This window comes from Deinococcus metallilatus (assembly GCF_004758605.1).
GTDB classification, from domain to species: domain Bacteria; phylum Deinococcota; class Deinococci; order Deinococcales; family Deinococcaceae; genus Deinococcus; species Deinococcus metallilatus.
In genome coordinates, this window is record NZ_CP038512.1 from 657,501 (window position 1) to 712,090 (window position 54,590).

Here is a 54,590-nt window from a genome sequence, read left to right on the forward strand (position 1 = left end):
CAGTTTGCCGTAGAACTCGGTGAAGCTGACTTCCTCGCCCTCTTCCTTGCGGGCCTGCATGGCGAGGCGCAGGAAGTTGGCGATGGTCACGCCGGGAATCTCGACCGGGTACTGGAAGGCCAGGAAGACGCCGAGGCGGGCGCGTTCGTCGGGTTCCATCTCCAAGATGTTCTGGCCGTCCACCAGAATCTCGCCTTCCGTCACGGTGTACTCGGGGTCACCCACAATCACCTTGGCGAGGGTGCTCTTGCCGTTGCCGTTCGGCCCCATGATCGCGTGCAGTTCGCCGCGCGGGACGACGAGGTTGATGCCCTTGAGGATCGGCTGGTCACCGACGGAGGCGTGGAGGTTGCGAATCTCGAGCTGGTGCGGTTGGTTCGTCATGGATGCTCCTTCTGGGGGTCCTGCAACCGGCCTCATTCTCAGCACCACGGGCTTCTTGAGAATGATTCCTACTTACCTGGCTATTGTACCCAGCGCGTGGGCTAAAGTCGAGTGGTTCACTGTGGATTGAACGGCAGTGCTGGACGCGGGAAAGGAGTCCATTTTTCACCGCTCCCGCCTCCCGCGTCCGGCTTCCCGCCGCCCAGATGAGGAGCTGATCAGCCTTTTTCACGCTTGCCACGCCCGCGCGTGCTACCCGTGAAGACCATGAACCTTCTGGCGCTGATCCAGGCCGCTGGCCCCCTGCTGTGGGTGCTGCTGGCGCTGTCCGTGTACGTCGTCTACACCGCTGCCGTGCGTACGCAGATACTCGCCCGGCTGGGCCGTGATCCCTCCGCGCTGATTGAGCGGGCGCGGGCCGTCACCGCCGAGAGCGGCCCTGCGGCCGCACTGGCCGAGGTGGACCGCGCCGCCGACCCCACGCCCGCCGCCGCCGTGCTGCGCGCGGGCCTCAGCCGTGCTGAACGGGGCGTGGACGCGGCCCAGGCCGCCATGAATGCCGCCGTGCTGGTCGAGGACACCCGGCTCTATGCGGGCCTCTCGGCGCTGGGGACCGCCGCCCAGATCGCGCCGCTGCTGGGCCTGCTGGGAACCGTGATCGGCATGGTGCGCTCGTTCCTGGTGTTCAGCTCCATCACCTCGCCCACGCCCGCGCAGCTCGCCACTGGCATCAGCGAGGCGCTGATCAACACGGCGGCGGGCCTGATCGTGGCGATCCTCGCCTATGTGGCCCGCAACGCCCTGCGCGCGAAGGCCGACCGCATCGCCACCCAGGCCGAGCGGGTGCGGGAGGAACTGCCCGCGTGGCTCACCCCCCGCGGCCTGATCCCGGTGACCGGACGGGCGGTGCCGGAAGTCGCCCTGAACTTCGACAATGTCCCGGCCGGTGGGGCGGCACGGTGAGGCGGCGCTTCCGGGACGGTGACGCGGTGACCTTCGACTTCGCCCCGATGGTGGACATCGTGCTGCTGCTGCTGATCTTCTTCTTTCTGACCAGCAACCTCGGCGCGCGGCAAAACGCCCTGCCGCTCGATCTGCCCCGCGCCAGCACCACCGTGCAGGAGACGCCCGCCCTGCCCATCGTGAGTGTCGACCGCGGCGGGAAGGTCTATCTGAACGGCAAGGAAACCACCCTGACCCGGCTGGGCGGGCAGCTCAAGCCTCTACTGGGCACGTCGGGCGGCGTGGTGGGCCTGCGGGCGGACGAGCGCGGCAACTACGGCACGGTCGTCCGGGTGATGGACGAGATCAAGAAGGCGGGCGGCGAGCGCCTGGCGCTGGGGACCCGCACCGCTCCCGCCGGGGGAAAGTGACGGCGACGTGACCACGCTGCCTCCCCCTCCCCCCAGTCCCTCCAGCCCGGAACGTCAGGAGCGGCTGCGCGCGGCCGGAGTCACCTTCCTCCTGCACGGGGCGCTGCTGCTGGGGCTGCTGGCCGCGCGGCCCGACCTGCGCCCCCCGGCCCTCACGGCCCCGCCCGACCTGAAGCGGGCGCCGCTGGAAGTGGTGACGCTGGCGCCCCCGGCGACGCCCACCTCCCCTCTGACGCCCCCGGTCCGTGAACGGGTGACGCCGACGCCGCGAACCCCGGTCACCCCCCGCCCGCAGGCCAAACCGGCCCCTCGGCCGACCCCGCAGACTCAGTCTGCGACTCCGCCCAAAGCGGCCCCGGTGCCCAAGCCCCAACCCACGCCCCAGCCTGCCCAGCCCGCCCCGCAGGCTCCCGTGCGGCAGGCGGCTCCCCCGACACCGGCGCCTGCCGCGCGGCCCGCCCCCTCCGCGTCACAGACTCCGGCCCCGACCCCGGCCAGCACGCCCGACCCGGATCGGGCCGCGAGCGCCGCGCCGCTGCGGCCCCTGCCCCGGACTTCCGAGCGCGTGAAGGTCGAATCCGCCGAACCGGCAGGAGCCGCCCCATTCCCGTCGCCCCAGCCGACGACAGCACAGGCCCCGGCCACATCAGCTCCGGCGACGGAGGCCCCCGCGACCACCGCCGTGCCGGAGAACACTACCCCCGAGACGCCCACGGCTGCGGCCCCGGCAGGCGCAGGCACCCCGGACCCTGAACCCCGCGCGCAGGCCGACGACACGCCCGCCGCGCCGGTAGCTGCCGCCCCAGCGGCACCCGCCCCGGACCCGGAACCCGTGACCGCCCTCCCACGCCGGGAAGACGCCGCACCGGCCAGCACCCAGGACACTGCCGCTCCGGCCAGGGGCGAGGCCACCGCCACTGAGGAACCCGCTCCGGCACGCGGGGCCGCTTCCGCCGCCACTTCGGCGGAGAGCGAGGCGCCGGTGACCCGAATTCCCGCCCGCCCGCTGAATGCCCCGCAGGGCAGCGCGCCCGAAGTTCCCACCACGTCACGCGGCACGCTCGCCCCGGGCACACCGGAGGCGGTCGCCGGTCGGGAGGGCACCGTCGCCCGCACCCCCCAGGCCACGGCGCCGGATGCGCCCACGCCCTCGCGCAGCACCACTCCCGCGCCTGTCCCCGAGACGGCGGCCCCCACCCCCGAACGCACGCCCGTTCCGACGGCTCCCCAGGCGACCACGCCGGTCCGGACGCCCGCTCCACCCGCCGCGACCCCCGATCCCACCCCCTCCACCGCTCCGACCCACGGCGCGGCGGGACAGGGCACCTCCGCCGCCCCGGCCGCCGAGGTGGCCCGGCCCGCCCCCACGCCCGGCACGCCCGTTGGAACAGGGGAAGGCACCGCCAGCCCCACCCCGCGCAGCGGAAGCACCCCGGGCGACGCCAGCCCCGGCCCGCAGACCGAGGCGCCCGCACGCGGCACGCCGGGCAGCAACGGCGCGACGCCCGCCGCTCCGGCCGCTCCGCGCGAGTCCTCGGAGGGGCGGGGCAGCGGCGCGGGCACGGCGCCCGATCCCGGCCCGGCGGCGGGCGGACGCGGCGGCACGAGCGGCACCGGGACAGGTGGCGGCCCCTCCGGTGGGGGAGAGGCCCCAGCGTCCGGCCGCTCCGGTAACGGGGAGGGCGCGGGTTCCGGTGCGCCTGGCGGGGGCGGCACCGGTGGCGGCGAGACGGCCCGCGCGGGTGGCGGCGGTGGCGCGGCGGCCGGAAACGAGGACCGCCTCCTCACCTGCACGGTGGTCGTGGATGTGCGCGGCCTGGGGTCCTTCCAGCGCGACATGACCAGCTTTGTCTATGACGAAAGCGGGACGCAGCTCTGGCCCGACGCGGCGCTCGTCAAGGGCGTCAGCTCGCAGCTCGTGCAGGAAGGCAGCCTCCAGACCTACATCACGTCCGAGAGCCAGATCGCCGGGTTCCAGAACGTGACGCGCGTGAAGGCCGCCCGCGTTCAGCCCAACCGCATGGCCCCCAACTCGAAGGTCTTCACCGACGCGGTTCTCAGTGCCAGTGCCGCCGGGCAGTTCCGCTCGGCGGGGAAAGCCTGCCGCGTCGTGTATCTGAAGGACTGAGGCCCCGCCCCGGAGGCCGTCAGCCTCCCGTCATTCCTCTCTGTTATGAGGTGAAACATGCGTAAACCCGCTCTGCTCGTTCTGACCGTCCTGCTGTCCGCCCCCGCGTTCGCCTGGGTGCCCAAGCTGGAGGAGACGACGGCCAGGAACGTCATCGACGGCGCGTATGGTCGCCGCGACCCGGTGCCCACCTACCAGACCATCGACCTGAACGTCAAGGACGGCAAGTTCGTCGCCGGAGAGGGCGCCGTGAAGGCGTTTGACGGCGGCGACAAGTGCCTGGCCGACTGGCTCGCCGCACCGACCGATTTCACCAAGGGCAGCCGCCCCGCCGGTGTCACCGTCAGCGGGCAGGCCGACCAGCTCTACTTCCAGGCGCAGGACGCCCGCGACAACTTCCGCAATCTCAGCGCGCAGGACGCCCTGGGAGCCGACCTCGCCGGGAAGCGCATGACGGACGGCCTGCTGCGCGTGGACGTGAACGTGCGCGGCCTCCCCAGCGAGAAGGCCCGTGACGCCTACCTCGTGCGGCTCAAGGCCCCGGACGGCAAGCTGATCGCGCCCGTCCGCAAGAGCTATGTCAACGACTTCAAGCAGGATGGGGCCACCTGGACGGGTACCCTGGTCTACTACTTCGAGCCGCTGAAGGCCGGAATCGGCGCGAGTGACAAGGTAGACCTGCTCCTGCGGACCGAGGCCGACACGAACTGTGCGTACAGCGTGGGGCTGGACCTGGGCAGTTTCCAGTAAGCGCAGTCAGCGCCGAGGGCAGAGGGCGGAACTCTCGCTCTCTGCCCTCTTTTACGGTTTCCGCCCGGAGGCGAGGACGACCGTGGAGTAGGCGAAGAGGCTGCCGGAAGTCTCCAACGCGCGAAAGTGCGCTTCGAACTCCGTCCACTCCTCCGCGGTGAGGATTCCGGCCCTCAGGGCGGCGTCGGGACGAGTGAACCAGGTGCCGAGCAGGGCCTCGGCGTCCAGGGGAACCACGATGACCTCCGCCGTGACCTGTGCAAGACCGGCGGTGCCAAACAGGCGGCGAAGCTGACGCCCCGGCTTTCCCCGGAAAGTCGCCCCGGGGGCCTGTTGCCGGTTGAAAGCGGTGATGCGCCGGTCCAGGGCCTGCATGGTTTCGCTGGCGTAATCCACGGTGGGCGGGAGATCGGTGTCCAGTGCGCTGACCCAGCCTCCCGGGCGGGTGACGCGGATCATCTCGCCCAGCAGGCAGGCCGCCTCTGGCGTGTGCATCAGGACGCGCTCGGCCCGCACGGCGTCGAAGTGATGGTCGGGGAAGGGCAGGGCCAGTCCGTCGGCCTGCCGGAAGTGGATGTTCGCCCGCTGCGGCAGGGCGGCGCGGGCGTGGGCCAGCATGGCCGGGTCATGGTCCACGCCCACGACTTGCCCCTCTGCTCCGACCCGCTCTGCGAGGGCCGCCGCATCCAGCCCCGGCCCGCAGCCCACGTCCAGCACCTGCGCCCCCGGAAAGAGATGCAGGGCGTCGTAGCTCCGGTGCTTGGCCGCCTGCATGACGCGGCACAACTGTTTCAAATAGGCCGCGTCGATAAAACCCGGCATGCTTGGTGACACGCTCATGCTCAAACCTCCGTGTTGTGGTCAGGGGCGGACCCCGGTTGCCCGCACCCTACCACGCACGGCCCTTCTGACCGGCCCACCTGACCGGCACTTCACGACGAGGAGATTTGCGCCTTCACCACCTCGATGGCGTCCGGGTTCTCCAGACTCGTCAGGTCGCCCTTCACCTCTCCCGCCACCAGCAGGTCGCGCAGGAGGCGGCGCATGATCTTGCCGCTGCGGGTGCGGGGCACGGTCGGCGTGACGATCACGCGGGCGGGGCGGGCGATGGGGCCGACGCCGCGCACGATGGCCTCTGCCAGTTCGTCTTCGAGTTGCGGCCCGGCCTGAGCGTCCCCGCGCGGCACCACGAAGGCGACCGGGACCGATCCCTTCACCTCGTCCGGCTGCGCGACCACCGCCGCCTCGCTGACGGCGGGGTGGGTGATCAGCGCCGCTTCCATCTCCATCGTGCCGATGCGGTGCCCGGCGACGTTCATCACGTCGTCGAGGCGGCCCGTGACCCAGAGCTGGCCGTCGGCGTCCACCAGCGCCGCATCCGACGCCGCGTAGCTGCCCGGAAAGTCCGAGAGGTACGTCTGCACGTAGCGGGCATGGTCGCCCCACACCGTCCGCGCCAGGCAGGGAAAAGGCTCGGTGAGGGTGAGGGCGCCGAGTTCGCCGGGCGCCGCTTCCTGACCGTCATCCCGCACCACGCGGGCGCGGTAGCCGGGGAGGGGATGGCCGCAACTGCCGGGGCGGGTGGGCGTCAGGCCGACCATGCTGCTGGCCCAGGCGGTGCCGGTTTCGGTCTGCCCGTAGGTGTTGTTCAGGAAGATGCGGCCCGCACCCAGCTTGCCCTGCGTCCAGTGCCAGGTTTCCGGGTCCAGCGGTTCTCCGACCAGACTGATCAGTTCCAGCGTGTTCAGGTCATGCTGGCCGAGGGCGGCGTCCCCGGCGCGGCGCAGCATCCGCAGGGCGGTGGGGGCGGTGAAGACCTTGTTGACGCCGTACCGCTCGATCACCTCATAGGGACGGGCGGGGGTGGGCGTGTCGATGCCGCCCTCGTAGATCACATGCGTCGCCCCATGCGCCAGGCCGCCCACCAGCGCGAAGATCGGGAAGGTCAGCCAGCCCACGTCCGCCGTACACCAGTACACGTCCTCCGGGCGGAGGTTCAGCGCCCACTTCACGTTCGCGTAGGCCCCGGCCAGAAAGCCGATCCCGGCGTGGACCAGCCCCTTCGGTTTGGAGGTCGTGCCCGACGTATAGATGATGAAGCCGGGTTCGTTCGCCTCCAGCGGGACCGGCTCGGCACGGCGGACGGTGGCATTCAGCAGTGCGTGGAAATCCTGCTCCCCCTCCCTCAGCGGGAAGTCCCGGTCCACCCGCCGCGCGACGATCACGTGGGGGATGCCCAGCCCCTCCATCGCCTCGTCCAGTGTGGCCTTGAGGGGAACCACCTTTCCGCGCCGCAGTGTGGCGTCGGTGCAGACGACGACCTTCGGGCGGGCGTCCTCCAGCCGGTCACGGACGGCGGACGCGCTGAAGCCCGCGAAAATCACGCTGTAGATCGCGCCGATGCGGTAGCAGGCGTGGATGGCGATAAAGGCTTCGGGCACGTTCCCCAGGTAGATCGCCACCCGGTCGCCCTTCTGCACCCCCAGGTCTTGCAGCGCGGCGGCAAAGCGGGCGGTCGCGTCCGTCAGTTCGCCGAAGGTCCATGTCTCGCGAAGGCCGTCCTCGCGCTCGTACAGCAGGGCGACGCGGTCCGAGGGCCAGCGGTCCAGGCAGTTGACGCTGACATTCCCGGTCGCGCCGGGGTAATAGCGGAAGTCACCCAGCGTGCCCTCGACGGCCACCGTCGGCGGCCTGTCCCAGGTGAGTTCTCGGGCGATCTCCATCCAGTAGGCGGGCGGGTCCAGGGCCAGCAGACGGGCGGCCTCCTCCTGCGAGACGGGCGCGGTGGCCTTGAGGGTGTCGGTGGGCGGCACGAGCGGATGCTCCAGCAGCGATTTCTCCACGGGGAACCTCCAGGGTGAGGGGATGAGTTGCGCTTGTTCCGCACGCTAGCGCGTTCGCGTCCGCGTTGCCAGCGCCTACAATTCCTGCGTGCCCGTCTCCTTCCCCCTTCTCGCCATCGACATCGGCAACACCAGCACGGTGCTGGGCCTCGCGGACGAGCGGCTGAACCTCACCCACACCTGGCGTATCCGCACCAACCGCGACGTGCTGCCCGACGACCTGGCGCTGCAACTGCATGGCCTCTTCACCCTGTCCGGTGCGCCCATCCCGCGCGCGGCCGTGCTGAGCAGTGTCGCGCCGCCCCTGGGGGCGAACTACGCGCTGGCGCTGCGCCGCCATTTCGGCGTGGAGGCCTTTGAGGTGATGGCCGAGAACCTCCCCGACGTGACGGTGGAACTCGACCAGCCGGGGAGCATCGGCGCGGACCGCCTCTGTAACCTGTTCGGCGCCGAGAAGTACCTGGACGGGTACGAGTACGCGGTCGTCGTGGACTTCGGCACCAGCACCAACTTCGACGTGATCGGGCGGGGTCGGCGCTTTATCGGCGGGATTCTCGCCACCGGCGCGCAGGTCAGCGCCGACGCCCTCTTTGCCCGCGCCGCCAAGCTCCCGCGCATCACGCTGGAAGCGCCGGGGAGCGCCATCGGCAAGAACACCGTCCACGCCCTCCAGTCCGGCCTGGTCTTCGGGTACGCCGAGATGGTGGACGGCCTGCTGCGCCGTGTCCGCGCCGAACTCCCCGCCCCCGCCGTCGCCATCGCCACCGGCGGCTTTGCCCGCACCATCGAGGGCATCTGCCGCGAGATCGACTTCTACGACGAGACGCTGACGCTGCGCGGGCTGGTGGAGCTGTGGGCCAGCCGGGAAACGGTGGGGGAGGGGCGGTAGGGGCTACCGCGTCCCCAAGAACGCCACCAGCACCAGCAGGCCGAACCCCAGGCTCCCGACCACCAGTGCCGGACCTCCCAGGCGGCGCAGCACGGCGAAGTCCACGCCCAAGCCGATGCCCGCCATCGAGGCCGCCGTGAGCAGCAGGCTGGCGGTCTGCATGGCTCCCGTCAGCGGCCGCGGCAGGAGGCCGGTACTGCTGACCACGCCGACCAGCAGAAAGCCCACCAGAAAGGGCGGGAGGAGGGGAGGCCGGGCAGCCTGTGTCCCTGCGTTCACCGCCTGCTTCCGCGCCAGCAGTCCGCCCAGCAGCAGCAGCACCGGCGCGAGCAGCGCCACCCGCGTGAGCTTGGTCAGCATGGCGAAGTCGAGGGCGTGGCTGCCCTGCGCCGCCCCCGCCGCCAGCACCTGCGCGATCTCGTGCAGGCTGGAGCCGGTCATCAGGCCGTACCGCTGCGCGCTCAGCCCCAACGGCAGCGCCAGCAGGCTGTATCCCACCACGCCGACCGTCCCCAGCAGACTGCAAACCGCGACGGCCACCGACACCTCGTCCTCGTCGGCCTGGACCACCGGGGCGGCGGCGGCGATGGCCGAGGCCCCGCAGATGCTGGAGCCGACCGCGACGGCCAGCCCCAGCCCACGCGGCAACCCCAGCCGCCGCGCCAGCCAGGTCATGCTCAGCAACCCAGTGGCGATCACCGCCAGATCGAGCAGCAGCACCCGCACCCCCGCCTGCGCGAACAGCACGAAGTTAAGCCGCACCCCCAGCAGCACCACCCCCAGCCGCAGCAGCGTGCGGGCGGCATACCCCGCGCCCGGCTGCACGCTGGGTGGCAGCCGGAACAGGCCGCGCACCGCCAGCCCCAGCAGCAGTGCCAGCCCCAGCGCGCCCAGCACCCGCAACCCCGGCAGCATCGAGAGCAGGTAAGCCGCCGCGGTCAGCAGGGCGACCAGGGCCAGGCCCGGGAGGCGGGATCGGAACGAGGTCAGCTTGGACATGCTCCGAGGCTAGAAGCCGCCGGAATATAAATCAAATCGAAGTTTTTAGGTGCCTACCCTAAAAACAGCTATAACTGGATCATGCTTCTCCATGCCGAGCATCTGCTGACCTTTGCCGCCGTGGCCCGCAGCGGGAGTCTGACCGCGGCGGCGCGCGAACGGCACCTCAGCCAGCCCTCGGTGTCCACGCAACTGAAGCTGCTCTCCGAGGCGGTGGGCGAGCCACTGTTCACCCGGCATCGGCAGGGCGTCCGGTTGACTCCGGCGGGGGAGGCGCTGCTGCCCCACGCTCAGGCGCTGGGGCGGGCGCTGGACGGTGCCCGGCGGTGGGCGTCCGACCTGCAAGACCTCCGGCACGGGACGCTGCGGGTGGTGGCGAGCAATACCCTCGCGGCCCATGTCCTGCCCCGCGCGCTGGCCGCCTTTCACGCGCGGCATCCTGCCGTCACGCTCCATATCCAGACCGGCAACACCCGCGAGGCGGTGCGCGTCCTGCTGGAAGGTCAGGCCGACCTCGCCCTGATCGAGGGGCCGGTCCAGCCTTTCCCCGGGGGTATGCAGGCCACCGTGATCGGGCATGACACCCTGCGCCTGATCCTGCCCCCCCAGCACCCGCTGGCCCGCCCCCATCTGGAGGCGGGCGATCTTCAGCACCTGAAGGTCATCTGGCGCGAACCCGGCTCCGGCACCCGCGAAGTGGCCGAGGGGGTGCTGCGTCAGGCGGGCCTCACCGTGCAGCCGGTGCTGGAACTCGCCGGGACGGAGGCCATCAAGGAGGCGGTGATGAGCGGCCTCGGCGCGGCCTTCGTCTCCGAGATGAGCGTGCGCCGGGAACTTGCCGCCGGGCAACTCGCCAGCCCCGCCCTGGCCCTGCCCGGCCTGGGGCGCGACCTCACCGCCCTGACCCCGGAAGTGCCCTCCCGCACGGCCCGCGCCCTGCTGGAAGACCTCCTCGCCCTCCGGGGGGCAGGCCTGTAGCTTGTGGCCTGTGGCGTGTGGAGAAAAGAAAAAAGCGAATGGGAGACGTCATTTTCGTCCCCCACCCCTCGACGAGCGACAGGCCACGCGCCACAAGCCAGCTACACCCCCAGCAGCAGAATCACCTTATGAATCACCCACCCCAGCGCGATGCAGATCGGAATGGTGGTGAACCAGGCCGTCACGATGCGCCCGGCGACCTGCCACTTCACCTTCCTGAAGCCCTTGGTGGTGCCCACGCCCATGATGCTGGCGCTGATGGTGTGCGTGGTGCTGACCGGAATCCCCAGGCGGCTGGCGGTTTCGATGATGAGCGCCGCGCTCGTCTCGGCCACGAAGCCGTCCACGGGCTTGAGGTCCACGACCTTGAAGCCCATCGTCTTGATGATGCGCCAGCCCCCCGTCGCGGTGCCCAGGCCCATCGCGGTGGCGGCGGACAGGATCACCCACAGCGGCACGTGGTCGTAGGCCGCTCCCGCGTAGGCGCTCAGGGCGAAGGTGATGATGCCCATCGTCTTCTGCGCGTCGTTGCCGCCGTGCGAAAAGGCCATGAAGGCGGCGCTGAAAATCTGCGCCCAGCGGAAGGTGCGGGTGACGGCGCGGGGACGCAGCCAGCGCAGCACCAGCCAGGACAGCAGCGCCATCAGCAGGATCGGCACGACGAAGCCCAGCAGGGGACTGGTAAAGAGGCCCGTCAGCGTCTTGGTGACGCCCTTGGGGATGATGATGCCCCAGCCGCCCGCCGCGACGCCCGCGCCCACCAGACTGAAGATCAGCGCGTGGCTGGAGGAGGAGGGGAGCCCCTTCCACCAGGTGTAGAGGTTCCAGAGGATCGCGCTGAGGATGGCTGCCCCGACGAGTTCCAGCGTCGCGTACTGCTGTGGCACGATGTCGGTGGCGATGGTCTTGGCGACGGCGGTGCCGGTGAGCGCCCCGACGATATTCATGACGGCGGCCATCGCGATGGCCTGGGCGGGGGTCAGCACCTTGGTGGCGACGGAGGTGGCGATGGCGTTCGCGGTGTCGTGAAAGCCGTTGATGAAGTCGAAAGCCAGCGCCAGCGCGACGATGACGATGAGGCCGATCAGGGCGATTCCCATGAAGTCCCGTACCCCGGCCTTATGCGTTCTTCAGGAGAATACTCTCCACCGTCTTGGCCACGCGCTGCGCCTGGTCGGAGGCGTCCTCGATCAGGTTGACGATCTCGCCGCCCCGCATCGCGCGGATCATGCCCGGCACGTCGTTCACGCCCTGGTAGAGGGTGCGCTGCACCTCGTCGCTGATGCGGTCGCCCTCGTCTTCCAGAGTGCGGATCTGCTGGGCCAGCGCGGCCAGTTCGCGGATTTTCCCGGTGTCCTCGATCATCGGCATGCCCTGGGCGAGCAGCGCGCACTGCTGCTCCACCACGCGGGCGAGCTGCGCCATCTGCGGCAGGGGACCCTCCACGCCGTACAGGCTGAGCTTGCTCGCGGCCTCCTCCATGCTGTCCACGAGGTCGTCGAGTTCGTTGTTCAGCGCGATGATGTCCTCGCGGTCGAAGGGCACGATGAACGACTCGGCCAGCAGGTTGGTGATCTCGCGGGTGATGCGGTCGCCCTCGTGTTCGAGGTCGCGCACACGCTGCACCTTGGCGTCCACGTCGGTGTAGTTCTCCAGCAGGTCCACCAGCGCCTGGGCGGTGGCGTGGGCGTTGCGGGCGGCTTCAGCGAACTTCGCGCTGAACTGGGGGTTTCTGGGCATGAATTTTGACAGCACCATGACAATCCTCTCCCATTCTCCGCCGGTCTGTCAGCCCCGTGTCAGGCGGCGGCAGGCGGAGCGGGAGGCCCCAGGCCAGGCGACCTCCCGTGCAGGTTCAGTGTAGGGCCTGGGGCCAGGCTCGGTCAGGCCGCCGGGACGGGGGAGAGGTGGACCCGGTTGCCGCCGCTCGCCCGGGCGCTGCTGAGGGCCTGCTGCGCGTCCGCGAGCAGGGCGCGGCCGTCCGGATGTCCGGCCCAGACGACCACGCCCACGCTCACGGTGGGCAGGACGCCGTCCAGGGGCCGGGAGGCGACGCGCAGCCGCAGCCGCTCGCAGGTGGTGCGGGCAAACCGGCCGTCGGGCACACGCATCAGCACCGCGAGGGTGTGGTCCCCCAGGCATCCGACCACGTCCCCCTCGCGGATGGCGGCACTGAGGGTGCGGGCCACGTGGGCACGCAGGGCCTGGGCAAAGGCGATCCCCCGTTCCTCTTCCACCTGCTCCAGACCGTCCACCGTCAGCACGGCGACCGTCAGGCCCGGGGCGTGCCGCGTCAGATGACGGTTGAGGACCCGTTCCAGTGCCCGGCGGGCAGGCAACCCGGTCAGGGCGTCGCGTTCCTGGTCGGGGATGCTGGCCCAGGCGCCCTGACGTGCCTGTGACGTGGCCCGGCGCGTCGCCACCTGCTGACACAGCAGCGCGGCTCCCCCCGCCAGCAGCAGTTGCAGCATGCTGTTGAGCAGCGCGCTTCCCTCGGCCCCGCGCGCGGGCAGCGGCCCCACGGCAAAGGCGGCGGTCAGCAGCAGCGTGGCGCCCAGGGCCGCGCGGCCCAGGACCCGGCCCCACTGCTCACCCAGCAGCCAACTGTGCATCAGCAGGAACAGCGGGAACCAGGGAACGATCCCCGCCGCCGCCCGGGTCCCGCCCCCCACCCCCGGCGCGAACAGCAGGAGCGCGAGCTGCCCCAGCATGAAGATCCAGCCCCCCACCAGCAGGAGCAGGTCCAGCACCCGCAGCGGGACGCGCTGCACCAGCGACAGCGCCAGCACCAGGCCCAGCAGGCCCGCCAGCAGGGGCGACGTGGCCGCGAAGGCGGCGGGCATCCCCAGTCCGGGCAGGGCCAGCGGCAGCAGCGTCCCCAGCAGCACGAGGGGCAGGACCAGTTGATAGACGTCCCGGCGGCCAGGTTCCCGCCGGAACACCCCGCGTCCGCGCCAGCCGTGGGCTGGGGGCAGGACCTCGGGGAGCGGCAGGAAGGAATCTCGCATACCCATGCAGGGAACCACGCTCCGCCTCACCGGAACCTGACACGCCCACGCCCCCGCCATAGGCGTTGACACCCTCCCCGCCCCCTGCTACATTGTCACCCGCTCGTCCGAGAGGGCGCAGCAGTGTGGTGCGCGGGAGTAGCTCAGCTGGTTAGAGCGCACGCCTGATAAGCGTGAGGTCGGCAGTTCAAGTCTGCCCTTCCGCACCAAGAGAAAACCCCGCCTGGCGCGGGGCTTTTTCATTTGTCAGAGGCGGCGCACCGCCCCAAATCGGCCTCCGTGGGCAACCGCGCTCTGGGGGTTGTGTCAGAGGGAGAGTGCGACCGTCAGGCCATACGTGTCAACTTTCCAAAGTCTAACTTTGGAGCCTGCAGGGCAAGACACTTCCAGCGACTGCTGAGAGGTGCGGTTTCGCATGGTCGCTCAATCTGGGACGTATTCGCCCGAGGGCATCTTCGGACTGTGTCTGGCAGGCACATTGATGCTGATCTGCGCCGGGTGCCTCAAGAGACGGTGGCAGGGAGTCAAGCATGCTCTTCGGCGCGTGGGTAGGCTGCCCACCCCGCCTGCCGCACGTGTCCCCCTTGGCTGGCCCGACCCTCGCGGTCCACCGAGACGACGAGGGCTTGCAGTTTCCCTTCCACCACACCCTGGCCAAACTGGGCGGCCAGAGCCGCGGTCGCCAGGTCGGTCGCCTCCTGGGGGCATGCCGGTCCACGCGCCTCTAATTCGCCTCGCATGGGTGTGCCCTGGCAGAACGCCACCGCAGGAACAAGCGGCGAATCCGCGCGACTGCGGGCGGTCAAGGGGGTGACGCTGGGTGTCTAAGTGAACCCCGCGCGGCCAAGATCCTGAGCGATGACCGCAGGATCGCAATACCCATGCGGAATACGGGTCATGAAGGGCGGGTGATCGTCCGGGAGGAGGTGCCTGACCGCCTGGAGGATGGTGTCGGTCAACTCGTTCTCTTCGATTCGGTCCCACACACTGAAGATGAACTGGCCGTGCGGACGAAGAACGCGCCTGGCCTCCGCAAAGGCCCTGACCTTATCCGGGAAGAACATGACCCCGAATTGGCAAACGACCACATCGAACGCCTCGTCGAGAAACGGGAGCTGCTGGGCGTCCGCCTGGCACCACTCCACGGGACGGACGGTCCCGGCCGCGGCGGCCTGATCGAGCATGGGCTGGCTGAGATCGGTGGCGACGATTGAGACTTCAGGGGGCAGGGTGTGAGCGAGTTGGCGGGTCACGACCCCCGTCCCCGCGGCGATTTCCAGGATGCTGGCTGGCTGTCGCCGTGTGACACGGGAGGCCAGATCAACGGCGTAGGGTTCGAAGATGAGCGGGACCAGGTACTGCGCATAAAACTGCGGAATGGAGCCTGCGAAGACGGAGCCGGTTTCGGGAGGATGCATGGTTCTCCTTGCCGTCCCGGGTTTCCACGCGAACTGCTTTCGGGGTGACCCCGTGGAACGTCGCCGGGGTGGACCACCCTGGAGCGCCCTGAAGGGAGCTTCAAGGGACAGGGTACTCCCAGCGGCAAGCCAACCGGCAAGGCCCTGTCACACGGGTCAAGGCTGTGGGTTAACTCCAAGTTGGCTCAATGTGGTTCGGCTCGAATTTGCAGCGTTGACACGTCAGGCACTCGAGCACTGCATAGGGACGAGCGAGGAGCTGGCGCCCGTGATGAATCTGTACGAGCTGTTGCGCCACGAGCTGCGGAAGAAGCGCGTTTCCTGGCTCAACGCTGATTCGAGACTGGATGTTTCGAGAACGTAGCCCACGCCTGTGGCTTCCGGCTCTCGTGCAACAGAACCGCTGTTAGCGTGGGGTATGTCCAGCGACCATGCTCCCGCCAGGCAACGGTTACGTGACCTGGGCATCGTGCCCGGTATCCTTCCGAGTGGTCCGCACAATGCCATCACCGACGTTCCTGATGTCCGGGTCGGCCATGAAACGGTCATCATCGACCCCAACATCAGGACGGGTGTGACGGCCATCCTGCCCCACCCCGGGAACCTGTTCGAGGAAAGGGTACCGGCCGGGGTCGCCGTCGGGAACGGCTTCGGGAAGTTCGTCGGGTTGACGCAGGTTCAGGAACTGGGGGAGCTCGAAACGCCGGTTCTTCTGACGAACACCTTGAGTGTCGCGCCCGTGATGCAGGGTTTGCTGGAGTGGACACTGGTCCGCAACCCGCAGGCGCGGAGCGTGAACGCTGTGGTGGGCGAAACGAACGATGGGGTCGTCAACGATATCCGGGCGCGCGTCCTGACCCCCGAGCATGCTCTCCGGGCACTCGACGCCGCACGGGAAGGTCCCGTCCCGGAAGGCTGCGTCGGAGCGGGAACGGGAACGGTCGCGTTCGGCTGGAAGGGCGGCATGGGCACCAGTTCGCGCGTGCTGCCCCCCACGCTGGGAGGCTACACGGTCGGCGTGCTGGCGCAGGTGAACTTCGGGGGCGTTTTGCAGGTTTCCGGTCTTCCGGTCGGACAGTTGGCGGGGCAGTACTACCTGCGTGAAGCCCTGGACCGGGGTGATGCGGACGGCTCGGTGGTGTTCATCATCGCGACGGACGCACCCCTCTCGGACCGCAACCTGCGCCGCCTGGCCGTGCGGTCCTTCCTGGGGCTGGGCCGCACGGGCTCCGCCATGACCAACGGCAGCGGGGATTACGCCCTGGCTTTCTCCACGGCCCTCCCGGTGCGGCGCACGCCCGAGCGGCGTTCTGCCACCTGGACGCCACTGGACCTTCCCAACGACCTGGTTTCGCCGCTGTTCCAGGCGGTGATCGAGGGGGCGGAGGAAGCCGTCCTGAACGCCCTGTGCATGGCCGAACCTATGGAAACCTATGATGGCCGCCGCATCGAGGCGCTGCCGCTCGACCTGCTCGTTGACGCCTGGGCGGCCGCCTCGAGGGACGAGCCGCCCGGGCGCAGGGCAGGGCCACGCCCTGGAGTCTAATAGCGGCGTGTCCCTGACTTACCACACGCCTGGCCTGGTGATGACCGACCGGGAATTCGAAGTTCCGCTTGACCATGCCCGCCCGGACGGGCCGACCATCACGGTGTTCGCCCGTGAGGTCGCCCGGCCCGAGGGGCTGGAGCGGCCCTACCTGGTGTTCTTTCAGGGGGGACCCGGCTCGGAAGCGCCGCGGCCCCTCACCGCGCAGCAGCCCGCGTGGCTGCCGCGTGCCCTACAGGACTTCCGGGTCCTGCTGCTGGATCAGCGCGGCACCGGTCGGTCCACGCCGGTCGGGACCCTCCCGGGCTGGACGCCTGAGGCACAGGCTGCCTACCTGAAGTGCTTCCGGGCCGACGCCATCGTGCGCGACGCGGAGTTTATCCGTCAGGCCTTGGGCGTGGAACGGTGGAGTGTGCTGGGGCAGAGTTTCGGTGGGTTCTGCGTGACGACCTACCTGTCCATCGCCCCGGAGGGCCTGGCGGAAGCACTGATCACGGGCGGCCTGCCCGCCCTCGGGCATCACCCGGATGAGGTGTACCGCGCCACCTACGCCCGGGTGCTGGAACGCAACCGCCGGTTCTATGCGCGGTACCCTCAGGACCTGGACCGGGTGCGGGCACTGGTGGGCCGACTGGAGCAGGAGGACGTGCGCCTGCCGAACGGGGACCGACTGACCCCCCGCCGTTTCCGGCAACTGGGGCAGATTCTCGGTATGAGCGACGGGCTGGAGAAACTGCATTTTCTGCTGGACCTGCCGTTCGGCTCCCCGGCGTTCCTGCACGACGTGGCGGGCACGCTGTCCTTCGCCCGCAACCCGCTTTATGCCGTGCTGCATGAGGCCTGCTGGGCGGACGGCAGCACGACGAACTGGTCGGCGCAACGGGTGCGGAAGAGTTCGGCGCGCCGGAGCTGTTCACCGGAGAGATGGTGTTTCCCTGGATGTTCGAGGAGTACGCCGCCCTGCGCCCGCTGCGTGACGCGGCGGAACTCCTGGCCGCCGAACCGTGGGGCCCGCTGTACGACGCGATGCGCCTGCGGGAGAACACCGTCCCTGTCGCGGCCGCCGTGTACGCCGAGGACATGTACGTCGAGCGGGCCTTCTCGGAGGAGACGGCCGGTCTGATTCGCGGCGCGCGGGTCTGGCTGACGAACGAGTTCGAACACGACGGCCTGCGGACCAGCGGAGAGCGGGTGCTGGGCCGCCTGCTGGACATGGTGCGGGGCCGGGTCTGACCCTCACCGCCGCCTGCGGGCACGTTGGGGGCCAACGCGGCCTGCCCCGGTGCCCGCTGGCGTCGGAGCCACGCCCACCTTCCCCTTCCGGCTTTCGCGGGGCCGCCCACCCTGCTCCTTCAAGGTGCCTTTCTGGGTTGCGGTCTGATTGCCGGGCTGCCCCGGCGAACGCCCCGGCTGGGTTCGCCCCTGGCCCTGCTTTTGCTGGATGGCCGGGTCGATCCGGCCCTCCTCGGGGGTCGGGGCGGGCCGGATCGCCTCCGGTAGCCTCCGGCGCACCGTCTGCCACAAGGCACGCTGTTCGGGGACGAGCAGCACGAGGTTGACCCCCTTTCGCCCCGCGCGGGCGGTGCGGCCCGAGCGGTGGACGTGGTCTTCCGGGGTGGCCGCGATATCCATGTGGATGACCAGCCGCACTTCCGGCAGGTCGATCCCACGCCCGGCGATGTCGGTGGCCACCAGCACCCGGGAGACCCCCTCGCGCAGCAGGCCCATGGTCCGCTCGCGCTTCTTCTGGTCCATGTTGCCTTCCAGGGGGCTGACGGTTTCTTCGGGCAGCAGCGCCGCGAGCTGCTTGGCCCGCCGCTGCACCGACGACTTGGTGCGGCAGAAGACCACCACGCAGCCCCCGGGGTTCCGCAGCGCCTCCCTGATCTGCTCCGCCGCCACGTCCATGAGTTCCTCGCGGCCCGTATTGATAAGCAGGTGCGTCGCGTCCGTGGCCCCGCCCAGGATGTCCTGCTGCTGCGGGGTGTCCGCCTGCTGGGCGGGAGCGACGTCAATGCGTTCCGGGTGCCGCATGAAGCGTTCGGCGACCGCGCGAATCTCGGCGGGGAAGGTGGCTGAGGCCATCGCCAGTTGCAGCTTCCGGTCACCGGGCGCCGCCTGCACCTGCTGCTGCGCGGCGCGGAGAATGTCCCCCACGTCCCTCAGGAACCCCAGGGACAGCAGCTCGTCGGCCTCGTCCAGCACCGCGTAACGCAGGGCGGCGAGATTCAGCTCCCCCTGGTTGATCAGGTCTTTGAGGCGCCCGGGCGTGCCCACGATGACGCCCTTGCCGCTGGCCTCGCGGCGGGTCTGCGCCGGGGTGATGCCGCCCGTGATGCGTCCGGCGGTCATGCCCAGCTCGCGGGCCACGTCGCGCACCTGCACTGCGAGTTCGCGCGTGGGCGTCACGATCAGCACCTCCGGGCGCATGCCGGACACCGCCCGGACGCCAATACCGCGCGCAGCCGCCGGGATCAGGAAGGCCAGGGTCTTGCCGCTCCCTGTCCGTGCCGTGGTGATGACGTCCCGCCCGGCCAGGAGCGCCGGGACAGCAGCGGCCTGTACGGGCGTCGGTGTGCGCCCCCCCAGCAGCGCGTGCCAGTCCTGTTCGGTGGACGCCTGCGGGCCAGGCAGTGGGTTGCCCGCGGAATGCTGATCCCGGCCTCCCCGGCGTCTGGAGGCAGGGCTGGCTGGGGACTGGGGAGGTTGCGGCGTGGTGCGGTCAGATTTTGGAGTCATGTCATTCCTGTCTACGGCACCCGGGAAGGGCACCGTGATTGCTGGGTAGAAGGTTCTGGGCGGCACTCATCGCCTCACCACTTCCTGGGCGGCCCGCGTTCAGGACCAACCTGCAACGCCCACCATCATGCCTGAATTGACCGGGATGAACACCGCCGGGGCACGGTTTCTCACTTCAGCGCGAGGCACGGCCAGCGTATCTTTGGGGGCGACCTTCTGAACAGCTTAAAGGACACATCGTCCGCACGCGATAGATACAGCCTTGGATGCCCAGCTCCGGGGGTGAGGAAGCGAATTCGCAGGCGGGTCGGAACAGGTTCGGTGCATCCGGTTCGGTCGAAGGGCAGGATCACGGTATGGCGAGGCCTCACGAGTTACCAGGACCCGGTGACCGGGCAGCAGCGCCGGAAGTCGGTCACCCGCAAGACGAGAGCCGAAACGGTCCGGGCCCTGAAAGCCCTTCTTGCCACCTTGCCGAAAGTGCCCCAGGCTGGAAGTCAAGGCGCTGCCGCCCGCCACAGACCAGGGAAGCGTGCTGGCGTTTCTCCACCGCTGGCTGGCCTTCAAGACCCGCGAGGTTCGCCTGACCACCCTCCGCTCCTACACCCAGACGCTGTGCCCTATCGCCCCACAGATAGGTCATCGCCCCCTTGCCGAATTGACGGTCCTCCAGTAGAGGAGGCTGTCAGCGCGCTACTGGCGGGGGCCGCTCACTCAAGACTACGGCCGCCGCCCTGCATACCCTGCGCATGGCGCTGCGACAGGGCCTCCGCTGGGGCGTGCTGGAGCGCAGCGTCGCGGAGCAGGTGCGGCGGATGAGGACGCCTAAGCCGGAGCTGGAGGTGTGGACACCGCAGCAGGCGCGCGCATTCCTTGCGGTGGCCGAGGGGGCACCGTCTCTACCCGCTGTTCGCGCTGGCGCTCAGCACGGCGTGGCACATTTCTGCCTGCTCCCAACTTTTTGCGTCTGTCGTAAAGATGAGTTTGTTTTTGACCCTCTCCTCTGGTGGGGCTTGCAAAGCTGCGAAGCAGAGAGGGCCTGGCGAAGCAAGGGGTGAGGGGGTCTTTTTGACCAATGCTCTAGTACATGTTCCCGACAACCCTCAGTTCAGATACGGCTCATACCGACTTGCGGCGATGAACGGACATCCGGCGCTTTTCCATAACGTCGGGAAGCAGGGCAAATTGGTATGAGGCGCCGCTTTTCAGCTACGGTTTCTCCCACTCCACCACCCGCCGTCCCTGGCGGTAGCTGTAGAACTGCCCCATCAGCAGAAACACGTTCATGATGGCCGCCGATAGGATGCGTTCGCACACCCCGTAGAACTTGCCGAGGGCCGAGTGCGGCGCGTCCGGGCTCAGCAGCAGCACCACCCCCAGCGTGAGCACCACCACCGTCGCCGTGATGTTCACCGAATAGATGTGCTCGCGGTAAAAGCCCTGCCACAGCTGGTGCCGCAGGGGCAGGATGCGGCCGGTGGTCAGGTCGGTGCGCTCGCCGTGCACGTCCAGCAGCACGAAACAGCGGGTGTGCGGCGTGATCACGAACTGCTCCTGCGCGTCCAGCAGGCGGCGCAGGAACCACTCGCTGGTGCTCTGGATGTCGGTCAGGTAACGCCCGAAGATGCGGAAGCTGACCTCGTTCGCCTCCGGATGAATGCTGATCAGGCACTCGTTGGGGCTGGGGCGGTCCACGTCCTCGAACAGAAAGAGTTGCCCCGACAGCACCCGCGCCCGCAACTCCGGGTTCAGGCGTTCCACGACGGCCTGCATCCGCTCGGTGAACTCGCCCGTTTCCGTGCGGTGCGGCAGGAACGTCAGCGTGGGCAGCAGCTCGCGCCAGAACGCCTCGGTCTGGACCAGCCGCAGGTTCCGCGTGTGTACGGTGGTCATGGAGCGCAGGAAGGTGGGAACAGGCGCGGTCATTCAGTCGCCGTCCAGCACGCCCTGACGCACCTGCCGGAGTTCAAACCCGTCTCCGGCCCGCGAGAAGATCAGCGCGGAGGAGAAATCGCCGTCGGGCCACTGCCTTCCAGCGGCAGGGATGTCGCTCACGCTCAGCGCCTCCGCCAGGGCCGCCACCATCGGCGGGATGTTGAAGTGCTCCCAGCAGACCAGCACGTCCTGACCGGCGTCCTTCAGCACATGCGCCGTCGCCAGCGCCGCCCCCTCCGTCTTCAGCAGCGGCGCGTGAATGTCCAGCCCCAGCCGCCACGAGAGCGGCGTGATCGTCTCGCGCGAGCGGTGGTGCTGGCCCGCAGGGTCGCCGTGGTAGCCGCAGGCATACAGGACGGTGGGCCGCGTGAACGGCGCGCGCACCCGCTCCGCGCCGAGCAGCGCCGCCAGCCCCCCGGCCCGCTGCCAGCCCCGGGGCGTCAGGGAATCGGGCCGCGCCTCGCCGCGCTCATTGACGCCACGGGCGGAATCTTTCGCGCCGGTGGGCTTCTCGCCATGCCGGATGACGGTGATGCTCTGGGGAAAGGAGGTCACGTCTGTATTGTGCTGGTTACCGGAGCCGCTTTCACTCCAGACTCATCATCCGGCTAAGCTCTTCCTATGCCCAATCCCCGCGTTCACGCCGTGGCCGCCCGGTTCCCCGGAAGAGTGGTGGTCGAGCGAACGTTCAGGGACGATCCGGGGGCCGTTCCGCCACTGCCTCCGGCGCGGGAGGTGGCGCCCCTTTTCCGCCTGCCAGCCTGCGTGAGCTTCGCCCGGCATCGGCGCGCGCAGCCGGGGGGTGGGCGGTGAGTCCGGCTCCCGAAACCGACCGCTTCCTGCGCGGCTCGCACGGTGCGGTCGCCTGGGTGGCCGACCGTCCGGCGCTGCTGTACCTGCTCGCGCTGGTGCCGCCGGGGCTGCTGACGCTGGGCGGCTCCGGGGTGCTGCACAGCTTCGTGCAGACCTCCCTGAGCGCGATGCCGGGGGTGGCCTTCGCGGTGTTCGGGGCGGTCATCACCGCCCTGTCCATCCTCACCACGCTCAAGTCCACGCCGTTTTTCCGCAGGCTTCAGGACGACAAGAACCGGGTCTGGCAGCGCATCGTCCAGAACTTTATTCAGGCCGCCCTGGTCGTCGCGGCGCTGGGGGTGCTCGCCCTCTTCTTCTCGCCGGACAGTTTCTCGCGGCTGGCGCCCCGGGTCAGGCAGGGGGTGGCCTTCGGCTACTTTTTCCTGTTCAGCGCCTCGGTGCTGTTTCTCGTGGTCTCGCTGTACCACCTGCGACTGATGGCGAACGCGCCAGTCGCGCATGACGAACAGGGCGGAAGCTGAAGGGTGGACCGCTCAACTGCGTCTCATGGCCACTCTGGCAACGGTGGTGGCAAGTTATTGGCTTCAAGGAAGCAGGGGAGCCTCAGGAAGACCGGAGGCCTGAACTTCAGGCTCTGGTGAGTGGCTCGCGAAGAATCATCTTCATGGGCGTTGCCAGCCTTGTCGGTGAAGGCGTACCCTTCAGTGACGGCGCTGCCCGTGCAGGCGTCGTCAGATCAGGAAGACCCTTTGTCCGGCGGTTCGGCCCTTCGCGCTTCGATCCTGCTGTTTTCATTTGCCCCGAGGGAATCCGTGGAGTCTTCATGAGCGAGCATCCTCCACCGCAAGAAGCGCGTTGGCCGGACGGTACGGTTTTTACCGTCGGGCATTCGACGTTGCCCATCGAGCGGTTCATCGCCTTGTTGAACATCTATGGCATCCAGCGGCTCGTGGATATCCGCACGGTGCCCCGTTCGCGTCACAACCCCCAATTTGGCGGCAGCGCCCTGGCTGACAGCCTGGCGGCGGAACATATCGAATATGTGCCCATGCCAGCGTTGGGCGGCCTGCGGCACGCGCGTAAGGATTCTCCCAATGCTGGCTGGCGAAACAAGAGCTTTCGGGGCTACGCCGATTACATGCAGACTGGAGCGTTTCGGGACGCGCTTGAATCCCTTATTCAGATGAGCCGCCAACGTCGCGTTGCCATCATGTGTGCCGAAGCCGTGCCGTGGCGCTGCCACCGCTCGCTGGTGGCCGACGCGCTCAGTCTGCGCGGCGTGCCCGTGGTCGAGATTTTGTCGGAAACCAGTTACCGGATGCACAAGCTCACGCCGTTCGCACGGGTCGAGGGCACGTCGATCACCTACCCGCCCGAACAGGCTCCCTCGCTCTAGGGTCGCTCAAATTCGATGTTGCTGAACATGCAGGAAACACTGGCGCAACTGCTTGAGGACATCCGGGGGTGCAGGCACTGCGCCGACGCTCTGCCCTGTGGTCCACGCCCCATTGTGCAGGCGCATGGATCGGCCCCGCTGCGTATCATTGGTCAGGCGCCCGGGCGGAAGGTACACGAAACGGGCATTCCATGGGACGACCCCTCCGGTGACCGGCTGCGCCGTTGGCTTGGCCTGACGTCCGAGCAATTCTACGACCCGCGAAAAGTCGCCATCGTCCCGATCGGCTTTTGCTATCCGGGCAAGGCCAGCTCCGGCGATCAGCCGCCACGACCGGAATGTGCTTCCCTGTGGCATGACAGGCTGAATGCCCATTTGCGTGACGTCAGGCTCACCCTGCTGATAGGGCAGTACGCGCAGGCCCATTATCTGGGGGATCGCCGCAAAGCCACGCTGAGCGATACCGTCAGGGCGTGGAGGGAGTATCTGCCGCTAGGCTCTCTTCCGCTGCCGCATCCCTCCCCACGCAACCAGCCCTGGCTTGCCAAAAATCCCTGGTTCGAGAAGGAATTGGTGCCGGACATCCAGAACGCCGTTCGTTCCCTGAATCTCTAAAGGTCAGCCTTCGATCTTCTTCAAAGCCGAGCCTTTATGTAGGGCGATATGGTCCGTCTTATCGCTTTTGATCTCATATTGAGGATCGTCTTCGCTGGCGTGGTGAGTGTATCCTTTGTAGTCCACGTCCTGAGTATGGACTTTGATGATCCTGCCGCTGACATAGCCAGCCTCGGAATTCCAGCGCACGTGATCGCCGACTTTAAAGCGTTCGCTCATCCTGTTCCTCCGAGGCGTTATGGGCGTGGATCAGCTTATCATTTCGCACAGCCTCGCTTAACCCCTCTGCTACGCAACTCTGCGAGTCCGGCCCTGCGGGCCACCTCCCTTCAAGGGGCGGCAACAAGAGGGCAAACGGCGTTCCTGGCTCCCCCTGAGCGGAGTTGCCTGAGGGGTTGACCGGGGCGAGCCTACCCAAAAAAAGCAAGTCTCAGCGTGGAGGGCTGAGGCTTGCCTGCCGGGTTCCGGCTCAGTGGCCCGGGCCTGCCCCTCCAGTAAAGAGCGGCAGGGCCTTGAGGACCGTCTGTACCACGCCCCACGCGAGCGGCACCCCAGCGATGAGCCAGAAGAGGACGAGGCGGGCGACCGGGACTTCCTGCGGCGGTTCGGCGTCCGTGACACGGGGCTGGGTCATGGTTCAGTCTCCTGACGGGCGCGTGGCACCCAGGGCGCTGTCCGGCGGCAGTGAGGCGTCTGTGGGTTGGATGTGGTAGCGCGGGTCAACGGGCCGCACCAGCAGGTTGCAGACAAAGCCCAGGACCAGCAGGCCGACCATGATGTGCATGGTCAGGTCGTAGGCGTCGGCGGCGGGGACGCCAGCATTGATCTGCGACTGCCGCAGCCCGTTGACGAGGTAGGGGCCGACGATGGCCGCCGCCGACCAGGCCAGCAGCAGCCGCCCGTGAATCGCACCGACGTTGAGGGTGCCGAACAGGTCGCGCAGGTAGGCGGGCACCGTGGCGAAGCCGCCGCCGTACATGCTGATGATGATGGCCGCGCAGAGGACGAACAGCACCACGCTGCCCAGGTGACCGGTGATGGGAATCAGGAAGTACAGCACCGCGCCCAGCGCGAAGAAGACGGCGTAGGTGGTCTTGCGCCCCAGGCGGTCCGACAGGGACGACCAGAGGAAGCGTCCGCCCATATTGAAGAGGCTCAGCAGGCCCACGAAGCCCGCCGCCGCCGCCGCCGTGACCGCCGCGTGGTTCGGCCCGCCCGGAAACATCTCCTGGATCATCACCGAAGCCTGGCCCAGGATGCCGATTCCGGCGGTCACGTTCAGGAACAGCACCGCGAACAGCAGCCAGAACTGCGGCGTCCGCATGGCGGTATCGACCGTCACGTTGGCGTTGGTGATCATGCCGTGGCCGGGGGCGTTGGCGTTGCTGGCCGTGTAGCCCGCGGGTGCCCAGCCGGGGCGCGGCACGCGGATGGTGAAGGCGCCGAACAGCATAAAGACGAGGTAGATCAGCCCCAGCGTCACGAAGGTCGCGGTGATGCCGTTCGCGGGCACGCCTCCCCCGAAGCGGTTCATCAGGGTCACCGACAGCGGCGAGGCGATCAGGGCGCCGCCGCCGAAGCCCATGATCGCCATGCCGGTTGCCACCCCGGGCCGGTCGGGAAACCACTTGATCAGGGTCGAGACGGGAGAGATATACCCCAGCCCCAGGCCGATGCCCCCCAGCAGGCCGTTGCCCAGGTACACCAGCCACAGTTGCTTGGTGGCCACCCCCAGCGCCGCCACCAGGAACCCGCCCGCAAAGAAACAGGCGGCGGTGAACATGGTGCGGCGGGGACCGACCCGCTCCACCCACTTGCCGAAGATGGCCGCCGAGGCCCCCAGCACCGCGATGGCAAGCTGAAAAATCACGCCCAGCGCCAGCAGGCTCCAGCCGCCGTACTCGGAAAGCGGCTTGTTGAACACGCTGTAGGCGTAGATCTGGCCGATGGACAGGTGGACGGCCAGCGCGGCAGGCGGCACCAGCCAACGGTTAAATCCGGGCGGAGCGACGCTGTGCTCACGATCTAGAAAGGACATGCGGAACCTCCTGGGCTTGAGCGTGGGCAGGGAGGAGAACCCATGCGAAAGGGGATGGTGAGAAGCGGGAAGGCGGCGGGCCAGGGCGGGTGGACCCGCCGGGGAGTAGTCCCTTTTTTCCGAGGGGCCATCAACGGACGTTCTCCAGCCGCAACCGTTCGGGGAAGCTGTACACATTGAAGCGGTCCCCCCGCACGAAGCCCACCAGCGTGATCCCGAAGCTCCCCGCGACCTCGACCGCGAGGCTGGTCGGCGCCGACACCGCGCACACTACGGGCAGGCCCGCCAGCGCGGCTTTCTGCACGATCTCGAACCCCGCCCGACTGCTGACGGCCAGCAGATGATCTGACAGGGGAAGCAGGCCCTGCCCCAACGCCCAGCCGATCAGCTTGTCCACCGCGTTGTGACGGCCCACGTCCTCACGGACGGCCAGGCACTCGCCCTGCGCCGTGAAGAGGCCCGCCGCGTGCAGCCCGCCGGTGGCGGCGAAGAGCGGTTGCCTGGCCCGGAGCTGCTCCGGCAACCCGCACACCACCTCGGGGGCCAGGGGTGGCCGGGTCCAGACCGCTGGCCGTGCCCGCAGCGCCAGCCGCTCGATGCTGCCCGTGCCGCACACCCCGCAGGCGCTGCTGGTGAAGGTGTGGCGTGAGAGGGTCCGCAGCGCCTCAAAGCCGGAACGCAATTCCACCCGCAAGACGTTGGGGGTGGTCAGGTCACCCTGCCGCCATTCGGCCAGGCTCAGCACGTCGCTGGCTTCGCGGATGGCACCCTCGGCGTACAGGAACCCCAGCGCCAGGTCGCGGTCGGCGCCGGGGGTCCGCATCGTGACGGCCACCGACTGCTCCTCGTCCCCCTGCACCAGCCGGAGTTCCAGCGGCTCCTCCACCGCCACGAGGTCGATTTCGGGGATGACGGTCCCGCGCGCATGCCGCAGGACAGAGCAGGCGGCAGCTTCGTCGGGCGGCACGATTCAGGTCTGGGGAACTTCGGGGAGATGGCCGTGCGCCTCCCGCTCGCGCAGCCCGCGACCGAAGCCGCGCAGCACGCCGACCAGGGCACCCAGCGCCAGGCCCACGTCGGGGTCACGCACCAGCGCGAGCAGTTCGCCCGGGCCTGCCCGTTCACCGGCACGGACCCGGCGGGCGCCCTCCTGCAAGCCGTCCGAGAGCGCCCCGGTCACGGTTTCCAGCGCTTCCGGCTCGATGCGGCCCAGCACCTTGACCGCTTCCAGCGCGTTGCGGACGGCCCGCACGCTGCCCGGCTCGTTCAGGATGTCCAGGGCGTGGGAGGTCAGGCCCTCGCCGCCCTGCACGACGCGGACCAGGGTTTGCAGCACCTTGTGTTCGTGCAGCACGCGCAGCAGTTCCAGCGCCTCCACCAGCGCGCCCGCGCTCTCGGCGGTGCTTTCGGCCAGCCGTTCCTCGGGGGTGGGGAGCAGCGTCAGCACGTCGAAGTCCAGAGGCTTCGCCATCAGTCGTCTCCTCCCACGCTCTCGGAGGTGTCGTAGCGCGCGATGCGGGCACGGTTGGGATTGTCCCCCGGAAAGCGGTAGTCGGGTCGCCGCCACTTGCGCTCGACCTCCACGCCAGGCTGCGGCGTGGGGCGCCAGTAACGGGGGTTGACGCGCGGCAAGGGGTTTTCACCCTCCTCCGGCAGAATCTCCATCCGCACCGCCGTGTCCTTGTAGGCGGGCGTGTGCGTGCTGGGGTCGGTGTGGCTGCCGGTCAGGCGGTTGACGGCCTGCCGCGCCTCGGGCGTGTTCATCGGCATGTAGACCTGCTTGCCCTCCACGCGGTCCGTCACCAGCACCCGCAGCCGCACCGCGCCGTGCCGCGACACCAGCCGCACGTAGCGCCCGCTTTCCAGACCGCGCTCGCGGGCCAGTTCGGGCGACACCTCCACAAAGGTCCCCGGCACCTTCTCGGTGATGCCCGGCGACTTGAAGGTCATGTTGCCCTCGTGGAAGTGTTCCAGCATCCGCCCATTGTTGAAGTGCAGGTCGTACTCGGCGTCCGGCACCTCCTGAGGCGGGATGAACTCGGCGGGGTAGAGGCGGGCCTTGCCGTCGGGAAAGGGGAAGCCCTCGGTGAAGAGGAGAGGCGTGTCGCTGCCGTCGGGCAGGACGGGCCATTGCAGGGACTTGAAGCCCTCCAGGCGCTCGTAGGTCACGCCCGCGTACAGCGGGGTCAGGCTGGCGATTTCTTCCATGATCTCGCTGGGGTGGTGGTAGTTCCAGCCTGCCCCCAGCGCATTCGCCACGAGCTGGATGATCTCCCAGTCGGGCTTGCTGTCGCCCAGCGGTTCCAGAGCGCGGTAGAGGCGCTGGATGCGCCGCTCGGTGTTCGTGAAGGTGCCGTCCTTTTCGAGAGAGGGGCTGGCGGGCAGCACCACGTCCGCGAAGCTGGCCGTGTACGAGAAGAACGTGTCCTGCACGACGAAGAAGTCGAGCTTTTCGAAGGCCGCGTCCACGTAGTTGGCGTTGGAGTCCACGATGCCCATCTCCTCGCCCTTGAGGTACATGGCCCGCAGCGTGCCCTCGTAGATGGCGTGGACCATCTCGTGGTTGTCCAGGCCTGCATTCGTCGGCAGCTCCACGCCCCACTTCGCCGCGAACTTCTCCCGCACCGCTGGATCGTCCACCTTCTGGTAGCCACCGACGAAGTTGGGCATCGCGCCCATGTCCGAGGCCCCCTGCACGTTGTTGTGGCCGCGCAGGGGATAGGAACCGGCGCCGGGGCGCATGTAGTTGCCGGTGACCAGCAGCAGGTTGGAGATGGCGGTGGACGTTTCCGAACCGCTGCACTGCTGCGTCACGCCCATCGCCCACATGATGCAGGTGCCGTCCGCCTGCACGATCTCGTGGGCAATCCGCTTCAGTACGTCCTGGCTGATCCCCGTGACCTCCTCCGCATAGGCGAGGGTATACGGCGCGATGCTGGCGCGGAACTCGTCCAGGCCGTTCACCCACTTCTCCAGGAAAGCCCGGTCCTCCAGTCCCTCGTCGAGGATGTACTTCGCCACCGCCGTCACCCACACGAAGTCGGTGCCGGGGTTGGGGCGGATGAACAGGTCGGCCCGCTGCGCCATCTCCTGTTCGCGCAGGTCGGCCACGATCAGGCGCTGGCCCCGGAGCTTGTGCGCCCGCTTGACCCGGGTGGCGAGGACCGGGTGCGATTCGGCGGTGTTCGTGCCGATGCCGATCACCAGCCCGGCTCTCTCCAGGTCGTGGATCGAGCCGCTGTCGCCGCCGTAGCCCACGGTGCGCCATAGGCCCATCGTGGCCGGACTCTGGCAGTAGCGCGAGCAGTTGTCCATGTTGTTGGTGCCGACCACCCCCCGCGCCAGCTTCTGCATCAGGTAGGCTTCCTCGTTCGTACACTTGGAAGAGGCGATAAAGGCCAGGGCGTCGGGGCCGTGCTGCGCCTTGATTTCACTGAAGCGGCGGGCGATCAGCGCGGTGGCTTCCTCCCAGCTTGCCTCACGGAAGCGGTCCCCCTCGCGGATCAGCGGGGTGGTCAGGCGTTTGTCGCTATTCACGTAGTCCCAGCCAAACTTGCCCTTGATGCAGGTGCTGACACCGTTGGCCGGGCCGTGCGTCGGCTCGATTTTGAGGATGTACCGCTCCTTGGTCCACACCTCGAAGGAGCAGCCCACGCCGCAGTAGGTACACACTGTCTTGGTGCGCTTGATGCTCCCCTCGCGCATCGCCGCCTCGGTGTCGGAGATTTGCAGGATCGGGCCGTATCCGATGCTGGGTTCGGCGGCCTTGACCAGGTCCACCGCCGAGTGGAACATCGGCAGCGGCAGGTCGGTCATCAGCCCCGCCTCGCCCAGCATCGTCTTCTCCATCAGGGCATTACACGGGCAGACCGTCACGCAGTGACCGCAACTTACACAGCTCGACTCGTTGATGGGCCGACCGCCGTCCCACAACACGCGCGGGTGCGGGTCTTCCCAGTTGATGGTCAGCGTTTCGTTGACCTGGAGGTTCTGGCAGGCTTCCACGCAGCGCCCACACAGGATGCACTGGTCGGGATCGTAGCGGTAGAAGGGGTTGGACTCGTCTTTCGGGTAGGGCTTGGGGTGGTAGGGGGTGAACTGGTGTTCGACCTTCAGCAGCGCCGTCGTGTTGTGAACCACGCAGTTGCCGTTGTTGTTGTCGCAGACCGTGCAGTACAGCAGGTGGTTGCCCAGCAGCTTGTCGAACGCCGTGACCCGGGACTCGCGGGCCGCCAGCGTCTCGGTCTGCACGCTCATGCCAGCGGTGACAGGGGTGCCGCAGGCGCGGACGATTTCCCCATTCACGGTGACCAGACAGGTGTCGCAGGTCTGGATCGGGCCGAGCTGCGGGTGATAACAGACCTGGGGCAGTTCCAGCCCGGCGCGGTTCAGCACCTCTATCAGCGGCTCGCCGGGTACGGCAGGCTGCGGGACGCCGTTCACCTGCACTTCAAAATCAGTCGGTCGCAAAAGGCCCTCCCATGTTCCGGCAGATGTCGTGTCGGTCCTGCGACTATAGCTCGGCCATGAGGTTCCGCCCCTCTGAACTGTGCATTCTTTGTTTAAAGATTTGTCCATCGTTTATTTAGCGTTTAGCTGTTAGCGATCCAGGGAACATTCCCGCCACCGCCTCCAAGTCGAAAGTGGGCCGGGAGGGCGGGACCCGCCCCGTCTGGAGGTCATATGACAAGGGAAGACGAGAAGACTGCTGCTGGGCAGGGCCAGGGCACCGGCGGCGCGCTGAAATCACCTGAATCTCCCGCCCAGGACGCCGTCGAGCAGCACGCGGACGAGGGAGACGGGCCCTTTGGGGCGGATATGCAGAACATGCTGGGCGGCACCCGGTCCACCTCCGAGAACCATAATCCGGAACCTGCCTCCGACGCTTACGGGACCGGCACGGACCCCCGCACCGGCGCCAGCCTCACCCCCGCCGACGACCGCAGCCTCTTCGCGGATCGGGGCACCGGGACGGACGAGGACTCCACGGGGGCCGACAAGGCCCGCTGATGCCCACTGGCTGCTGCGGCCTATGCAGGCTGGCCGGAATAGCGCCCGCCTGAGCCTCACCCGCCTGCGGCAGTCAGGGAACTCAGCCCGGCGGTGAGCAGCGTCCGGGCGTAACCGATCCGGTGCGGCACCCCCTTCGCCGTCAGCCGCTTCGCGGTCCGCAGGCAGGACAGCGCGGCGTAGAAGGGGAGGCTCTCCCATGCCGCCGGGACTGCCGCCCGGTAGAAGCCCGCGAACGTCTCGGCGGCGCCCCCATAGCGTTCGGGACGGCGGGCCGCGAGGTGTTGCAGCGAGGCGTACAGGCGGCCCGCGTCCTCCGCGATGTCCCCGACTTCCCACGAGTCCCAGTCGATCACGGTGGTCGTTCCCTCCGAGACATATACGTGGGACACGCTGAAGTCCCCGTGGACGAGGTGGGGCGGACCGGGCCGCGGTTCCCGCTCCATGAGCGCGGCGAGCAGGTGACGGGCTTCTCCCTTCAGATGAGGGGCATGCTCACCCAGCGCCTTTGCCCAGCGCCGCGCCTTGTCGAGGGGGTCACTTGGCTGCGCGCTGGTGGGCGGGGGAACTGCCGCCGCGTGGAAGGCCGCCAGCCAACCCGCCGTCCTCTCCAGCACCCCGGTATCACCCCGACGCAAGGACGTCCGGGCCGGGATGCCCGGAGCTTCCTCCACCAACAGAAGGCGCAATCCGGGCAGGTATGCGACCGGGGCCGGGACCTGCATCGGCTGGCCGGGACCCAGCCCCCCGGCACGCAGCGAGGTGAGGAGGGTCAGGACATCGCTGCGGTCCCGTGAATAGACCTTGCCGATCAGGGTCCGCTCCTCCTCGCCCCGGCGTACCGCGTAACGCAATGTCCAGCGGCTGCCCGCGTGTTCGCGCAGCACCGTGACGGCCTGAACCCGAAGTGGCCCCGCGCCGTCCGTCAGCCAGGGATGGCCCTGTTCGCTCAGCGCGGCATTCAGGCACCGCTCGGCCTCGGCAGGGACGGTGAGGCGGCCCAGGTGCGGGATGGCCCGGTCGGCGGCGGTATCGCCGTGGCGTCTGCCCATGCGGCCGGTCCTCCTTTCAGTGCCGGTCCCGGCGGACCAGTGCGTCCGTGAGGTAGGCGTCTACCGGCGTGGGCGTCGCCAGTTCCCGGAACCACGCCGCCAGGCCGGGTGCGGCACCGTCCAACCGGCGGCCCCGCGCTACCCCGTCGGCCACACCCCAGAGGGCGGCCCGCTTGAGCCGCCGCCAGTCCGCCTGGGGGATCGGCAACACCGGGGGAAGGTCCGGCCCCTCGCACGGCTGACCGCGCACCACCCCGACCCGCCCGTCTCCCCGCGAGACGCGAAAGGTCTGCGCCACCGCGCCCACCCCGTTCCAGAGGTCTTCCAGCAGGTGAATGCTGCGCCGCTGCAAGAAGAGGGGATCGCCGCGGCGCAGCACGCCCCCCAGGTCCCAGCCGGGCGGGGGCGGCCAGGACGGCGGATGGTCACGTTCCGGGCGGGGAATCACGTCCAGGTCGGCCAGGAAGCCCCACTTGCGCTCCCCGTTGCGGTCCCCGGCCCGCCGCCGCAGGACGAGGTAATGGCCGCGCACCTCTCGCCCAGGATAGACCTGCTGCAAGCAGTCCTGGATGCTGCCGTGAACGCCCACGTCCACCAGCACCAGCGGCCTGCCTCTCTCCGCGCCCAGCGCACGGAGATAGCGGTCGAGGAGGGCAGCCTGCTCGGCCTGCGCGGTGGCTCCCGCCGCCAGTGGCCTTGAGAGGTAGGCGAGCTGCACCCGCCACGGATGGACGGCGCGGAAGCGTGGGGAAGCCAGCCGCAGGAGTCGGCGCGCCGCCACGAAGGGAGCAATCCCGTCCCGGCCCAGGCAGAGGGCCACGCTGTCCGGCTGCGCGGCGAGGTCGTCGAGCCACCGGACCGCGAAGGCGACGAGCGCGGGCGCGTAGTGATCCCGGCTCACCTCGTACAGCCGCCGCGCCCCGCATTCGTTGAGGTCCCCCATCCCGCCTCCACTCATGGACAGGCCCCAGATGTCATGCGTTGACAATACGCCGCGTTCCCCACGCTGTCCTTGAGCAGGCTTTGAGCTCAACCGGGTTCAGAGCGCAGGAGGCGGAGGGCGGCCAGAGGGTCAAGGCAGAGTTGGCGAACGAGCGCGGTGAAGTGACGAGGCGGTGAGGCGAGCAAGGCCCGGACTCCACCCTTGAGGACAGCCTGACCCTGAGTGCCCTTTCGCAACGGCATCGATCTTCGTGCCATTTTTCCTGTCGGCGCCCGACGACTCCAGAGTTGCTCCGGCGCGGCGTTCTGCTCGCCTGACCCCACGACCTGCGGGAGAGCCCTTCATGGCAGACTCCTTAAACCACCGCCTGGTGGGGGGGACCGGCCGGTCAACCTCTTCAGGGTCTACACTGCCAGCATGTCCCTTTTTAAGGTGTGGCGGGCAACTCGTCCCACCTCCTCCGGGTGGGCGCGGCTGCTGGCCTGGAGCGTGGCGGGGGGCGCGCTGCTCGCGGTGCGTGCCCGGCACCAGCAGGAGCGGCATGATCGCCTGACCCGCCTGCTTAGCCGTGAGGGCTTCGAGCAGAGCCTGGGCCGCTCCCGGCGTTCGGGGACCCTCGCCCTCGTCGCCGTCAACCGCCTCAAGCTGCTCAACGTGCAGCAGGGCTGGAAGGCGGGCGACCGGCTCCTGCGCGAGGTGGCCCGGGCCTTGAGCACAGCACTGCCGCCGGGCAGCCTGCTGGCGCGCTGGAGCGGCGACGAGTTCCTCGCCTTCGTGCCCGAGAGCGAGTTCCAGGTCGTCGACCAGGCCCTGAGCCGCCTTCAGGGGAGGCTGCCGTCGGCCTTTGCCGGGCAGCCCACCTTCGTCTTCGGGCTCGCGCCCCTGCACAGCCCCGAGGGGTTCAGGCACGCCCTGAATGAGGTGGACCACGAGGTCTACCTGGACAAGGGGACCGGTGAGGTTTCGGCCCAGACGCTGGGCGAGGAACGCGGGCTGTTCGAGTTCGCGCTGCGGTTGGCCCAGTTGGAGGACCCCGAGGTCATCATCCGCCGTGGGCTGCCCATGGCGCGCAAGTTGCTGCATTTCGAGGCCGCCGCCTACTACAGGGTGGAGGGTCACGACATCACGGCGTACTCCCTGGACTACGATCCGGCGGTGCCGTTGCCCCAGGAGGGGATAAAGCTTCCGATTCACATCAGCGGCCTGGCGGAGCGCGCCCTCCGGGAACACTGCACGGTGATCAGCGTGGACGCGCCCAACGACCCGGAGGCCACCGGCATCTGGACCCTGATGAAGGTCCAGAGCGCCATGGTCGCGCCGGTCGAGATCAGCGGTCAGCCCCTCGGCCTGCTGGGGATGGGGCAGCTCACGGGGCACAAGGCCCTGCCGGTGCGGGCGCAGCATGTCCTCGAACTCGCCGCGTTGCGCCTCGCCCACGCGCTGGAACTGCGTGAAAAGACCCAGGCCCTGCGGCGAACCCTCGAAGGCGGTCTGCTCGGGCTCGGCGTCGCCCTCGAAGTCCGCGACCTCGAATCCTACGGACACACCCAGCGCGTCGTCGACGCCAGCGTCCGGTTAGGCCGCGCCCTCGGTCTGGACCCGCTGGCCCTCGACGAACTCCGGCAGGGGGCCTACCTCCACGACATCGGCAAGCTCTCAATTCCCGACCGCATCCTGCTCAAACCTGGTCCGCTCGACCCGGACGAGTGGCGCATCATGCAGGGACACGCGGCCGCTGGCGCCTCCATCGCCGCCCACATCCCGCAGCTCTCGCCCGGGGCGCTGGACGTGATCCGGTCGCACCACGAGCGTTGGGACGGCACCGGGTATCCGTCGCGTCTGGCGGGGGAGGAGATTCCGCTGCTGGCCCGCATCTTTACAGTGTGCGACGTGTACGACGCGCTCACGAGCGAGCGGCCCTACAAGGCGGCGTGGACACCGGAAGAGGCGCGGGCGGAGATCGCGGCCCAGGCGGGACGCCAGTTTGATCCGCGGGTCGTCCGGGCGTTTCTGGAAGCGAACGAGCCGGTCCCCACTGCCTGGGATGACCAGGGCTAGGACATGCCAGGGAGCGAGCTACCGTTGGCAAAGGCGTCGGCCTGTAAGGGAAATGCGGTGCAAGCTGGCCGGGCCATGCACGCGCTGATCGTGGGCAGCCATCGCATTGGCGCTGAAGCAGGCAGAACTGCTCGCCCAGGACAGTCCGGTCCATTCAGGCCCGTAGTGGCCGGGAATTCGCACGCCAGGTCCTCGACGTTGTGCAGCCCGTATGTCATGCGATCCCGTGCTATAGGGAACCGCCTCCGCGCCGCACCCGGCATGGACCCGCACGCCGACCAGAACCTTCAGACCCTCTGCGATGCCTGGAACGAGGGCAAGTGGAACCCAGTGCGTCACGCCCCCACCGGGGAGCAGCGCCGAAGCTACGACAGGCTGCACGGCATCTTCGCTCAGGAGGCCGGGTGACGACCTTCGAGGAGTGCCGCCAGGACCTGCTGGAGCGCGGCGGACCTCCTGCCCTCAGGGCCTACGACCGCTGGTTGAACCGGCCCGGCTACCAGGAGGTTCACGCCCTCGTCCACGGCTTCGAGCACGCTTATCTGGGCCGCATCACGAGAGATGAGATGCAGGAGGTCCGCGCGAGATCGGCACACGCGCTGGGAGACGTGCGGACCGGGGAACAGCGGCCCGAGGTCGAGGACGCCGGTCCCCCCTTCGCGTACCAGCATCTGTTCCACCTCTACATCGAGCAGCATCAGGCTGTCCCGACCTGGCAGGCGTTCAGCGGCTAGCTCCGGGGGGGCGCGGCCCGCGAGATGTTCCTGCGCCCGCTTCTGGAGGACATCGGCTTCTACATGGCGGAGCGGCCGGAAAGGGTGAGGCTCGGCCGCGCCGTGCAGTGGCGGCTGGGGAAGTTCTACTACAGCGCGATGCGCGAACTCGACATTCAGGTCCGCCTGCGCGAGGACCACGGGCTGCCGCTGCGATATCACCTACTCGCCGACGTGCTGCTGCGCACCGACTTCTGGTTGGGGGACGACCTTGTCTGCGTGTACTTCGCCAATCCGAAGTACCGGGACCGGGAGGTGGGCCGGAAGCCCCCGGCCGCCGCCTTTCTCGGCCAGGCCACACCGCCCTTCACGATCCACCATGTCGGCATCGAACGGCAGGGCTTCGGCAAGTTCTGGATCGCCAGCGACGCCAGCATCGCTGACCTGGCCCGTCGGCTCGGTGCGTAAGCCTCACCGCAGGCGCCGGGGGAAGTCTGGATCGCCCCTTCCGTCAGGGCAACCGCGAAGTCCGGTTTTTGGAAGCCCTGCCCGGTTCAACCCCTCAGTCAGCTTCGCTGACAGCTCCCCTCAAGGGGAGCCAGGGACGCCGTTTGCCCTTAGGAAGCTGGTAGTGGTTTCAGGGTAATGACGCGTTGTCGCGGTGGAGGAAGAGCCAGACGATGAGTTCGAGGTTGGCCTGCTGACGGCAGAACGAGAGACTTTTGCGGACCAGGAAGGGCAATTTGGCACGGAGGGTGGCATTGAAGCGCTCGATGTGCTGAGTTCCGCCAATCCGATGCAGTCCTCCGAAGACCACCCCTTTGTAGGCCGACAAGCGGTCTGTAGGACAGACCGCATCCAGGTAGGGTGTGGGGAGGCTCTGCCAGAGGCCAAAAGCACCTGTTGCGTCACGCTGCCCGAAAAAGCAGCCGACGATCCGTCGGGAAGCTCGGTCCATGGCCAGCCAGATCCACAGCCGTCGGTCTTGGCGTCCGACGAAGGTGCATCACTCATCGCATTCCAGCACCAGCGAGGCTGGTGCTGGAATGCTCAGGCTTTTTTTGCTTGGGGTTGTTCTTCAGGAATGCTGTGCAAAACGGTCTTTTTAAGCTTTTTGAGGTGAAGACGGAACCAGCAACGACTGACCCCGGCAACCCGACAGATGCCGCGATGGGAGAGGCGTTCGGTCAGCAGGCGGTCTACTTCAGCCTCTTTTTCAGGCGAAATGCGGTGCCAGGTGGCGTCAGGGGTGAACTGGTACCGGCATTCACGACACAGGTAGCGCTGTTTCCCCGTGTGGGCCTGCCCATTTTTGACGATGTGAACGCCATGGCACCTGGGGCAGACCGGGTCGTTCATACTTCATTGAACCCCCGTCCTCCGCTGAAAGCCACGACCAGGAAGCTCAAGCTGTTGCCTCCCCTTGAACGCTTGATGTACAATAGAAACTTGCTGTCTGGGATGGGCTTTTTTCTCCCTCTCCCCTTGCGGGAGAGGGGTGGCGCGCGAAGCTCGCCCTCATTCCAGACGAGAAAAATGCTCCTGATGGCCTGACCCGCCCGCCCCGCATTTCACAGCAAGCGTTTTTTTGAGGGGCGTGGCCGGACTCGCAGAGCGGCGCAGCAGAGGGCTTCAACCGGGCCTGTGCGGACTCGGCACCTTTGCGGTGACCCTGCCCCTTCCGTCTCCGGTCCCATGCAGGTGAAGTCGTCGGGGAAGCTTTGCAACTAGGGTCTGTCTGGCTGAAGTTGGCAGGATAGGGAGATGGGACGGACAGATTTGACGGAGCAGCAGTGGGCCATTCTGGCCCCACTGCTCCCCAAAAACCCCAAGAAGGGACACGCCTACAAGGACCATAAGCCGGTGCTGAACGGCATTCTTTGGCGTCAGAAGACCGGGGCAACGTGGCGAGACATTCCCGAGCGGTATGGGTCGTGGAAGACGTGTCATGACCGCTTCACCCGCTGGTCGCGCAGCGGGGTCTGGGCCGAGATTCTGGCCGCCCTGCACCTGAAAGCGGATGCTGAGGGAAAGATTGATTGGGAAGGCGCGGCGGTGGACAGCACGCACGTCAAAGCCCATCGCAGCGCGATGGGCGCACGAAAAGAGCCAGCCAAGCTGGAAAAAAGGGGGCGCTCGAAGACGAGTGGCTCGGGATCAGTCGTGGGGGACGCACCACCAAAATCCACGTCCTGATGGATGGGAAGTGTCGGCCCCTCAGTGTGCTGATCTCTGCTGGGCAGGCGAGCGACCCGACCTACCTCGTGCCGCTTCTGGAGGCCGTGCGGGTGGGGCGTCCCGGTCCGGGACGCCCGCGCAAGCGTCCCCCGACCCTTCGGATGGATCGGGCGTATGGGGCGAGGAAATACCGGCGTGCTTTGCGGGCACGCAAGATCAGGTGTGTCTGTCCCGAGCGCCAGGATGCGCGCAAGGCCCGGCTGCGGAAGGGCAAGCGGGGGGGACGCCCCCCAAAATTTGACGCAGAAGCCTACAAAGGCCGCCAGGTCGTCGAACGGGGGATCAATCGCCTCAAGGATTTTCGGGCGATTGCCACCCGGTACGAGAAGCGTGGACACCAGTTTTTAGCCGGTGTCCACCTCGCTTGCATCCTTCTTTGGCTTTGATTCTTCAGCCAGACAGACCCTAGGCCGCACCAGGAGCCCGTCACCCCTGCGCCGACTGGTCTTCAGGCGCTGAGCACCGCGCGGATGCGCCGCAGCACCTCCTCGATGTTCTCCAGACTGATGGCGTAGCTCAGACGCACCTGACCGGGCGCGGCAAAGTCGGTGCCCGGCACGACCGCGACCCGGGCCTCGTCGAGGAGGCGGCGGGCGGCTTCCAGTTCGTCGGGGTGGAGGCGGCCCGTGTCGGCCATCACGTAGAAGGCGCCCTGGGGCGTGGGCGTGGGCAGACCCAGGGCGTTCAGCCCCGCCACGATCCGGTCACGGCGCTCGCGGTAGGCGCGGCGGGCCTCTTCGATGAAGCTGGCCGTCTCCTCGTGCTGCGTCAGCGCGGCCAGCGCCGCGTACTGGCTGACGCTGCTCGCGTTGCTGGTGCTCTGGGATTGCAGGGCGTTCATCGCCGCGATCACCCCCTGCGGCCCGCCCGCGTACCCGATGCGCCAGCCGGTCATCGCGTAGGCCTTGCTGGCCCCGTTGACCGTCAGCGTGTGGTCCGGCGCGTACCGCCCGATGCTGACCTGTTCGGCGTCGTACACCAGATGCTCATACATCTCGTCGGTCACGATCACCAGGTTGTGACGCTGCGCGATCTCCGCCACCGCCTCCAGCACCTCGGGCGGGAAGACCGCGCCGGTCGGGTTGCCGGGGCTGTTCAGCACGATCATGCGGGTGCGGGGCGTGACGCGCGCCTCCAGTTCGCCGGGGTCGAGTTGAAAGCCCGACTCCGGCATGGTCGGCACCGGCACCGGCACCGCCCCCGTCAGCGCCACCATCTCCGGATAGCTCACCCAGTACGGCGCCGGGATCAGCACCTCGTCGCCGGGGTTGAGCAGCGCGAAAAAGGCGTTGAAGAGGGCCTGCTTGCCGCCGCTGGTGACCGTCACGGCATCCGGCGCGTACAGGAGGCCGTTCTCGCGCTCGAACTTCGCGCTGATCGCCTCGCGCAACTCGGGCAGGCCGTTCACAGAGGTGTACTTGGTCTTCCCGGCCTCGATGGCGCGGGTGGCGGCGGCCTTGATATGCGGCGGCGTGTCGAAGTCGGGTTCGCCCACGCTCATCGAGATCACGTCCACGCCCGCCCGCCGCAGTTCCAGCGCGCGGGACGTGACCGCCACCGTCGCGGAGGGCTTGAGACTCAGCGCACGCTCGGAGAGCCGGAAAGGGGAGGGGGTGGAGGGGGCGCTCATAGGGCGAGGGTACAGCGGGGGATGGGGGAGGGGTGGGGGTGGGCTAGGGGAAATCCACGGTTCTACAATCGCCGCATGAAACCCTCCGTCAAACCGCAGACGAGGTGGGCGGTGCTGTGGGACCTGCTGAAGCGGAGCCTCCTGTACGGCTGTGGTGCGAGTCTCCTGGGCGCCCTCCTGGGGTACCTGTTCATTCAGCACGGATGGCACGGCGTCCTGACCGGGCTGACTGTCGCGGGCATCCTCCTGTGCATCCTGGCCGGGTCGTTTGTCCAGGGGTCCTTTGGCAGCCAGAACGCGGTGGCGTTTTTACAGGCCCCCGCCTGGGCGACGCTCCGGCGCGCGTGCAGTGGCCCCTCATGTCCACGTTCGTCGCCCTCATGGCCGCAGGCGTCTGCTTCCTGCTCGCCTGGCTGGGCCGCCTCTGACTCTGGAGCTTTCCCAAAACGGCGAAGAGGCAGCCTCTGCGGCCGCCCCCCCGTCTCCACGTTTCCCGGCTCAATGCAGCAGCCCGATGCTGCGCGCGCGGCTGACGGCCTCGGTACGGTCCCCGGCGTCCAGCTTGGCGTACAGCCGGGCGAGGTGATCCTTGACCGTATCCGGACTCACGCCGAGGTTCTTGGCGATCTCCTTGTTGGAAAAACCCTGGGCGAGCAGTGGCAGGACCTCGGACTCGCGGGGGGTCAGGCGCGGCACGTCCACCTGCGGCAGACGGTCGATCTCGGGGTGGGCCACGATGTCGCGCAGTTGCCGGGCGAGGCTCTCGGGGTCCGTCTCCTTGCTGACGTAGCCGCGCGCTCCGGCGGCCCGCGCCGCCTGCACGATGGCGGGTTCGGTAAAGGTCGTGATCAGCACGCTGACCACCTGCGGGTGGGTCAGGCGCAGCCGCTCGCAGACCTCGACGCCGGTCAGGCCGGGCATCTTCACGTCGAGGAGCGCGGCGTCCGGCTGGAGGGCGCGGCAGGCTTCCAGGGCTTGCAGGCCGTCGGCGGCCTCGGCCACCACGTCGAAGCCCTGGTGCAGCAGCGCGTACTTCAGGCCCATACGAAAGAGGGGATGGTCATCAGCGATCACGAGTTTCAAGGGGTCACCTCCGGGAGATTGAGAGCGAAGACGGAGTGCACGGCGGCCAGGTCACCATGACGGGCCGCGTCACGGCCAGCGTGGGCAGAGGGGGGAGGCGGGACAGCCGTGCCCGCCCGCGTCAGGGGCGCCCGCGCGTAGGTGAGCGCCCCACCGTGCGCCTCGGCGATCCGGCGGGCGATGAACAGCCCCAGGCCGGTGGTCCCGGCGGTGTACTGCTGCCCGGCGATGGTGGCGGGCTGCGCGTTGAAGGGCTGCGCGAGTTCGGCCAGGGGTGCCCCCAGGCCGGGACCGTCGTCGTGCACCTCCACCCCGGCGGGCGTCACGGCCAGGATCACCCCCGTGTGGGCGTACCGCAGGGCATTTTCGGCCAGGTTGGTCACGGCGCGTTCCAGAACGGCGGGGTCGGCGGAGGTGCGGCCCTCGCCCGCCACCGAGAGGGTCAGGCCGCGCGCCTGGGCCTGGGGATGCAGGCGGCGGGCCACCCCGTCGAGCAGGGCCCGCAGGTCGGTCGGCCGGGGCTGCACCTCGACCTCCTCGCGCTCGAAGCGGTGGGCGTCGGCCATCTGCCCCACCAGGGCCAGCAGCCGCGCGTTCTCGCTGAGCAGCTCGCGGCCCACCTCGCGCCGTTCGGCGTCCGGCAGGGGATGCTCGGTCAGGGCACGGATCAGGTGTCCGGTGGCGATCAGGGGCGTCTTCAGGTCGTGGACCAGCGTCGCCATAAAGGCGCTGCGCCGGGCCTGCTCGGTCGAGAGCCGCTCCAGCAGGTCGGCAAAGGCCGCACGCAGCGCGCGAATCTCGGCGGGGTCGTCCCGGTGCGGCTGGGCCTGCCGGGCGTGGGCGAAGTCGCCGCGCTGCACCTCCGCCTCCAGGCGGCTGAGCGGGCGTAGCAGCACGCCGCTGAGCAGGTAGCCCACCAGCCCGCACAGCGCCGCGACCAGCACCATCCAGACCGCGAGCATGAGGGCGGACACGCCGGGCCGCGCGGTCAGCGTCAGCACCAGATTCGGCAGAAAGGCCAGCAGGAAGATCACCAGCGTGAACTGCGTCCGCAGGGTACCCTGCCGTGCGTCCCGGCCGGGTCTGCGGGCGGCACTCACAGCAGCCTCACCTGCGCTCATACCCCGGAGTGTAGGAGGCCCCCTCTGACAGAAACGGCACACCCATATGGAGCCGTGATGACCCCGGAAACGGCCTGGACAGACTCAGGCGGAGGCGTTCACGAAAAAGGGCGACCCTTCACGCGCCTGCTTGGGGGCGCTCCTTTGGGCCGCCGTTCTTAAAGGCAGGGGGCGGCGGGAAAGAGAACGGCTGTTCAGCTCCGCAAGCGGTCCACCAGCAGGACCAGGCCGACGGCGGCCAGTGCGCCCAGCACGATCCTCTTGAGGGGATCGGGGGTGCCCGGCTGCGGGAGGGCCACCGGCACCGGATGACTCAGGTACCACCCGCGCAGGGGCCGCGCCGCCTCGTCGAAATTGCGCGCAAGGCGCTGGAGGTCGAGGTCCATCTGTACCTCGGTCATCGGGTGTCCATGTCCGGTGGCGGCCAGCGCGGGGGGCAGCGCCGCGAGCAGCCGCACCGACTCGCGCGCCGCGTCCCAGTTGGGGGTGTAGTACGCGGGCGGGCGGTGGACCAGCGTGGGCTTCTGCGCCAGCGCCCCGGTCACCGTCTCCTGCTTGGTGGTCACGAAGGCGTCCCCCGCGATCAGGGTGCGGTCGGCCTCCCGCCAGAGCGACACGTGGCCGACGCTGTGCCCCGGCGTGTGCAGCCAGCGCCAGCCCGCCAGGTGGGGCACCTCCCCCGCCGGGGGGAGCGCCTGGATGTGGGGCCGGAAATCGAAGGGGCCGGGGACAAAGGCCGGGGAGAGCAGGCTCATCACGCCGCCCACGCTGGGGTCGGGGAAGGGATAGGGCACCTGCCCCGTCAGGTAGGGCAGCTCCAGGGGGTGCGCGTACACCGGCACTTTCCACGTTTGCAGCAGGTCGTGGAGCCCGCCGATGTGATCGAGGTGCCCATGCGTCAGCACGATGGCGGCGGGGGGGCTGCCCGCGTGATAATTCTCCGCCGCCGCACGGATCATGCCCGCCGTGCCCGGCATGCCCGCGTCCACCAGCACCCAGGGCTCACCCGGCAGCCCCAGCAGGTAGGCATTGACCATCGGCAGCCGCACCCGCACCACGTCGGGCCGCAGAACCTGCGTGCCGCCGAAGGTGGAGACATGCGGCGCGGGCGGGCGAATCTGCTCGACGCTGGTGGTCAGGGGCGGGGGTGGCTGCCAGGCGGGAAGCTGGGTCATGACGGACATCCTTTCGGGGGCGTGAGACGACACGAAGGTTTCTCACACGCTAGGCAGCCCGGATGAGGAGCGCCCCGTGCCTGCCCTAATGCAGCCTCACGCGGCCTTCGCATCGGCTTGAGGGGCCGAGCAGGGCAGGCAGCAAAAGCCCCCGCGCGGGGCGGGGGTGTACCGATGGGAGCTGGGGTCAACGTGGGTGGGCCTGGTTGAAGAGAGTCTCACCTTCCGCCAACATCACGAACGGGCGGAACGTGAAGCGGGGACCTCACGTGGCCCGGGTCGCGTTGCGCGCAACGCGACCAGAATGCCCGCCAGGCGTCGCTCCAGCACCTCCACCGTGAAGCCCGCCTCACGCAGCAGATGCGGTGTGCGGCGGTTGGCATGGCAGCCGACGAAGCGTTCGAACAGCGGGTCAAGCCCGTCGGCCGCGATGCCGAGCCAGGCGTTCGGCGGCCGCACATGTTCCAGGGCAAGCAGTTGCCCGCCGGGACGCAGCACCCGCCGCACCTCGCTGAACAAACGCGCCGGGTCGGGAATGCCGCACAGGCCGAGGGAGGACGTCACCGTGTCGAAGCTCGCCGCCGGAAAGGGCAGCGTCTGGAAGTCGTGCTGCACCAGGCGCACCGGGAACGGCAACCGGAGGGTTCTGGGCTGCGCCCGTCGCAGCATCTCCCCGCTGACGTCCAGGGCGGTCAGGCTGCGGAGCGTGGCCGGGTAGTGCGCGAAGGTCGCGCCGGTTCCCACCCCCAGTTCCAGCACGTCGCCGGACGCGCGTGCGAACAGCCCGGAGCGCAAGGCGTCCAGCATCTGTGAGGAAGTCGCCGCGTCATACCCGGACGCCTTGTGGTCGTACAGGCGCTGCACGTGCCGGGCGTTCGCCATGCCTGCCCCCTTCCTCCCTTCACTCCTCCGTGCTCAGCACCGCCAGGAACGCCTCCTGCGGCACCTCCACCGTGCCGATCTGCTTCATGCGGGCGCGGCCCTTCTTCTGCTTTTCGAGGAGCTTCTTCTTGCGGGTGATGTCGCCGCCATAGCACTTCGCCAGCACGTCCTTGCGGTACGCTTTGACGGTGGCGCGGGCGATGATCTTGCCGCCGATGGTGGCCTGCACCGGCACCGGGAACATCTGCCGGGGAATCACTTCCGCCATCTTGTCCACGATCTTGCGGCCCAGGCTGTACGCCTTGTCCTCGTGGACGATCACGGCCAGGGCGTCCACCACCTCGTTGTTCACCAGGATGTCCACCTTGCGCAGGTCGCCCTCGCGGTAGCCGATCTGCTCGTAGTCCATGCTGGCGTAGCCGCGCGAGATGGACTTCAGGCGGTCGTGGAAGTCGTACAGGATTTCCGCGAAGGGCACCTCGTAGATCAGCTCCACCCGCTTGCCGACGTAGTTCATCGTGACCATTGAGCCGCGCCGCTCCTGAAGCAGTTGCATCACCGGCCCCACGTACTCCTCGGGCAGCATGATGGAGAGCTTGATATACGGTTCCTCCACCTTGCTGATGCGGTCACGGGTGGGGAAGTCGGCGGGGTTCTGCGTCTCGAAGACCTCGCCGTTGGTGAGGGTCACGCGGTAGACCACGGCGGGCGCGGTGGCGATCAAATCCAGGTCGTACTCGCGTTCCAGCCGCTCCTGAATGATCTCGGCGTGCAGCAGGCCCAGGAAGCCGCAGCGGAAGCCGAAGCCCAGCGCCTCGGACGTTTCCGGCTCGAAGGTGAAGGCCGCGTCGTTGAGCTTGAGCTTTTCCAGCGCGTCGCGGAGTTTGCGGTAGTCCTCGGTATCGGTGGGATAGAGGCCGCTGAAGACCACGGGCTGCGCGGGCTTGAAGCCGGGGAAAGGTTGGGGGGTGGGGCGGTCCTTTTCGGTGAGGGTGTCGCCCACCTGCGCGTCGTGGATGTCCTTGATGCCCGCCGCGACCCAGCCGACCGCGCCCGCCGGGAGCGACTCGCCCACCACCAGGCCGGGGCTGAAGGTGCCCACCTTGTCCACCTCGAAGGTCTTGCCGGTGTTCATCAGCAGAATCTGCTCTTTGGGCGTCAGCGTGCCTTCCAGCACCCGCACGAACAGGATCACGCCCTGGTAGGCGTCGTAGAAGGAGTCGAAGATCAGCGCCTTGAGCGGCGCCTGTGGGTCGCCGGAGGGGGCGGGAATCCGCTCGACAATCGCTTCCAGAATCTCGGGAATGCCCAGCCCCGCCTTGCCCGACGCGAAGATGGCCTCCTCGGCGGGAATGCCGATCACGTCCTCCAGTTCCTGCGCGGCGCCCTCGGGGTCAGCGGCGGGGAGGTCGATCTTGTTGATGACCGGCACGATTTCCAGGTTGCTGTCGATGGCGAGGTAGGCGTTCACGATGGTCTGCGCCTCCACGCCCTGCGAGGCGTCCACCAGCAGCAGCACGCCCTCGCAGGCGGCGAGCGAGCGCGAAACCTCGTAGTTGAAGTCCACGTGGCCGGGCGTGTCGATCAGGTTGAAGGTGTACTCCTCGCCGTTCTCTCTCTGGTAAGTCAGGCGGATGGGGGTGCTTTTGATGGTGATGCCGCGCTCGCGCTCCAGTTCGAGGGTGTCGAGCGTCTGGTCGCGTTTGTCGCGCTCGCCCATCGCGCCCAGACGCTCCAGAATGCGGTCCGCGAGCGTGGACTTGCCGTGGTCCACGTGGGCGATGATGGAGAAATTTCTGACCTGAGCGGGGGGCCTGACGTTCACAGAGCGCAGTGTAGCGAGTGGGGCGCGGCGGCAAGGTGCCGTGAACCCCGCCTCCACTATGCTGAACGCCATGCACGCCCGCTCCCGGCCCCTGCCGACCCGGCCCCGCCCCCCGGTGTGGAAGTGGCTCCTGCCCGCCGCGCTCGTCCTGGGAGGCGGCTGGGGCGCGTGGTACTGGGCCAGCCGCCCGCATGACCCGCCCGTCCAGACGGCGGCCCTCTCGCGCACCGCCTCGCAGGACTGGCGGGGCTTGCAGGCGTTCGGCCCCCGCCCGGTGGGCAGCGAGGGCCATGACCGGGCCGAGGAGTGGCTGGCCGACCAGTTCCGCGCGCTGGGCTACCCCGTGACCGAGCAGCCGGTGACGCTGGAACGGCCCTACGACCGGGGCGGCACCTTGAAGGTCGGCTCGTTGAGTGTTCCTGCCGCCGCCCTGTACGGCAGCCGGGGCGGGGAGCAGGAGGGGCGGCTGGTGCGTCTGCCGTCCGGCGCCACCTCCGAGCAGATGGAGGCGCGGGGCCTGCGCGGCCAGATCGCCCTGACAACCTGCCAGGAGTGGGACGGCGAGGGGGTGACCCGGCGTGACCTGGTGGAGCGGGCCACCCAGGCCGGGGCGCTGGGGCTGGTGCTGGTGCAGGACTGCGCGGTGCGGCAGCTTCAGCGCGTGCCCGCCACCCCCCTCCCGCTGGTGCAGGTCAGCGCCGCCGACGGGGCGAAGGTGCTGCCGCTGGCGGGCCAGCCAGCCCGGCTCACTTCAAAAGTGGAGGTGCGCGAGGTGAAGGGTCATAACCTGATCGCCGCCCGCGTGGAGGCCAAGCCCGAAGTGCTGTTCGGCGCGCATCTGGACAGCGTGAACGACTCACCCGGCGCGAACGACAACGCCAGCGGCGTGCTGGCCGTGCTGGAGGCTGCCCGCGAAGCCGCCCGGACGCCCCTGGCCGACCGCGCCTGGTTCGTCCTGTTCGACGCCGAGGAGGACGGCCTGGTCGGCAGCCGCGCCTTTGTGGACGCGCACCGCTATCCGCTGCGGCAGACACGGGCCATGCTGAACCTCGACATGGTGGGCGTGAATGTCGAACCGCTCGGTGTCGCCGCCCACGCCGAGCTGCTCCCGCTGGCGAGGCGGGTGCGCCCCGGCGTGCGGGTGTTCGAGGACGAAGCCGCCACCAGACGCGAAACCTTCGGGCGCTCCATGAACATCAGCGGCAACAGTGACCAGGTGCCCTTCCAGAGCTGGGGCGTCCGCACCGTCTTCATCCACCGCGGCCTGGACCGGAATTACCACGCGGCGACCGACCTGACCCTCTCGCCCGCGCTGGTGCGGGAAGCGGGGGACTTTGCCGTGAAGCTCGCGCAGGCCGTCCTGGCCGCGCCCTGGACCCCGGACGAACCCTGCGAGGGCTTCAGGAGTGGTGGGTGCTGAACTCCGTGCTTTGGCGCATCCCCGCGCCCCGGCGGGGCCTCTAGGCTGACCCCCATGATGAAACCGTTCAGGACTCCCCGCGCCCTCGGTTACCACACCGACCTCGCCCTGCGGGTGCAGGCGGGCGCGCAGGTGGAGGACCACGGGACGTACACGGTGGTCCGCACACCCACCAACCCGACCTTCTGGTGGGGCAACTTTCTGCTGCTGCACGAGCCTCCGCATCCCGGCAGCCTGGAGACGTGGCTCGCCCGCTTCCGCGAGGCGCACCCGGACGCCCGGCATGTGACCTTCGGCCTGGATACGCCCGGTGGGGAGGCCGGTGCGGCGGCGGAGTTCGGGGCGGCGGGTTTTCGCCTCACCCGCGACACGGTGCTGACCACCGCGCGGACCACCCCCCCCGCTGCGGCCCTGCCGGACGGCGTGACGCTGCGGCCCCTCCAGACTGCGGCCGACTGGGACGCGGCCCTGGCCCTGCGCCTCGCCGTGAACGCCGCTGGCCCGGAAGGCCTGGAGGAGGAAGGCTACCGCACCTTTGCCGGGGGCAGGCTGGCGGGCCTCCGGGCGGCGCAGGAGGCTGGACACGGCGCGTACCTGGGAGCGTTCGCGGACGGGCGGATGCTCGCGGGCCTCGGTGTGTACGGCGTGGGCGGCGGCGTGACCCGGTATCAGAATGTCGAGACGCATCCGCAGTGGCGTTCGCGGGGGCTGGCCGGGAATCTCGTCTACTTCGCGGGGGAGTGGGCGCGGGCGAACCTCGCCGCGCGGACCCTCGTGATCGTCGCGGACCCCCATGACCATGCCCAGCGCCTTTACGAGCGCGTCGGTTTCCGCCCCACCGAGGTGCAGAAGGGGCTGGAACGGCCACCCCGCGAGTCTTAAACCCGTTCCAGCCGCTCGTGCGGTCCAGGCGGCCACTCCACGCGAATCTCGTCGCCGGGGCGCACGGTTCCCCCCACCCGCACCACGCCCATGATGCCCGCCTTGCGAATCAGGTTTCCCTGTTCGTCGTGGTCGAGGACTGCCCTCAGCAGCCCGGGCTGGAAGGCATCGAGTTGCGCGCAGGGATTTCGCAGGCCTGTCACCTCGACCACCGCCGCGTCTCCCAGGTGCAGGCGGGTGCCGCGCGGCAACGCCAGCAGGTCCACGCCCCGAGTCGTCACGTTCTCGCCCAGGTCGCCCGGCGCCACCTGGAAGCCCTGCCCGCGCAACTCGTCCAGCAGTTCCGCGTGGATCAGGTGAACCTGCCGGAGATTCGGCTGGTCGGGATTCTGCGCCACCCGAGAGCGGTGCTTCACGGTGAGGCCCGCGTGCGCGTCCCCCTCCACGCCCAGCCCTGCCCGCAACTGAATCTCGGGTTGCGGGGTCTTGCTGAAGGTATGCATGGGGCTGAGGCTGACGGCCAGGGCGGTTCCAGTCATGGTTGCTCCTCCAACAGGCGGGCAATCGGGGCGTAGCTGCGCCGGTGCACCTCGCTGACGCCCAGCCGTTCCAGGGCGGCGCGGTGGGCGGGGGCGCCGTAGCCCTTGTGCGCCGCGAAGCCGTAGCCGGGATGCCGGGTGTCCAGTTCGGCCATCAGCCGGTCGCGCTCGGTCTTGGCGAGCAGGCTGGCCGCCGCGACGCTGTAACTCAGGGCGTCGGCCTTTGGGGGGGCACTGAGGGGGAGCGGCGTGCGGAGCTTGAGATAATCGGTGACCAGGGCCTGCGGCGCGGGGTCCAGGCGGGCCAGCGCCCGCTGCGCCGCCGCGTGGGTGGCTCCAAGGATGTTCAGGCGTCCGATCTCCTCCGGCCAGGCGTGTTCGACCGCCCAGGCCACCGCCACCCGCCGCACCTCCGCCGCGAGTGTCTCCCGCTGCGCCGCCGTGAGCTGTTTGCTGTCGCGGAAGGGATACTCGCTCGCCAGTCCCGGCAGGATCACCGCCGCCACCGTCACCGGCCCGGCCCAGGCCCCGCGCCCGGCCTCGTCCACACCGGCCACCCGGAAAAAGCCACGCCGCCAGTGCTCGCGCTCGAAGGCCCAGTCGGGGGTGACAGCAGGAGCGGACATGGGGGTAAGGTAGCAGCCGTCAGCGGTCCGCCGCGTGTGCCACTCTGGGGGACGTGACTGGTAGGGGCAAACAGAAGATCAGAGTAAGTCGTCCGGCGGGGAAACGCGCCGAGCTACCCGCACAGGTGGAAGCCGGAAGATATTTCGACGTGCGGCCCGCGCTGTTGGGACCCAGGCTGGAGGGCCTCCACGCCCTCACCAAGCCCGGGGTGCGCGGCTTTCCCGAGGTGGATGCGGCGCAGGCCCTTCTTGCCCAGACGATGCGGAAGGACCGCGTGGGGGGCGAGGTGCTGGATCTGACGGCGATGGGCGGCCTGCTCGCCAGCCTCCCCGGCGTCACGCTGCGGGCGGTGGAGGGGTCGGCGGCGGCCCTGAGGGTGCTGAAGGCGGCGGGCCTGGCAACGGTCGCGGCGGTGCCGGGCGACGACCTGCGGGAACGCTGGCCCGAGCGGGCGCGCACGGTCGCGCTGGTGCTGGCGGGGGACCGGGGGAACGCCTACGCGCTCGCGCAGGTCGCCTGGGCGCACGCCTGCACGCCGCCCGGCGGGACGCTGTACCTCGCCGGGGACCGCGACAAGGGCTTCGACCGCTACGTCCGCGCCGCCGGAAATGCCTTCGGAACGGGGGAGACGATTGCCCGTGACGGCGGAATGCGCGTGGCGAAACTGGTCCGCCGCCCCGGCCCCACCCCGGCCTATCCCGGCCCCGAAGGCTACGAGGCGTTCGGCGTGAAGGTGGTGGGTCTGCCCGGCGTCTTCAGCGCCACCCGGCCCGACAAGGCGACCACGCTGCTCCTCGGCACGCTGGACGATCTGGACCTGACCGGGAAGCGCGTGCTGGACCTCGGCACCGGCACCGGCCTGATCGGCGCCTGGGCCGCCCAGCGGGGCGCGCAGGTCACGCTGGTGGACGGCGACCTCCAGAGCGTCCGCAGCGCGCGGGCCACCCTGGCCGCGAACGACCTGCCCGGCGAGGTGCTCCACAGCGATGTGGACGCGGCGCTGGGAGAGCGCACCTTCGACGTGATCCTCACCAATCCGCCCTTTCACGTCGGGCGGGGCGTGGTGCTGGACGTGGCGCGCGAGTTCATCGCGGCCGCCGCCCGCCGCCTGAACCCCGGCGGGACGCTGTACCTCGTCGCCAACGAGCCGCTGCCCTACGAGACGCCACTGCGCTCGCTCGGCCCGGTGCGCGAGCTGCGGCGCGAGGGAGGCTTCAAGGTGCTGGCGGCGACGCGGGCGGGTTAACGCCCGTCCAGCGGCCCGGCGTTCAGCACCTGCCGCACCCGTTCGGGCAGCGCCGCGCGGTCCTCGCGCTTCAGGGCGCTGCGCGGCCTGCGGTGCCAGAGGGCCAGGTACACCTCGGCCTGCTGGCTCAAAAAGGCGCGGTACCCCTCCTCGCCGCCGCTGCGGACGCATTCCAGCGCCAGCAGGTCGAGCTGCCCTTTCAGCAGCTCCAGCGCGGTGAAGCGGGCGGCGTTCGTCCCGCTGTCGCCCAGCAGCGGGGGCAGGGCGGCCAGGCGTTCGGGGGCGCGGGTCAGCGTGCGGGCAGCCCGTTTCACGTTGGGGTCTTCCAGCGTCAGCGTGCAGGCGCGGCAGGGCTGCTCCTTGCTGGCCTCGCCGCACACCGGGCAGGGTCGCCAGCCCTGTTCCTCGCGCCACTTGCGCGCGCGGGTGATGGCCTCGGCGGCCCGGAGCGCCACGTCTTTCAGGTCGCCGTCCACGTTCCGCACCAGTTCGCGGGCGCGGGCACGGTCGGGAGCGGGGAGCGGCGCGACGCGCGGTGCGGGACTCGGCGCACGGACACTGCCCACGCTGAAGCGGATCTCGGTGATCCGTTCCTCCCCCAGCAGCGCGTTCAGGCTCCTCAGGAAGTGGTGCCGCTGGAGGGTGAGGTGGTGCGCGGTGGCGCTGTCCCGCACCTCCACGAACAGCGTCCCGCCCTGCTGCGAGCGCGGGCGCGTCAGCCGCGCGATTTCGGGGCCGACCGCCTGCGGCCAGGCCAGGATCGCGCGCGCCCGCTGCACGCCTTTTGCCAGCCGCGCCGCGCCCAGCGTCGCGCCCAGCAGTTCCGAAACGTTGCGCGGGCCACCCAGACGGCGGGCGTTACTCATGGTGGTCCTGCAGGCGGTCAGTGGGAAGTGGTGAGTGGTGAGTGGAGAAAAGAGGCGACCGCCCCACTGACCACTGACCACTGACCACTGACCGTTCCCCCCTCACGCCCCCACCTCCACCGTCGCCTCTTGGGGCACGCTGCTTTCCTCGGTGAAGCGGCCCGCGTGTGCCCGCAGCGTCAGCACCGCGCCCGGCGCGCGTTCCGTCCCGGTCACGATGGCCTGCGGCACGCTGGCGGCGAGGTCGAGCAGAAAGCCGCGCCGTCCGGGGTCGAGTTCCGCCGTGAAGTCGTCGATCAGGAGGACCGGCTTTTCCCCGAACTTCTCCGCCAGCAGTTCCAGCTCGGCGCGGCGCAGGGCCAGCGCAATCGTGCGCCCCTCGCCCCGGCTGGCGTACTCGCCCGCCGGAAACTCGCCCAGGGTGAGGGTGAGGTCGTCGCGGTGCGGGCCAGTCACGGTGGACCCGCGCGCCAGTTCCTCCGCGCGGCGGGCGGTCAGGTCCTGCGCGTAGGTTTCGGGCGTGGTGGATTCGGCCAGCGTCAGGGTGAGGGGTTTGCGGCTGCCCAGCGCGGCGTTCGCCTCGCGCGCCAGTTCGTCCAGTCGGGTCAGCGCGCGGCGGCGAAACAGCATGATGTCACTTCCGAGTTTGACCAGTTGATCGTCCCAGACGTGCATGGCCCAGTCTTCCCCGGCCTTGAGCGCGGCGTTGCGCTGCGCCACCGTGCGCTCATAGCGGGCGAGCTGCTGGCCGTAGCGCGCGCTCAGGCGCGAGAGCAGCGCGTCCAGGTACGCCCGCCGCCCCGCCGGGGGGCCGAAGACCAGTTCGCTGTCCTCGGGCCTGATCCACACGGCGCTCCCGCGCGGCAGGTCGCCCGTCTTCGCGCGCACCCCGTCCACCTTGAGCTGCCGCCGCCCGCGCCCCAGCCCGACCTCCTGAATGCTGAGGCTGCCGCCCTGCTGCACGTCGGCGCGCACATACGCCTCCCGCTCGCCCGACTGGATCAGTTGTTCCAGCCGGGTCACGTCCGTGAGCCCCGTCAGCGCCAGGTACGCCGCTTCCAGCAGATTCGTCTTGCCCGCCCCGTTCTCCCCGAATACGCCCGTCACGCCCACCGGGAAATTGAGCGTCCCCGGCGCGAGATTCCGGTAATTCAGGGTGGAGAGGGACGAGAGCTGCACACCTGACATTCTACCGGCGAGGAGCGGGGGGCGGGGGTGCTTGGGATGCAGTTGGGGGAGGGGGAGGGGTGAGTGGATGAAGGCTTCCTGCTCTCCGCGCTCTGCCCTCTGCATAATCCCCCCATGACCCCCGACCGTGACCGCCTCCTGATCCTCACGCCGCATCCTTCCGGGGCGCTGCCCGCCGACGTGCTGCGGGACATGCTGGGGGAGGACGCCTTCGATTTGAGCAGGCGGGCCGCCTTTCTGGAACGGCTCTTCATGGAGGGGGACCCGTACACCGACCTGATCTATGCGGTGCCGGGGGCGCGGTACCTGGAAGCACCCTGGAGCCGTTTCGCCGTGGACCTGAACCGCGAGCGGGACGACCGCGACGACAACGGCGTGGTGAAGCTGACCGATTTCGCGCGGCGGCCCCTCTATCCGGCGGGATTCACGCTCGCGCCGGGGATGCGGGAGGCCCGGCTGCGGCGTATCTGGGACGCCTTCGACGCCCAGGTGGGGGCCGAGCTGGACGGCGCGGCACTGATGATCGTGGGACATAGCATGGCCTCGCGCGGTCCCGCCCTCGGCCCGGACACCGGAACGCCCCGACCGGCGCTGACGCTGATGCTGGGCACCGGGCGCGCGCCCACTTTCCCCCTGGACCGCTGGGACGCGCTGCAAGCCGCCTGTGCGGACGCCTTCGCGCCTGTCCTGTCCGGCGGCCTGACGCGCGTGGCGGTCGGTGATCCCTGGACGACCGATACCCTCAGCGCCCGCTGGAATGCCCGCCGCGGCGTGCCCGCCTTCGGGCTGGAGATCAACGTGGCCCTCTACCTGACGGAGACGGGCGAGCCGAGGCAGGCGGACATCCGCGCTCTGGCCCACGCCTTCGAGCGGTTCGCGGATGCGGCGCTGGGGCTGGTGGGGGGCGCGTAGCCTGTTGTAGACGAGCAAAAGCCTCAGCTTCCAGCCTTGGCCTCCACAAGCCACAGGCCACCCGCCACAAGCCCCCTACGCCTCGCGCGTCGCCAGCCCCCGCATCTGCCCCAGCAGTTCCCGGGCGGCGGCCTGGTCGGGCGCGTCCTCCAGGGCCTCCGCCAGCAGCGCCAGCCCTTCGCGGGCCTGCCTGTCGGCATAGTCCTGCGCGTACTCGACACTCCCACTCTCCAGCAGCCAGCGGTGGATATTGGCGATGGCTTCGGCGTCCTTGTCCTGGCGGTCACGCCGCATCTGCTCCAGAAAGGTGCCTTTCTGCTCCTCCGGCGCGTGGGCGAGCCAGTGCAGGACGATCAGGGTGCGCTTGCCTTCCAGCAGGTCGCCGCCGATCTCCTTGCCGTACTTGAGGGGATCGCCGGCCAGGTTCAGCACGTCGTCCCGGATCTGGAAGGCCGCGCCCAGGTTCAGCCCCGCCGCCGTGAAGCGTTCGTCCGGCGTGACCCCCGCCGCCAGTGCCCCCAGCCGCAGCGGCATCACCACCGTGTAATAGGCCGTTTTCAGGCGCACCATCTCCAGGTAATCGCCCTCCGTCAGGTCCCACGCGCGGTGCTGAACCCAGGTCAGGTCGAGGTGCTGCCCCTCCGCCGTGCGCCAGACCATGTTCAGGAACTCCTCCACCGCGCCCGGCACCTGCGCGTGGTGGACGGCGGCCCACATATAGGCGTGCAGCGCGTCCCCCGCGTTGATCGCCAGGGGGACGCCGTGGAGGCGGTGCAGCGCGGGCCTGCCCCGGCGCTCCTCCGAGTCGTCCTCGATGTCGTCGTGGATCAGCACCCAGTTCTGGAAGAGTTCCAGGGCCGCCGCCAGCCACAGCGCGCCCTCCCCGCCGGGTGTGCCGGGCTGGAGGCCGTGCGCGCGGGCGCTGGCCAGCAGCAGTTCCGAGCGAATGCCCTTGCCGCCGCGCTGCGGATAGTCGCGCAGCATGGCGGAGAAGGCCTTCAGTTCCGGCCGCCCGCCCCCGGTGGGGAGCAGGGACAGCACGCGGCCAAGCAGGTCGGGACGCATCGGGGGGCAGTCTAGCCCGGGAGGGTGAAGGGGCAGGGAGTCTGGCCCCAGGCCCCCGCTCTGCGGCAGTTCACCGGCTTCTTGCAATCGAGCTTGCGAAGAGGTAGAGTCCTTGCAATCAAAATTGCCAAGAGGGGAGCGGGGCGCTGGTCCTGGTGAAACGCATGACCGAAACCCATGAACTGCCGTTTCTGCCCGCTGCGCTGGGCGCGGACCTGCGCCTGACCGCCACCGAGCGGCGCATCGCGGACCACCTGGCACGG

56 protein-coding genes and 1 tRNA gene (2 of these 57 cut by a window edge) are annotated in these 54,590 nt (G+C 69.1%); 25 read left to right on the top strand and 32 right to left on the bottom strand.

Annotated elements, in window-relative coordinates; translation table 11 throughout:
* On the bottom strand, positions 1 to 384 hold the 5' portion of the coding sequence (gene sufC / locus E5F05_RS09090; RefSeq protein WP_129118303.1) for a Fe-S cluster assembly ATPase SufC. The gene continues 387 nt to the left of window position 1, outside the view; the window shows 384 of its 771 coding nt (coding positions 1-384); it begins with the start codon at positions 382 to 384; its stop codon lies off the left edge, out of view.
* A gap of 267 nt (positions 385 to 651) precedes the next feature.
* On the opposite strand from sufC, the gene E5F05_RS09095 reads away from it, so the two are divergent.
* From E5F05_RS09095 to E5F05_RS09110, 4 genes are read left to right on the top strand one after another with little or no spacing between them, the layout of a single operon-like run.
* Positions 652 to 1,347: a MotA/TolQ/ExbB proton channel family protein gene (locus tag E5F05_RS09095; RefSeq protein ID WP_129118304.1), complete on the top strand. Its 696-nt coding sequence runs from the start codon at positions 652 to 654 to the stop codon at positions 1,345 to 1,347.
* On the top strand, positions 1,344 to 1,757 hold the full coding sequence (locus tag E5F05_RS09100; RefSeq protein ID WP_129118305.1) for an ExbD/TolR family protein: 414 nt from the start codon (positions 1,344 to 1,346) through the stop codon (positions 1,755 to 1,757). The genes E5F05_RS09095 and E5F05_RS09100 overlap by 4 nt, the downstream gene beginning before the upstream one ends.
* Before the next feature lie 7 nt (positions 1,758 to 1,764).
* Complete coding sequence (locus tag E5F05_RS09105) at positions 1,765 to 3,885, top strand: hypothetical protein (protein WP_146719924.1); 2,121 nt, start codon at positions 1,765 to 1,767, stop codon at positions 3,883 to 3,885.
* A 57-nt stretch (positions 3,886 to 3,942) separates the two neighbouring features.
* Positions 3,943 to 4,635, top strand: a complete 693-nt coding sequence (locus E5F05_RS09110) for a hypothetical protein (protein WP_129118325.1) — start codon at positions 3,943 to 3,945, stop codon at positions 4,633 to 4,635.
* Positions 4,636 to 4,686: 51 nt separating this feature from the next.
* Here the strand turns inward: E5F05_RS09110 and E5F05_RS09115 are convergent, their stop codons facing one another.
* Positions 4,687 to 5,475: a methyltransferase domain-containing protein gene (locus E5F05_RS09115; RefSeq protein ID WP_129118326.1), complete on the bottom strand. Its 789-nt coding sequence runs from the start codon at positions 5,473 to 5,475 to the stop codon at positions 4,687 to 4,689.
* A 92-nt stretch (positions 5,476 to 5,567) separates the two neighbouring features.
* Positions 5,568 to 7,478, bottom strand: coding sequence for an acetate--CoA ligase (locus tag E5F05_RS09120; RefSeq protein ID WP_129118327.1), 1,911 nt, complete (start codon positions 7,476 to 7,478; stop codon positions 5,568 to 5,570).
* Between the two features lie 88 nt (positions 7,479 to 7,566).
* Between E5F05_RS09120 and E5F05_RS09125 the strand changes: the two genes are divergently transcribed.
* Positions 7,567 to 8,367 (top strand): type III pantothenate kinase, encoded by an 801-nt coding sequence (locus E5F05_RS09125; protein ID WP_129118328.1) that lies wholly within the window; start codon positions 7,567 to 7,569, stop codon positions 8,365 to 8,367.
* Positions 8,368 to 8,370: 3 nt separating this feature from the next.
* Here the strand turns inward: E5F05_RS09125 and E5F05_RS09130 are convergent, their stop codons facing one another.
* The gene (locus E5F05_RS09130) at positions 8,371 to 9,366 is read right to left on the bottom strand and encodes a YeiH family protein (RefSeq protein ID WP_129118329.1); all 996 of its coding nucleotides are present in this window, start codon (positions 9,364 to 9,366) and stop codon (positions 8,371 to 8,373) included.
* 81 nt (positions 9,367 to 9,447) lie between these two features.
* Between E5F05_RS09130 and E5F05_RS09135 the strand changes: the two genes are divergently transcribed.
* On the top strand, positions 9,448 to 10,344 hold the full coding sequence (locus E5F05_RS09135; protein WP_129118330.1) for a LysR family transcriptional regulator: 897 nt from the start codon (positions 9,448 to 9,450) through the stop codon (positions 10,342 to 10,344).
* 101 nt (positions 10,345 to 10,445) lie between these two features.
* Here E5F05_RS09135 and E5F05_RS09140 read toward each other — a convergent pair whose 3' ends face one another.
* From E5F05_RS09140 to E5F05_RS09150, 3 genes are all read right to left on the bottom strand, one after another.
* Positions 10,446 to 11,444 carry an inorganic phosphate transporter gene (locus E5F05_RS09140; protein ID WP_129118331.1) on the bottom strand — a complete coding sequence of 333 codons (999 nt, stop codon included), beginning with the start codon at positions 11,442 to 11,444 and terminating at the stop codon, positions 10,446 to 10,448.
* 19 nt (positions 11,445 to 11,463) lie between these two features.
* Positions 11,464 to 12,102, bottom strand: a complete 639-nt coding sequence (locus E5F05_RS09145; protein ID WP_129118332.1) for a DUF47 domain-containing protein — start codon at positions 12,100 to 12,102, stop codon at positions 11,464 to 11,466.
* 125 nt (positions 12,103 to 12,227) lie between these two features.
* Positions 12,228 to 13,352, bottom strand: a complete 1,125-nt coding sequence (locus tag E5F05_RS09150) for a GGDEF domain-containing protein (RefSeq protein ID WP_129118333.1) — start codon at positions 13,350 to 13,352, stop codon at positions 12,228 to 12,230.
* A 132-nt stretch (positions 13,353 to 13,484) separates the two neighbouring features.
* Here E5F05_RS09150 and E5F05_RS09155 point away from each other — a divergent pair.
* Positions 13,485 to 13,561 (top strand) — tRNA-Ile (locus tag E5F05_RS09155).
* A 615-nt stretch (positions 13,562 to 14,176) separates the two neighbouring features.
* Here E5F05_RS09155 and E5F05_RS09160 read toward each other — a convergent pair.
* Positions 14,177 to 14,770: a class I SAM-dependent methyltransferase gene (locus tag E5F05_RS09160; protein ID WP_241687104.1), complete on the bottom strand. Its 594-nt coding sequence runs from the start codon at positions 14,768 to 14,770 to the stop codon at positions 14,177 to 14,179.
* Between the two features lie 418 nt (positions 14,771 to 15,188).
* Between E5F05_RS09160 and E5F05_RS09165 the strand changes: the two genes are divergently transcribed.
* From E5F05_RS09165 to E5F05_RS21600, 3 genes are read left to right on the top strand one after another with little or no spacing between them, the layout of a single operon-like run.
* Positions 15,189 to 16,316, top strand: a complete 1,128-nt coding sequence (locus E5F05_RS09165) for a DmpA family aminopeptidase (protein WP_129118334.1) — start codon at positions 15,189 to 15,191, stop codon at positions 16,314 to 16,316.
* A gap of 7 nt (positions 16,317 to 16,323) precedes the next feature.
* Complete coding sequence (locus E5F05_RS09170) at positions 16,324 to 17,439, top strand: alpha/beta fold hydrolase (RefSeq protein ID WP_241687105.1); 1,116 nt, start codon at positions 16,324 to 16,326, stop codon at positions 17,437 to 17,439.
* Positions 17,397 to 17,549 (top strand): hypothetical protein, encoded by a 153-nt coding sequence (locus E5F05_RS21600; protein ID WP_241687106.1) that lies wholly within the window; start codon positions 17,397 to 17,399, stop codon positions 17,547 to 17,549. The genes E5F05_RS09170 and E5F05_RS21600 overlap by 43 nt, the downstream gene beginning before the upstream one ends.
* Positions 17,550 to 17,552: 3 nt before the next feature.
* On the opposite strand, the gene E5F05_RS09175 is transcribed toward E5F05_RS21600, so the two are convergent.
* A complete protein-coding gene (locus E5F05_RS09175; RefSeq protein WP_129118335.1) occupies positions 17,553 to 19,055 on the bottom strand; it encodes a DEAD/DEAH box helicase in 1,503 nt (500 codons plus the stop codon).
* Positions 19,056 to 19,587: 532 nt separating this feature from the next.
* Between E5F05_RS09175 and E5F05_RS21320 the strand changes: the two genes are divergently transcribed.
* Complete coding sequence (locus tag E5F05_RS21320) at positions 19,588 to 19,731, top strand: hypothetical protein (protein ID WP_164973414.1); 144 nt, start codon at positions 19,588 to 19,590, stop codon at positions 19,729 to 19,731.
* Positions 19,732 to 20,264: 533 nt separating this feature from the next.
* Here E5F05_RS21320 and E5F05_RS09180 read toward each other — a convergent pair.
* A complete protein-coding gene (locus tag E5F05_RS09180) occupies positions 20,265 to 20,981 on the bottom strand; it encodes a hypothetical protein (protein WP_129118336.1) in 717 nt (238 codons plus the stop codon).
* Positions 20,982 to 21,545, bottom strand: coding sequence for a hypothetical protein (locus E5F05_RS09185; RefSeq protein WP_129118337.1), 564 nt, complete (start codon positions 21,543 to 21,545; stop codon positions 20,982 to 20,984).
* Between the two features lie 254 nt (positions 21,546 to 21,799).
* On the opposite strand from E5F05_RS09185, the gene E5F05_RS09190 reads away from it, so the two are divergent.
* From E5F05_RS09190 to E5F05_RS09200, 3 genes are all read left to right on the top strand, one after another.
* Positions 21,800 to 22,324 carry a hypothetical protein gene (locus E5F05_RS09190; RefSeq protein WP_129118338.1) on the top strand — a complete coding sequence of 175 codons (525 nt, stop codon included), beginning with the start codon at positions 21,800 to 21,802 and terminating at the stop codon, positions 22,322 to 22,324.
* Between the two features lie 143 nt (positions 22,325 to 22,467).
* Positions 22,468 to 23,199, top strand: coding sequence for a DUF488 domain-containing protein (locus E5F05_RS09195; RefSeq protein ID WP_206733003.1), 732 nt, complete (start codon positions 22,468 to 22,470; stop codon positions 23,197 to 23,199).
* A 15-nt stretch (positions 23,200 to 23,214) separates the two neighbouring features.
* A complete protein-coding gene (locus E5F05_RS09200) occupies positions 23,215 to 23,814 on the top strand; it encodes a uracil-DNA glycosylase family protein (protein ID WP_206733004.1) in 600 nt (199 codons plus the stop codon).
* A gap of 3 nt (positions 23,815 to 23,817) precedes the next feature.
* Here the strand turns inward: E5F05_RS09200 and E5F05_RS09205 are convergent, their stop codons facing one another.
* From E5F05_RS09205 to fdhF, 6 genes are all read right to left on the bottom strand, one after another.
* Complete coding sequence (locus tag E5F05_RS09205; RefSeq protein ID WP_129118339.1) at positions 23,818 to 24,033, bottom strand: hypervirulence associated TUDOR domain-containing protein; 216 nt, start codon at positions 24,031 to 24,033, stop codon at positions 23,818 to 23,820.
* 250 nt (positions 24,034 to 24,283) lie between these two features.
* Entirely contained in the window at positions 24,284 to 24,448 is a 165-nt protein-coding gene (locus E5F05_RS21325) for an MFS transporter small subunit (RefSeq protein WP_164973415.1), read from the bottom strand.
* 3 nt (positions 24,449 to 24,451) lie between these two features.
* Entirely contained in the window at positions 24,452 to 25,852 is a 1,401-nt protein-coding gene (locus E5F05_RS09210; RefSeq protein WP_129118340.1) for an L-lactate MFS transporter, read from the bottom strand.
* A gap of 130 nt (positions 25,853 to 25,982) precedes the next feature.
* Positions 25,983 to 26,819, bottom strand: coding sequence for a formate dehydrogenase accessory sulfurtransferase FdhD (fdhD, locus tag E5F05_RS09215; RefSeq protein WP_277750514.1), 837 nt, complete (start codon positions 26,817 to 26,819; stop codon positions 25,983 to 25,985).
* A gap of 3 nt (positions 26,820 to 26,822) precedes the next feature.
* Complete coding sequence (locus E5F05_RS09220) at positions 26,823 to 27,323, bottom strand: helical membrane plugin domain-containing protein (RefSeq protein WP_129118341.1); 501 nt, start codon at positions 27,321 to 27,323, stop codon at positions 26,823 to 26,825.
* On the bottom strand, positions 27,323 to 30,322 hold the full coding sequence (gene fdhF, locus E5F05_RS09225; RefSeq protein ID WP_241687107.1) for a formate dehydrogenase subunit alpha: 3,000 nt from the start codon (positions 30,320 to 30,322) through the stop codon (positions 27,323 to 27,325). Before fdhF ends, E5F05_RS09220 begins: the two co-directional genes overlap by 1 nt.
* A gap of 213 nt (positions 30,323 to 30,535) precedes the next feature.
* Here fdhF and E5F05_RS09230 point away from each other — a divergent pair, with 213 nt between their 5' ends.
* Positions 30,536 to 30,862 (top strand): hypothetical protein, encoded by a 327-nt coding sequence (locus tag E5F05_RS09230; RefSeq protein WP_129118343.1) that lies wholly within the window; start codon positions 30,536 to 30,538, stop codon positions 30,860 to 30,862.
* A gap of 56 nt (positions 30,863 to 30,918) precedes the next feature.
* Here the strand turns inward: E5F05_RS09230 and E5F05_RS09235 are convergent, their stop codons facing one another.
* Together E5F05_RS09235 and E5F05_RS09240 are read right to left on the bottom strand one after the other, a co-directional pair.
* Entirely contained in the window at positions 30,919 to 31,914 is a 996-nt protein-coding gene (locus tag E5F05_RS09235) for a phosphotransferase family protein (RefSeq protein WP_129118344.1), read from the bottom strand.
* A gap of 16 nt (positions 31,915 to 31,930) precedes the next feature.
* Complete coding sequence (locus E5F05_RS09240) at positions 31,931 to 32,857, bottom strand: hypothetical protein (RefSeq protein WP_129118345.1); 927 nt, start codon at positions 32,855 to 32,857, stop codon at positions 31,931 to 31,933.
* 417 nt (positions 32,858 to 33,274) lie between these two features.
* Between E5F05_RS09240 and E5F05_RS09245 the strand changes: the two genes are divergently transcribed.
* The 4 genes from E5F05_RS09245 (at position 33,275) to E5F05_RS09260 (ending at position 36,096) form a co-directional block, all read left to right on the top strand.
* On the top strand, positions 33,275 to 34,915 hold the full coding sequence (locus E5F05_RS09245; RefSeq protein WP_129118346.1) for an HD domain-containing phosphohydrolase: 1,641 nt from the start codon (positions 33,275 to 33,277) through the stop codon (positions 34,913 to 34,915).
* Between the two features lie 216 nt (positions 34,916 to 35,131).
* Positions 35,132 to 35,323 (top strand): hypothetical protein, encoded by a 192-nt coding sequence (locus E5F05_RS09250; RefSeq protein ID WP_129118347.1) that lies wholly within the window; start codon positions 35,132 to 35,134, stop codon positions 35,321 to 35,323.
* Positions 35,320 to 35,649 carry an RbsD/FucU family protein gene (locus E5F05_RS09255; protein WP_129118348.1) on the top strand — a complete coding sequence of 110 codons (330 nt, stop codon included), beginning with the start codon at positions 35,320 to 35,322 and terminating at the stop codon, positions 35,647 to 35,649. The genes E5F05_RS09250 and E5F05_RS09255 overlap by 4 nt, the downstream gene beginning before the upstream one ends.
* Positions 35,650 to 35,673: 24 nt before the next feature.
* Entirely contained in the window at positions 35,674 to 36,096 is a 423-nt protein-coding gene (locus tag E5F05_RS09260; RefSeq protein WP_129118349.1) for a hypothetical protein, read from the top strand.
* Positions 36,097 to 36,265: 169 nt separating this feature from the next.
* Here E5F05_RS09260 and E5F05_RS09265 read toward each other — a convergent pair whose 3' ends face one another.
* Together E5F05_RS09265 and E5F05_RS09270 are read right to left on the bottom strand one after the other, a co-directional pair.
* Positions 36,266 to 36,586, bottom strand: coding sequence for an IS1 family transposase (locus E5F05_RS09265; protein WP_129120550.1), 321 nt, complete (start codon positions 36,584 to 36,586; stop codon positions 36,266 to 36,268).
* A gap of 92 nt (positions 36,587 to 36,678) precedes the next feature.
* The gene (locus E5F05_RS09270; RefSeq protein WP_129120549.1) at positions 36,679 to 36,987 is read right to left on the bottom strand and encodes an IS1 family transposase; all 309 of its coding nucleotides are present in this window, start codon (positions 36,985 to 36,987) and stop codon (positions 36,679 to 36,681) included.
* A gap of 405 nt (positions 36,988 to 37,392) precedes the next feature.
* Here E5F05_RS09270 and E5F05_RS09275 point away from each other — a divergent pair.
* Positions 37,393 to 38,252, top strand: a protein-coding gene (locus E5F05_RS09275; RefSeq protein WP_146719925.1) for an IS5 family transposase whose coding sequence is annotated in 2 segments (ribosomal slippage) — positions 37,393 to 37,750 and positions 37,750 to 38,252 — 861 coding nt in all. Because the reading frame shifts where the segments join, the coding sequence is not laid out codon by codon here.
* 62 nt (positions 38,253 to 38,314) lie between these two features.
* On the opposite strand, the gene E5F05_RS09280 is transcribed toward E5F05_RS09275, so the two are convergent.
* From E5F05_RS09280 to lepA, 6 genes are all read right to left on the bottom strand, one after another.
* Positions 38,315 to 39,496, bottom strand: a complete 1,182-nt coding sequence (locus E5F05_RS09280; RefSeq protein ID WP_129118353.1) for a pyridoxal phosphate-dependent aminotransferase — start codon at positions 39,494 to 39,496, stop codon at positions 38,315 to 38,317.
* A 498-nt stretch (positions 39,497 to 39,994) separates the two neighbouring features.
* Complete coding sequence (locus E5F05_RS09285) at positions 39,995 to 40,579, bottom strand: response regulator transcription factor (protein ID WP_129118354.1); 585 nt, start codon at positions 40,577 to 40,579, stop codon at positions 39,995 to 39,997.
* Positions 40,576 to 41,700, bottom strand: a complete 1,125-nt coding sequence (locus E5F05_RS09290) for a sensor histidine kinase (RefSeq protein ID WP_129118355.1) — start codon at positions 41,698 to 41,700, stop codon at positions 40,576 to 40,578. Before E5F05_RS09290 ends, E5F05_RS09285 begins: the two co-directional genes overlap by 4 nt.
* A 194-nt stretch (positions 41,701 to 41,894) precedes the next feature.
* Positions 41,895 to 42,875 (bottom strand): MBL fold metallo-hydrolase, encoded by a 981-nt coding sequence (locus E5F05_RS09295; protein WP_129118356.1) that lies wholly within the window; start codon positions 42,873 to 42,875, stop codon positions 41,895 to 41,897.
* Positions 42,876 to 43,109: 234 nt separating this feature from the next.
* Entirely contained in the window at positions 43,110 to 43,757 is a 648-nt protein-coding gene (locus E5F05_RS09300; protein WP_129118357.1) for a class I SAM-dependent methyltransferase, read from the bottom strand.
* A 19-nt stretch (positions 43,758 to 43,776) separates the two neighbouring features.
* On the bottom strand, positions 43,777 to 45,582 hold the full coding sequence (gene lepA, locus E5F05_RS09305) for a translation elongation factor 4 (RefSeq protein ID WP_241687109.1): 1,806 nt from the start codon (positions 45,580 to 45,582) through the stop codon (positions 43,777 to 43,779).
* 70 nt (positions 45,583 to 45,652) lie between these two features.
* Between lepA and E5F05_RS09310 the strand changes: the two genes are divergently transcribed.
* Together E5F05_RS09310 and E5F05_RS09315 are read left to right on the top strand one after the other, a co-directional pair.
* Complete coding sequence (locus E5F05_RS09310; RefSeq protein ID WP_164973417.1) at positions 45,653 to 47,002, top strand: M28 family metallopeptidase; 1,350 nt, start codon at positions 45,653 to 45,655, stop codon at positions 47,000 to 47,002.
* Positions 47,003 to 47,056: 54 nt separating this feature from the next.
* Positions 47,057 to 47,884, top strand: coding sequence for a GNAT family N-acetyltransferase (locus E5F05_RS09315; RefSeq protein WP_129118359.1), 828 nt, complete (start codon positions 47,057 to 47,059; stop codon positions 47,882 to 47,884).
* On the opposite strand, the gene E5F05_RS09320 is transcribed toward E5F05_RS09315, so the two are convergent.
* A complete protein-coding gene (locus E5F05_RS09320; protein WP_129118360.1) occupies positions 47,881 to 48,423 on the bottom strand; it encodes an MOSC domain-containing protein in 543 nt (180 codons plus the stop codon). The genes E5F05_RS09315 and E5F05_RS09320 overlap by 4 nt on opposite strands.
* Entirely contained in the window at positions 48,420 to 49,049 is a 630-nt protein-coding gene (locus E5F05_RS09325; RefSeq protein ID WP_129118361.1) for a ribonuclease HII, read from the bottom strand. Before E5F05_RS09325 ends, E5F05_RS09320 begins: the two co-directional genes overlap by 4 nt.
* Positions 49,050 to 49,102: 53 nt before the next feature.
* Between E5F05_RS09325 and E5F05_RS09330 the strand changes: the two genes are divergently transcribed.
* The gene (locus tag E5F05_RS09330) at positions 49,103 to 50,296 is read left to right on the top strand and encodes a class I SAM-dependent methyltransferase (RefSeq protein WP_164973418.1); all 1,194 of its coding nucleotides are present in this window, start codon (positions 49,103 to 49,105) and stop codon (positions 50,294 to 50,296) included.
* On the opposite strand, the gene E5F05_RS09335 is transcribed toward E5F05_RS09330, so the two are convergent.
* Complete coding sequence (locus E5F05_RS09335) at positions 50,293 to 51,162, bottom strand: DciA family protein (RefSeq protein ID WP_129118362.1); 870 nt, start codon at positions 51,160 to 51,162, stop codon at positions 50,293 to 50,295. The two genes, E5F05_RS09330 and E5F05_RS09335, sit on opposite strands and share 4 nt — an antisense overlap.
* A gap of 102 nt (positions 51,163 to 51,264) precedes the next feature.
* The gene (gene recF, locus E5F05_RS09340) at positions 51,265 to 52,350 is read right to left on the bottom strand and encodes a DNA replication/repair protein RecF (protein ID WP_129118548.1); all 1,086 of its coding nucleotides are present in this window, start codon (positions 52,348 to 52,350) and stop codon (positions 51,265 to 51,267) included.
* 114 nt (positions 52,351 to 52,464) lie between these two features.
* Between recF and E5F05_RS09345 the strand changes: the two genes are divergently transcribed.
* Complete coding sequence (locus E5F05_RS09345) at positions 52,465 to 53,262, top strand: N-formylglutamate amidohydrolase (RefSeq protein ID WP_129118363.1); 798 nt, start codon at positions 52,465 to 52,467, stop codon at positions 53,260 to 53,262.
* Positions 53,263 to 53,337: 75 nt separating this feature from the next.
* Here E5F05_RS09345 and E5F05_RS09350 read toward each other — a convergent pair whose 3' ends face one another.
* The gene (locus E5F05_RS09350; RefSeq protein ID WP_129118364.1) at positions 53,338 to 54,327 is read right to left on the bottom strand and encodes a polyprenyl synthetase family protein; all 990 of its coding nucleotides are present in this window, start codon (positions 54,325 to 54,327) and stop codon (positions 53,338 to 53,340) included.
* A gap of 164 nt (positions 54,328 to 54,491) precedes the next feature.
* On the opposite strand from E5F05_RS09350, the gene E5F05_RS09355 reads away from it, so the two are divergent.
* A protein-coding gene (locus E5F05_RS09355) for a MurR/RpiR family transcriptional regulator (RefSeq protein ID WP_129118365.1) crosses the window boundary here: on the top strand, positions 54,492 to 54,590 show its 5' end (the start). It continues 756 nt past the right edge of the window; only the first 99 of its 855 coding nucleotides appear in the window; the start codon lies at positions 54,492 to 54,494; its stop codon lies off the right edge, out of view.

What these genes read in the sequence shown, in the direction of transcription:
- E5F05_RS09295 (WP_129118356.1), bottom strand. Translation starts at nt 42,875, where the DNA reads ATGACCCAGCTTCCCGCCTGGCAGCCACCCCCGCCCCTGACCACCAGC.
- E5F05_RS09110 (WP_129118325.1), top strand. Translation starts at nt 3,943, where the DNA reads ATGCGTAAACCCGCTCTGCTCGTTCTGACCGTCCTGCTGTCCGCCCCC.
- E5F05_RS09280 (WP_129118353.1), bottom strand. Translation starts at nt 39,496, where the DNA reads ATGAGCGCCCCCTCCACCCCCTCCCCTTTCCGGCTCTCCGAGCGTGCG.
- E5F05_RS09230 (WP_129118343.1), top strand. Translation starts at nt 30,536, where the DNA reads ATGACAAGGGAAGACGAGAAGACTGCTGCTGGGCAGGGCCAGGGCACC.
- E5F05_RS09345 (WP_129118363.1), top strand. Translation starts at nt 52,465, where the DNA reads ATGACCCCCGACCGTGACCGCCTCCTGATCCTCACGCCGCATCCTTCC.
- E5F05_RS09270 (WP_129120549.1), bottom strand. Translation starts at nt 36,987, where the DNA reads ATGAACGACCCGGTCTGCCCCAGGTGCCATGGCGTTCACATCGTCAAA.
- E5F05_RS09290 (WP_129118355.1), bottom strand. Translation starts at nt 41,700, where the DNA reads ATGAGCGCAGGTGAGGCTGCTGTGAGTGCCGCCCGCAGACCCGGCCGG.
- E5F05_RS09245 (WP_129118346.1), top strand. Translation starts at nt 33,275, where the DNA reads ATGTCCCTTTTTAAGGTGTGGCGGGCAACTCGTCCCACCTCCTCCGGG.
- E5F05_RS09335 (WP_129118362.1), bottom strand. Translation starts at nt 51,162, where the DNA reads ATGAGTAACGCCCGCCGTCTGGGTGGCCCGCGCAACGTTTCGGAACTG.
- E5F05_RS09150 (WP_129118333.1), bottom strand. Translation starts at nt 13,352, where the DNA reads ATGCGAGATTCCTTCCTGCCGCTCCCCGAGGTCCTGCCCCCAGCCCAC.
- E5F05_RS09210 (WP_129118340.1), bottom strand. Translation starts at nt 25,852, where the DNA reads ATGTCCTTTCTAGATCGTGAGCACAGCGTCGCTCCGCCCGGATTTAAC.
- E5F05_RS09180 (WP_129118336.1), bottom strand. Translation starts at nt 20,981, where the DNA reads ATGACCGCGCCTGTTCCCACCTTCCTGCGCTCCATGACCACCGTACAC.
- E5F05_RS21600 (WP_241687106.1), top strand. Translation starts at nt 17,397, where the DNA reads ATGTACGTCGAGCGGGCCTTCTCGGAGGAGACGGCCGGTCTGATTCGC.
- E5F05_RS09315 (WP_129118359.1), top strand. Translation starts at nt 47,057, where the DNA reads ATGATGAAACCGTTCAGGACTCCCCGCGCCCTCGGTTACCACACCGAC.
- E5F05_RS09300 (WP_129118357.1), bottom strand. Translation starts at nt 43,757, where the DNA reads ATGGCGAACGCCCGGCACGTGCAGCGCCTGTACGACCACAAGGCGTCC.
- E5F05_RS09320 (WP_129118360.1), bottom strand. Translation starts at nt 48,423, where the DNA reads ATGACTGGAACCGCCCTGGCCGTCAGCCTCAGCCCCATGCATACCTTC.
- E5F05_RS09250 (WP_129118347.1), top strand. Translation starts at nt 35,132, where the DNA reads ATGCGATCCCGTGCTATAGGGAACCGCCTCCGCGCCGCACCCGGCATG.
- E5F05_RS09240 (WP_129118345.1), bottom strand. Translation starts at nt 32,857, where the DNA reads ATGGGGGACCTCAACGAATGCGGGGCGCGGCGGCTGTACGAGGTGAGC.
- E5F05_RS09310 (WP_164973417.1), top strand. Translation starts at nt 45,653, where the DNA reads ATGCACGCCCGCTCCCGGCCCCTGCCGACCCGGCCCCGCCCCCCGGTG.
- E5F05_RS09140 (WP_129118331.1), bottom strand. Translation starts at nt 11,444, where the DNA reads ATGGGAATCGCCCTGATCGGCCTCATCGTCATCGTCGCGCTGGCGCTG.
- E5F05_RS09160 (WP_241687104.1), bottom strand. Translation starts at nt 14,770, where the DNA reads ATGCATCCTCCCGAAACCGGCTCCGTCTTCGCAGGCTCCATTCCGCAG.
- E5F05_RS09145 (WP_129118332.1), bottom strand. Translation starts at nt 12,102, where the DNA reads ATGGTGCTGTCAAAATTCATGCCCAGAAACCCCCAGTTCAGCGCGAAG.
- E5F05_RS09265 (WP_129120550.1), bottom strand. Translation starts at nt 36,586, where the DNA reads ATGGACCGAGCTTCCCGACGGATCGTCGGCTGCTTTTTCGGGCAGCGT.
- E5F05_RS09095 (WP_129118304.1), top strand. Translation starts at nt 652, where the DNA reads ATGAACCTTCTGGCGCTGATCCAGGCCGCTGGCCCCCTGCTGTGGGTG.
- E5F05_RS09220 (WP_129118341.1), bottom strand. Translation starts at nt 27,323, where the DNA reads ATGGCGAAGCCTCTGGACTTCGACGTGCTGACGCTGCTCCCCACCCCC.
- E5F05_RS21325 (WP_164973415.1), bottom strand. Translation starts at nt 24,448, where the DNA reads ATGACCCAGCCCCGTGTCACGGACGCCGAACCGCCGCAGGAAGTCCCG.
- E5F05_RS09325 (WP_129118361.1), bottom strand. Translation starts at nt 49,049, where the DNA reads ATGTCCGCTCCTGCTGTCACCCCCGACTGGGCCTTCGAGCGCGAGCAC.
- E5F05_RS09260 (WP_129118349.1), top strand. Translation starts at nt 35,674, where the DNA reads ATGTTCCTGCGCCCGCTTCTGGAGGACATCGGCTTCTACATGGCGGAG.
- E5F05_RS09135 (WP_129118330.1), top strand. Translation starts at nt 9,448, where the DNA reads ATGCTTCTCCATGCCGAGCATCTGCTGACCTTTGCCGCCGTGGCCCGC.
- E5F05_RS09195 (WP_206733003.1), top strand. Translation starts at nt 22,468, where the DNA reads ATGGGCGTTGCCAGCCTTGTCGGTGAAGGCGTACCCTTCAGTGACGGC.
- E5F05_RS09165 (WP_129118334.1), top strand. Translation starts at nt 15,189, where the DNA reads ATGTCCAGCGACCATGCTCCCGCCAGGCAACGGTTACGTGACCTGGGC.
- E5F05_RS09115 (WP_129118326.1), bottom strand. Translation starts at nt 5,475, where the DNA reads ATGAGCGTGTCACCAAGCATGCCGGGTTTTATCGACGCGGCCTATTTG.
- recF (WP_129118548.1), bottom strand. Translation starts at nt 52,350, where the DNA reads ATGTCAGGTGTGCAGCTCTCGTCCCTCTCCACCCTGAATTACCGGAAT.
- E5F05_RS09200 (WP_206733004.1), top strand. Translation starts at nt 23,215, where the DNA reads ATGTTGCTGAACATGCAGGAAACACTGGCGCAACTGCTTGAGGACATC.
- E5F05_RS09205 (WP_129118339.1), bottom strand. Translation starts at nt 24,033, where the DNA reads ATGAGCGAACGCTTTAAAGTCGGCGATCACGTGCGCTGGAATTCCGAG.
- E5F05_RS09235 (WP_129118344.1), bottom strand. Translation starts at nt 31,914, where the DNA reads ATGGGCAGACGCCACGGCGATACCGCCGCCGACCGGGCCATCCCGCAC.
- E5F05_RS09350 (WP_129118364.1), bottom strand. Translation starts at nt 54,327, where the DNA reads ATGCGTCCCGACCTGCTTGGCCGCGTGCTGTCCCTGCTCCCCACCGGG.
- E5F05_RS09130 (WP_129118329.1), bottom strand. Translation starts at nt 9,366, where the DNA reads ATGTCCAAGCTGACCTCGTTCCGATCCCGCCTCCCGGGCCTGGCCCTG.
- E5F05_RS09175 (WP_129118335.1), bottom strand. Translation starts at nt 19,055, where the DNA reads ATGACTCCAAAATCTGACCGCACCACGCCGCAACCTCCCCAGTCCCCA.